Annotated in this window: 47 protein-coding genes (2 of these 47 only partly in view); 8 read left to right on the top strand and 39 right to left on the bottom strand. The window is 71.0% G+C overall.

Translation table 11 applies throughout. The features are described from left to right. On the bottom strand, positions 1-509 hold the 5' portion of the coding sequence (locus ACZ7LY_RS07680) for a polyprenyl synthetase family protein (RefSeq protein ID WP_471623603.1). It extends 502 nt beyond the left edge of the window; 509 of the gene's 1011 nt are visible here — the first part of the coding sequence; its start codon is at positions 507-509; its stop codon lies beyond the left edge, outside the window. A gap of 215 nt (positions 510-724) precedes the next feature. On the opposite strand from ACZ7LY_RS07680, the gene ACZ7LY_RS07685 reads away from it, so the two are divergent. Beyond that, complete coding sequence (locus ACZ7LY_RS07685) at positions 725-2227, top strand: peptide MFS transporter (RefSeq protein ID WP_471623604.1); 1503 nt, start codon at positions 725-727, stop codon at positions 2225-2227. A gap of 9 nt (positions 2228-2236) precedes the next feature. Further along, on the top strand, positions 2237-4249 hold the full coding sequence (locus ACZ7LY_RS07690) for a CocE/NonD family hydrolase (protein WP_471623605.1): 2013 nt from the start codon (positions 2237-2239) through the stop codon (positions 4247-4249). A 271-nt stretch (positions 4250-4520) separates the two neighbouring features. On the opposite strand, the gene ACZ7LY_RS07695 is transcribed toward ACZ7LY_RS07690, so the two are convergent. From ACZ7LY_RS07695 to ACZ7LY_RS07705, 3 genes are all read right to left on the bottom strand, one after another. Further along, positions 4521-5576: an ABC transporter substrate-binding protein gene (locus ACZ7LY_RS07695; protein WP_471623606.1), complete on the bottom strand. Its 1056-nt coding sequence runs from the start codon at positions 5574-5576 to the stop codon at positions 4521-4523. 84 nt (positions 5577-5660) lie between these two features. Further along, positions 5661-6533, bottom strand: a complete 873-nt coding sequence (locus ACZ7LY_RS07700) for an ABC transporter permease (protein ID WP_471623607.1) — start codon at positions 6531-6533, stop codon at positions 5661-5663. Further along, positions 6523-7338, bottom strand: coding sequence for an ABC transporter ATP-binding protein (locus ACZ7LY_RS07705; protein ID WP_471623608.1), 816 nt, complete (start codon positions 7336-7338; stop codon positions 6523-6525). The genes ACZ7LY_RS07700 and ACZ7LY_RS07705 overlap by 11 nt, the downstream gene beginning before the upstream one ends. Positions 7339-7497: 159 nt before the next feature. On the opposite strand from ACZ7LY_RS07705, the gene ACZ7LY_RS07710 reads away from it, so the two are divergent. Next, the gene (locus tag ACZ7LY_RS07710) at positions 7498-8193 is read left to right on the top strand and encodes a response regulator (RefSeq protein WP_471623609.1); all 696 of its coding nucleotides are present in this window, start codon (positions 7498-7500) and stop codon (positions 8191-8193) included. A gap of 109 nt (positions 8194-8302) precedes the next feature. Here ACZ7LY_RS07710 and ACZ7LY_RS07715 read toward each other — a convergent pair whose 3' ends face one another. Next, the gene (locus ACZ7LY_RS07715; RefSeq protein WP_471623610.1) at positions 8303-9109 is read right to left on the bottom strand and encodes an HAD family hydrolase; all 807 of its coding nucleotides are present in this window, start codon (positions 9107-9109) and stop codon (positions 8303-8305) included. Between the two features lie 300 nt (positions 9110-9409). Here ACZ7LY_RS07715 and fahA point away from each other — a divergent pair, with 300 nt between their 5' ends. Further along, complete coding sequence (gene fahA, locus ACZ7LY_RS07720) at positions 9410-10675, top strand: fumarylacetoacetase (RefSeq protein ID WP_471623611.1); 1266 nt, start codon at positions 9410-9412, stop codon at positions 10673-10675. 89 nt (positions 10676-10764) lie between these two features. Here fahA and recQ read toward each other — a convergent pair whose 3' ends face one another. The 15 genes from recQ to ACZ7LY_RS07795 all read right to left on the bottom strand — a co-directional run bounded on the left by recQ (position 10765) and on the right by ACZ7LY_RS07795 (position 28996). After that, entirely contained in the window at positions 10765-12738 is a 1974-nt protein-coding gene (gene recQ, locus ACZ7LY_RS07725) for a DNA helicase RecQ (RefSeq protein ID WP_471623612.1), read from the bottom strand. Between the two features lie 220 nt (positions 12739-12958). Then, positions 12959-14608 (bottom strand): NADH-quinone oxidoreductase subunit NuoN, encoded by a 1650-nt coding sequence (gene nuoN / locus ACZ7LY_RS07730; RefSeq protein WP_471623847.1) that lies wholly within the window; start codon positions 14606-14608, stop codon positions 12959-12961. An 8-nt stretch (positions 14609-14616) separates the two neighbouring features. Beyond that, positions 14617-16191, bottom strand: coding sequence for an NADH-quinone oxidoreductase subunit M (locus ACZ7LY_RS07735; protein WP_471623613.1), 1575 nt, complete (start codon positions 16189-16191; stop codon positions 14617-14619). Between the two features lie 5 nt (positions 16192-16196). After that, positions 16197-18149 carry an NADH-quinone oxidoreductase subunit L gene (gene nuoL, locus ACZ7LY_RS07740; protein WP_471623614.1) on the bottom strand — a complete coding sequence of 651 codons (1953 nt, stop codon included), beginning with the start codon at positions 18147-18149 and terminating at the stop codon, positions 16197-16199. Positions 18150-18162: 13 nt separating this feature from the next. Continuing rightward, positions 18163-18462, bottom strand: a complete 300-nt coding sequence (nuoK, locus tag ACZ7LY_RS07745) for an NADH-quinone oxidoreductase subunit NuoK (protein ID WP_006133113.1) — start codon at positions 18460-18462, stop codon at positions 18163-18165. Next, positions 18459-19265: an NADH-quinone oxidoreductase subunit J gene (locus ACZ7LY_RS07750; protein ID WP_471623615.1), complete on the bottom strand. Its 807-nt coding sequence runs from the start codon at positions 19263-19265 to the stop codon at positions 18459-18461. Before ACZ7LY_RS07750 ends, nuoK begins: the two co-directional genes overlap by 4 nt. Continuing rightward, the gene (nuoI, locus tag ACZ7LY_RS07755) at positions 19262-19870 is read right to left on the bottom strand and encodes an NADH-quinone oxidoreductase subunit NuoI (RefSeq protein ID WP_471623616.1); all 609 of its coding nucleotides are present in this window, start codon (positions 19868-19870) and stop codon (positions 19262-19264) included. The genes ACZ7LY_RS07750 and nuoI overlap by 4 nt, the downstream gene beginning before the upstream one ends. After that, complete coding sequence (gene nuoH, locus ACZ7LY_RS07760; protein WP_471623617.1) at positions 19863-21248, bottom strand: NADH-quinone oxidoreductase subunit NuoH; 1386 nt, start codon at positions 21246-21248, stop codon at positions 19863-19865. Before nuoH ends, nuoI begins: the two co-directional genes overlap by 8 nt. Beyond that, positions 21245-23746, bottom strand: a complete 2502-nt coding sequence (locus ACZ7LY_RS07765; RefSeq protein ID WP_471623618.1) for an NADH-quinone oxidoreductase subunit G — start codon at positions 23744-23746, stop codon at positions 21245-21247. The genes nuoH and ACZ7LY_RS07765 overlap by 4 nt, the downstream gene beginning before the upstream one ends. Further along, on the bottom strand, positions 23743-25110 hold the full coding sequence (gene nuoF, locus ACZ7LY_RS07770; protein WP_471623619.1) for an NADH-quinone oxidoreductase subunit NuoF: 1368 nt from the start codon (positions 25108-25110) through the stop codon (positions 23743-23745). The genes ACZ7LY_RS07765 and nuoF overlap by 4 nt, the downstream gene beginning before the upstream one ends. Continuing rightward, positions 25110-25928: an NADH-quinone oxidoreductase subunit NuoE gene (nuoE, locus tag ACZ7LY_RS07775; protein WP_471623848.1), complete on the bottom strand. Its 819-nt coding sequence runs from the start codon at positions 25926-25928 to the stop codon at positions 25110-25112. Before nuoE ends, nuoF begins: the two co-directional genes overlap by 1 nt. 44 nt (positions 25929-25972) lie before the next feature. Then, the gene (locus ACZ7LY_RS07780; protein ID WP_471623620.1) at positions 25973-27316 is read right to left on the bottom strand and encodes an NADH-quinone oxidoreductase subunit D; all 1344 of its coding nucleotides are present in this window, start codon (positions 27314-27316) and stop codon (positions 25973-25975) included. Next, positions 27313-28050 carry an NADH-quinone oxidoreductase subunit C gene (locus tag ACZ7LY_RS07785; RefSeq protein ID WP_471623621.1) on the bottom strand — a complete coding sequence of 246 codons (738 nt, stop codon included), beginning with the start codon at positions 28048-28050 and terminating at the stop codon, positions 27313-27315. Before ACZ7LY_RS07785 ends, ACZ7LY_RS07780 begins: the two co-directional genes overlap by 4 nt. After that, positions 28047-28601, bottom strand: a complete 555-nt coding sequence (locus ACZ7LY_RS07790; RefSeq protein ID WP_006133126.1) for a NuoB/complex I 20 kDa subunit family protein — start codon at positions 28599-28601, stop codon at positions 28047-28049. The genes ACZ7LY_RS07785 and ACZ7LY_RS07790 overlap by 4 nt, the downstream gene beginning before the upstream one ends. A gap of 35 nt (positions 28602-28636) precedes the next feature. Next, the gene (locus tag ACZ7LY_RS07795) at positions 28637-28996 is read right to left on the bottom strand and encodes an NADH-quinone oxidoreductase subunit A (RefSeq protein WP_030494815.1); all 360 of its coding nucleotides are present in this window, start codon (positions 28994-28996) and stop codon (positions 28637-28639) included. A 718-nt stretch (positions 28997-29714) separates the two neighbouring features. Between ACZ7LY_RS07795 and ACZ7LY_RS07800 the strand changes: the two genes are divergently transcribed. Continuing rightward, on the top strand, positions 29715-30545 hold the full coding sequence (locus ACZ7LY_RS07800; protein ID WP_471623622.1) for a C40 family peptidase: 831 nt from the start codon (positions 29715-29717) through the stop codon (positions 30543-30545). 114 nt (positions 30546-30659) lie between these two features. Here ACZ7LY_RS07800 and ACZ7LY_RS07805 read toward each other — a convergent pair whose 3' ends face one another. The 8 genes from ACZ7LY_RS07805 to ACZ7LY_RS07840 form a co-directional block, all read right to left on the bottom strand. Beyond that, the gene (locus ACZ7LY_RS07805) at positions 30660-30986 is read right to left on the bottom strand and encodes a putative quinol monooxygenase (protein WP_471623623.1); all 327 of its coding nucleotides are present in this window, start codon (positions 30984-30986) and stop codon (positions 30660-30662) included. 80 nt (positions 30987-31066) lie between these two features. Continuing rightward, complete coding sequence (locus ACZ7LY_RS07810; protein ID WP_471623624.1) at positions 31067-31573, bottom strand: hypothetical protein; 507 nt, start codon at positions 31571-31573, stop codon at positions 31067-31069. 89 nt (positions 31574-31662) lie between these two features. Further along, the gene (locus ACZ7LY_RS07815; protein WP_471623625.1) at positions 31663-33531 is read right to left on the bottom strand and encodes an alpha/beta hydrolase; all 1869 of its coding nucleotides are present in this window, start codon (positions 33529-33531) and stop codon (positions 31663-31665) included. 3 nt (positions 33532-33534) lie between these two features. Further along, positions 33535-33981, bottom strand: coding sequence for an amino acid ABC transporter permease (locus tag ACZ7LY_RS07820; protein WP_471623626.1), 447 nt, complete (start codon positions 33979-33981; stop codon positions 33535-33537). 200 nt (positions 33982-34181) lie between these two features. Further along, positions 34182-35519: a type VII secretion-associated serine protease mycosin gene (gene mycP, locus ACZ7LY_RS07825; protein WP_471623627.1), complete on the bottom strand. Its 1338-nt coding sequence runs from the start codon at positions 35517-35519 to the stop codon at positions 34182-34184. A gap of 29 nt (positions 35520-35548) precedes the next feature. Continuing rightward, positions 35549-37201 (bottom strand): WXG100 family type VII secretion target, encoded by a 1653-nt coding sequence (locus ACZ7LY_RS07830; protein ID WP_471623628.1) that lies wholly within the window; start codon positions 37199-37201, stop codon positions 35549-35551. Then, positions 37201-37743 carry a hypothetical protein gene (locus ACZ7LY_RS07835; protein ID WP_471623629.1) on the bottom strand — a complete coding sequence of 181 codons (543 nt, stop codon included), beginning with the start codon at positions 37741-37743 and terminating at the stop codon, positions 37201-37203. Before ACZ7LY_RS07835 ends, ACZ7LY_RS07830 begins: the two co-directional genes overlap by 1 nt. 244 nt (positions 37744-37987) lie before the next feature. Beyond that, positions 37988-39280 (bottom strand): geranylgeranyl reductase family protein, encoded by a 1293-nt coding sequence (locus ACZ7LY_RS07840; RefSeq protein WP_471623630.1) that lies wholly within the window; start codon positions 39278-39280, stop codon positions 37988-37990. A gap of 98 nt (positions 39281-39378) precedes the next feature. Here ACZ7LY_RS07840 and ACZ7LY_RS07845 point away from each other — a divergent pair, with 98 nt between their 5' ends. Beyond that, positions 39379-39903 carry a GNAT family N-acetyltransferase gene (locus tag ACZ7LY_RS07845; protein ID WP_471623631.1) on the top strand — a complete coding sequence of 175 codons (525 nt, stop codon included), beginning with the start codon at positions 39379-39381 and terminating at the stop codon, positions 39901-39903. Between the two features lie 46 nt (positions 39904-39949). On the opposite strand, the gene ACZ7LY_RS07850 is transcribed toward ACZ7LY_RS07845, so the two are convergent. The 8 genes from ACZ7LY_RS07850 to ACZ7LY_RS07885 all read right to left on the bottom strand — a co-directional run bounded on the left by ACZ7LY_RS07850 (position 39950) and on the right by ACZ7LY_RS07885 (position 51356). Then, positions 39950-42619 (bottom strand): zinc-ribbon domain-containing protein, encoded by a 2670-nt coding sequence (locus ACZ7LY_RS07850; RefSeq protein WP_471623632.1) that lies wholly within the window; start codon positions 42617-42619, stop codon positions 39950-39952. 137 nt (positions 42620-42756) lie between these two features. Continuing rightward, positions 42757-43446 (bottom strand): demethylmenaquinone methyltransferase, encoded by a 690-nt coding sequence (locus ACZ7LY_RS07855; RefSeq protein WP_471623633.1) that lies wholly within the window; start codon positions 43444-43446, stop codon positions 42757-42759. A 585-nt stretch (positions 43447-44031) separates the two neighbouring features. Beyond that, complete coding sequence (locus ACZ7LY_RS07860; protein ID WP_471623634.1) at positions 44032-44628, bottom strand: imidazolonepropionase-like domain-containing protein; 597 nt, start codon at positions 44626-44628, stop codon at positions 44032-44034. A 7-nt stretch (positions 44629-44635) separates the two neighbouring features. Continuing rightward, the gene (mqnC, locus tag ACZ7LY_RS07865) at positions 44636-45835 is read right to left on the bottom strand and encodes a cyclic dehypoxanthinyl futalosine synthase (protein WP_471623635.1); all 1200 of its coding nucleotides are present in this window, start codon (positions 45833-45835) and stop codon (positions 44636-44638) included. A gap of 68 nt (positions 45836-45903) precedes the next feature. After that, complete coding sequence (locus tag ACZ7LY_RS07870) at positions 45904-46602, bottom strand: prepilin peptidase (protein WP_471623636.1); 699 nt, start codon at positions 46600-46602, stop codon at positions 45904-45906. Continuing rightward, on the bottom strand, positions 46599-48218 hold the full coding sequence (locus ACZ7LY_RS07875) for a serine/threonine-protein kinase (RefSeq protein WP_471623637.1): 1620 nt from the start codon (positions 48216-48218) through the stop codon (positions 46599-46601). The genes ACZ7LY_RS07870 and ACZ7LY_RS07875 overlap by 4 nt, the downstream gene beginning before the upstream one ends. Positions 48219-48558: 340 nt before the next feature. Next, positions 48559-49917, bottom strand: a complete 1359-nt coding sequence (gene gdhA / locus ACZ7LY_RS07880; protein ID WP_471623638.1) for an NADP-specific glutamate dehydrogenase — start codon at positions 49915-49917, stop codon at positions 48559-48561. Between the two features lie 554 nt (positions 49918-50471). Next, a complete protein-coding gene (locus tag ACZ7LY_RS07885) occupies positions 50472-51356 on the bottom strand; it encodes a menaquinone biosynthetic enzyme MqnA/MqnD family protein (RefSeq protein ID WP_471623639.1) in 885 nt (294 codons plus the stop codon). 311 nt (positions 51357-51667) lie between these two features. On the opposite strand from ACZ7LY_RS07885, the gene ACZ7LY_RS07890 reads away from it, so the two are divergent. Next, positions 51668-51871 (top strand): cold-shock protein, encoded by a 204-nt coding sequence (locus ACZ7LY_RS07890; protein ID WP_003948780.1) that lies wholly within the window; start codon positions 51668-51670, stop codon positions 51869-51871. A gap of 43 nt (positions 51872-51914) precedes the next feature. Here the strand turns inward: ACZ7LY_RS07890 and ACZ7LY_RS07895 are convergent, their stop codons facing one another. Both ACZ7LY_RS07895 and ACZ7LY_RS07900 read right to left on the bottom strand, forming a co-directional pair. Next, positions 51915-53165: an MFS transporter gene (locus ACZ7LY_RS07895; RefSeq protein WP_471623640.1), complete on the bottom strand. Its 1251-nt coding sequence runs from the start codon at positions 53163-53165 to the stop codon at positions 51915-51917. 389 nt (positions 53166-53554) lie between these two features. Next, the gene (locus ACZ7LY_RS07900; RefSeq protein WP_471623641.1) at positions 53555-54952 is read right to left on the bottom strand and encodes an MFS transporter; all 1398 of its coding nucleotides are present in this window, start codon (positions 54950-54952) and stop codon (positions 53555-53557) included. Positions 54953-55174: 222 nt separating this feature from the next. Between ACZ7LY_RS07900 and ACZ7LY_RS07905 the strand changes: the two genes are divergently transcribed. Continuing rightward, the gene (locus ACZ7LY_RS07905; protein WP_471623642.1) at positions 55175-56035 is read left to right on the top strand and encodes a helix-turn-helix domain-containing protein; all 861 of its coding nucleotides are present in this window, start codon (positions 55175-55177) and stop codon (positions 56033-56035) included. Positions 56036-56066: 31 nt separating this feature from the next. On the opposite strand, the gene ACZ7LY_RS07910 is transcribed toward ACZ7LY_RS07905, so the two are convergent. Then, positions 56067-57212 carry the 3' portion of an acetyl-CoA C-acetyltransferase gene (locus ACZ7LY_RS07910; protein WP_471623643.1) on the bottom strand. Its footprint extends 171 nt past the window's final position, so only the last 1146 of its 1317 coding nucleotides appear in the window; its start codon lies off the right edge, out of view; it ends in the stop codon at positions 56067-56069.

Raw genomic sequence — 57212 nt, forward strand, 5'->3', positions numbered from 1 at the left:
TCGACCGGGTCGCGGCCGTCGGCCGGGCCCGCGGTCTCCAGGATCTGGCCGGTGACCAGCCGTTCGAACGCCTCCGCCTGGATGCGTACGGCGTCCGGGCCGAGGTCGGCGAGGATGTGCGAGGCGCGGGCGAAGAGGAAGTCGCCGGTGAGGACGGCCACCGAGTTGTCCCAGCGCTGGTTGGCGCTCGGCACCCCGCGGCGGACGTCCGCCTCGTCCATCACGTCGTCGTGGTAGAGCGTGGCGAGGTGGGTCAGCTCGACGACGACGGCCGAGGGCACGACACCCGGCGCGTACGGGTCGCCGAACTGCGCGGCGAGCGTCACGAGCAGCGGCCTGAAGCGCTTGCCGCCGGCGCGCACCAGATGCTGGGCGGCCTGCGTGATGAAGGGAACCTCGCTCTTGGTGGCTTCGAGCAGTCCCTCCTCGACAGCCGCCAAACCGGCCTGGACATCGGCTTCGAGAGCCTGGTCCCGCACGCTAAGACCGAAAGTCCCGACGACGGTCACGAGTGGGTCTCCTGTCTGCTGACGATCACATGGCGAACTCGGTCGATCATTCGGTCGATGACACGGTTTGTCGATGTGTCGCTGCCATCACTCAAGTCAGCGTATCCGGTCCCGTTTCGATCACAGGGGGCGCCCGCCCGGACAGTCCAGACCGGGCGGGTCCCGGACACCCCCGGTATGTTGCTCATCAGCCGATACGACCAGGAGTACGTACTTTGTCGAGCACCACGACCGACGCCGACCCCGGGGCCGGGCCCCCGCCGGCCGACGACGCCGCCTTCTTCGGGCAGCCTCGCGGCCTGCTGACGCTGTCCGGCCTGGAGGTCTGGGAACGGTTCTCGTTCCTCGGCATGCAGGCCATCCTCGTCCTGTACTTCGCCGACACCGTCGCCAACGACGGCATGGGCATGGACCCGGGCACGGCCGCGTCGGTCTCCGCGGCCTACGGCACGCTCGTCTACCTCGTGTCCGTCGCCGGCGGCTGGCTCGCGGACCGCATCCTCGGCTCGTACCGGGCGGTGCTGTGGGGTGGCATCCTCATCGCCTGCGGACACTACTCGATGGCGGTGCCGACCTCGACCATGACCTGGGTGGGGCTCGGCCTGATCAGCGCCGGCACGGGCCTGCTCAAGCCGAACGTGGCCTCCATGGTGGGCAAGCTGTACCGCACCGACGACCAGCGCCGCGACGCCGGCTTCGCCCTGTACTACATGGGGATCAACATCGGCGCGTTCGCCGGGCCGCTGATCACCGGCTGGCTCGGCGAGCACAAGGGCTGGCACTGGGGCTTCTCCGCCGCCGCCGTCGGCATGACGCTCGGCCTGATCCAGTACGTCACCGGGCGCCGCCACCTGGCCGGGCGCAGCGAGACCGCCGAGTACCGGCTGCCGCCGGCGGCGATGGGCCGTGCCGTGCGCACGATGATCGTCGGCGCGCTGGTGGTGGCCGCCCTCGCGGTGGTCCTGTCGCTGGCGGGCTGGCTGACGATGGGCCGCTTCGTGGACTGCCTGACGATCATCTCGGTGATCGCCCCGGTGGTGTACTTCGTCGTCATGTTCCGCAGCCCCCGGGTGAGCGCCGAGGAACGCGGGCGGCTGCGCCCCTACCTCGTGCTGTTCCTCGCGTCGGTCGCGTTCAACTTCATCCTGTTCCAGGCGTACTCGACGATGATGCTGCTGGCCGCGTCGAACGCCGAGACGACCATCCTCGGCTTCCACTTCCCCGCGAGCTGGTACGCGTCCGCCCTCGGCGCCTTCGAGGTGGGGCTCGCCCCGGTCGTGGCGGGCGTGTGGGCGCGGATGGGCCCGCGCCAGCCGCACGCGTCCAACAAGATCGCGTTCGGCGTGATCCTGGGCGGGCTGTCGTTCCTGCTGATGGTCCTGCCCACGTCCGGGCACAGCGGTGACTCGTACAAGATGGCCGCCTGGTGGATCGTCGGCTCGTACCTGCTGCTCGGGCTCGGCGACATCCTGCTGGAGACCTCCGGCATGTCGGCGACGACCAAGCTCGCCCCCAAGGCGTTCGCCAGCCAGACCATGTCCCTGTGGTTCCTGTCGCTGGCCCTCGCCAACGGCATCCAGGCGCAGACCGTGAAGCTGTACGGCGAGGTCTCCAACCCCGCGTACTTCGGCGTCAACGGCGCCATCGCCGTCGCGGTCGGCGTGATCGTGATCGCCCTGGCGCCCTGGCTGCGCCGCACCATGCACCCCGTTCACTGAGGTTCCTCCATGAGCACTGCGCGCACCCCCCACATCCGCTCCGATTTCCCGTACGGGACGACCCGCGAGGACATCCGCGTACCCCTCTCCGACGGGACGACGCTCTTCGCGCGCGTATGGCGGCCGGTCACCGACGAGCCGGTCCCCGTCCTGCTCGAATACCTGCCCTACCGGCTCTCCGACTGGACCGCGCCGCGCGACTGGCAGCGCCACCCCTGGTACGCGGGCCACGGCTACGCCTCCGTACGGGTGGACGTGCGCGGGCACGGCAACTCCGAGGGGCTGCCCGGCGACGAGTACGACGCGCAGGAGCTGGCCGACGGCGTCGAGGTCGTGAACTGGCTCGCCGCGCAGCCCTGGTCGTCCGGCAAGGTCGGCATGTTCGGCATCTCCTGGGGCGGGTTCAACTCCCTCCAGATCGCGGCCCTCGCGCCCGAGCCGCTCAAGGCGATCGTCACCGTCTGCTCCACGGACGACCGTTATGACAACGACGTGCACTACATGGGAGGTTCCGTCCTCGCGGTGGACATGCACGCGTGGGCGGCGACCATGCTCGCGTTCGTCTCGCGCCCGCCGGACCCGCGGTTCGTCGGCGAGGGCTGGCGGGAGATGTGGGAGCGACGCCTGGAAGCGGTCGATCCGTTCATCCACACCTGGCTCGCGCACCAGACCCGCGACGACTACTGGCGGCACGGCAGCGTCTGCGAGGACTACTCGGCGATCAAGGCGGGCGTCCTCGCGGTCGGCGGCTGGCACGACCCGTACCGCGACACCGTGCTCCGCCTCGCCGAACACCTGCCCGACGAACAGATGCGCGGCATCATCGGGCCTTGGTCGCACCAGTACCCCGACCGCTGTCTGCCGCCCGGACCGGCGATCGGCTTCCTCCAGGAGACGCTGCGCTGGTGGGACCACTGGCTCAAGGGCGAGGACACGGGCGTCATGGCCGAGCCGAAGCTCCGCTCGTGGGTCAGCGACTCGCACCCGCCGGCCACCGTCTACCCGGAGCTGCCCGGCCACTGGGTCGGCGACCCGTCCTGGCCGTCCCCGCACGTCGAGACCGTCTCGTACGCGCTCCAGGGCCGGCCCCTGCTCGTGCGCTCGCCGCAGCGGACCGGGCTGGACGCGGGGCGCTTCTTCCCGTTCGGCAACGACGCGGACCTGCCTCCGGACCAGCGGGACGAGGACGCCAACTCGGCGTGCTTCGAGTTCGAGGTGCCCGAGGAGGTGCGGGTGACGGGGCGGCCGAAGGTGACGGTGCGGATCACCTGCGCGGTGCCGCGCGGGCAGGTCGTGGCGCGGCTGTGCGACGTGGCGCCGGACGGTTCCTCGACGCTCGTCACGCGCGGTGTGCTCAATCTGTCCTCCCGGCACGGGCGGGCGGCGAACATCCCCTGGATGCCGGGCACCACCGAGACCGTCTCCTTCGAGCTGAACGGCATCGGGCACTCCTTCGCCGCCGGGCACCGCATCCGGCTCGCGGTGTCCTCGGCCTACTGGCCCTGGATCTGGCCGCAGCCGGGATCCGAACAGGGCTTCACGCTCGACCCGGCAGGCAGCACGCTCGACCTGCCGGTCCGGCGCGGGGACATGGGCGCCGAGATCGCCTTCGGCGAGCCCGAGCAGTCCGAGCCGCTCGGGGTCGTCTTCCCCGCGTCCCTGGACGAGCAGCGGCCCGAGCGGCTCGTCGTACGGGATGTCGCCAAGGGTGAATGGACCCTTGAGGTCGATCCCCGGTACGGGGGGACGCGGGTGTATCCGGACGGGCTGGAGTTCACGGAGGACGCGCGGGAGACGTACGTCATCCAGGAGGACGATCCGCTGTCCGCGCGGACGCGGTCCGACTGGGCGATCCGGTTGCACCGGCCGGAGATGGCGTGGGACGCGCGGGTCGAGACGCGGTCGGAGATCTCCTGTACGGAGCGGGAGTTCATCACGTCCAGTGAGGTCGTCTGCCGTGACGGGGAGGAGATCGTCTTCCACCGCACGTGGGAACACCGAGTCCCCCGCACAGCGGGCTGACGCCCGGCCTTAGCCATCATCTGACGGCCGGTGGCGGGCTGGTCGCGCAGTTCCCCGCGCCCCTGGGTCGTCGATCACCTTTCGGCCGGTGGGGCTTCTCGCGCAGTTCCCCGCGCCCCTGGAGGGGCGACTACGTCGCCACCTCCTCCCTGGGCCCCGATAGGGGCGCGGGGAACTGCGCGACCGGCCACCCACCCGGCGAAAGGTGAACGACGACCCGCCGCGCCCCGCGCAAAGAACACCCCGCGCCCGAAATCCCGCCCGCCGGAGGCTAGCCCGCCTTTTTGACGAACTCCGTCGTATAAGTCCCCCCAAGATCGACATCCGCGTTCTTGATGTTGGGGTTGAACGCCTTGAGCACCCGCTCCACAGTCTCCGGCCCACCCTCCGGCATGACCCCGTCCACCGTGAACATCGGCAACGTCGCCTTGATCGCCCGCGCGTACAACGCCTTGTCACCCTGCGAGTAGTCCACCGGCATCTTCGCCGCGATCTCGTCCGCACTGTGCGTGGACATCCACTTCAGCGTCTTGACGAACGCGTTGGCCAGCTTCTGCACCGTCGGCTTGTGCCCGTCGACCCAGTCCTTCTGCATGTAGAGGCTGGACGACGGGTACGGCCCGCCCAGCGCGGCCTGCGACCCTTCCGGCGTACGCATGTCGACGAGGACCTTGCCGAGCTTCTTGTCGAGGACGGTGGCGACGGTCGGGTCAGTCGTCATGCCCCCGTCGATGGACCCCTTCTGGAGCGCGGAGACGAACGTCGGCCCCGCCCCCACGGCCACCGGCGAGAAGGCGCTCGGGTCCACCCCGTTCTTGACGGCGAGGTACTTCGTGAGGAAGTCCGTGGACGAGCCGAGCCCGGTGATGCCGAGCTTCTTGCCCTTGAAGTCCTTCGGCGACTTAATGTCGTTCGCCTTCTTGTTCGATACGAGTTCGACCTCCCCCGGCGCCCGCGAGAACTGCACGACGGACTCCACGTGCTTGCCCTTGACCTGGAGGTCGAGCGTGTGGTCGTAGAAGCCGACGGCGCCCTGGACCTGCCCGGAGACGAGCGCCGTCTCCGCCTGGACGCCGGCCGGCTCGCTCAGGAGCTGGACGTTCAGGCCCTCGTCCTTGAAGTAGCCGAGGCGGTCGGTGAGCATCGCCGGCAGGTAGATGACCTTGTCCAGGCCACCGACCATGATCTTGACGCTCTCGCCCTTGCCGCCGCCCCCGCCGCCGGAGCCGTGGCTCGTGCTCGCGGCGTCATTGGCACAGGCGGTGAGCGAGGAGACGGCCAGCAGGCCGGTCGCCGCGAGAGCGGTGAACCGCGCGGTCTTGCGCATGGTGGGTCACGTCCTTGAGAAGAGTGAGGAAAGCGGGGAGAGAGGGACCGGTGAAGCGGTACGCAGGCTCGGCACAGGGGGACGTCAGTCGTCCGAGCCCGCCGGTTTCCAGCGGAAGATGCGGCGTTCGGCGAAGGTCAGCAGCCCTTCGGCGAGCAGCGCGACGACGGCGAGGATGACCATGGCCGCGTACACACCGGCCGCGTTGAACGTGCCCTGCGACTGCGCGACGAGCAGACCGACACCCTTCGTGGCACCGATGTACTCGCCGACGATGGCGCCGATGAGCGCGAAGCCGAAGCTGACGTGGAGGCTGGTGAAGATCCACGAGGTGGCGGACGGGATGACGACCTGAAGCGTCACCCGCCGGTCGCTCGCGCCGAGGATGCGGGCGTTGGCGACGAGGTTGCGGTCGACCTCGCGGGCGCCCTGGAAGGCGTTGAAGAACACGGGGAAGAACACGAGGACGACGGCCGAGGCCACCTTGGACGCGGGCCCGAGCCCGAACCAGATGACGAAGATCGGCGCGAGCACGATCCGCGGGATCGAGTTGAGGACCTTGATGTACGGGCCGAGGACGTCGGCGAGGAACGCGATCCGGCCGAGCGCGATCCCGAAGACGACACCGGCGACCACCCCGATGATCCAGCCGAGCAGGGCCTCGTACAGCGTGAACCAGACCTGTTCGCCGAGCGAGCCGAGGGCTGTGCCGTGCGTGGTCCACGTCCAGATCTGGTCCCAGATCTTCGACGGCATGGAGAAGTTGAACGGGTCGATGACCTCGGCGCGCGCGAGTACTTCCCACAGGCCGAGGACGGCGACGAGGAGCAGGACGCGGGCCGCGCCGATCACTGCCTTGCGCCGGCGGGCGGCGCGGGCGCGGGTGACGGCCCTGCCGGTCTTGGACAGGTCGGCGGCGGGCGCGGGCAGGGCGGTGGTGGTGGCCTCAGGCGGCATCGGCGGCACCCCTCTCACGGGTGATGCGGACCTCTTCGCCGAGCGACTCCCAGATCTCGCGGTAGATGTCGATGAACTCGGGCAGCAGCCGCACCGACTCGACCTTGCGGGGGCGCGGCAGGGCGATGTCGAAGACCTGCTTCACGGTCGCGGGGCCCGCCGTCATGACGACGACCTTGTCGGCCAGCGCGATGGACTCCTCCAGGTCGTGGGTGACGAAGACGACCGACGCGCCGGTGCCCTCCCACAGCTCCAGGAGTTCGTCGGACATGAGCGCCCTGGTCTGGACGTCGAGCGCGGAGAACGGCTCGTCCATGAGGAGGATCTCGGGGTCGTTGACGAAGGTGGCGGCGAGGGCGACGCGCTTGCGCTGGCCGCCGGAGAGCTGGTGCGGGTAGCGGTCCTCGAAGGACGCGAGCCCGACGCGGGCCAGCCACTCGCGGGCCTTCTCCTTCGCCTCGGCCTTCGGTACGCCACGGAAGCGGGGGCCCGCCATGACGTTGGACAGCACGGTCCGCCAGGGGAACGTGGCGTCCTGCTGGAAGACGAAACCGACCTTGTCGCCGACGCCGTCCACCGGCCGCCCGGCGACCAGGACCTCGCCCTCGGTGGGCTCCTCAAGGCCGCTGACCAGAGTGAGAGTCGTGGACTTGCCGCAGCCGGTCGGGCCGACGACGGCGACGAACTCGCCGCGCCCGACGGTCAGATCCAGCTCCCGGACCGCGGTGTGCAGTCCGCCCGACGGCGTCCTGAAGGTCTTGCTCGCGCCCCGCAGTTCGATGGCGGGGCCGGTGTCTGTGCTCATGGCGGGACCGTAGATGTGACCTGGGACACCGCAGCAGGCTTCTGGGCGCAAGGCAGGCTTCTGCTTGCAAGAGGGTGTTGTGCTCGTTTTGCTCGCGCTACAACTGCTGAGCCGAAACCGGGCTTGACAAGCTCGCCTGGCCTTGAGGAGAGAGGCCCGATGATTGACGTTCTGGTCGTGGACGACGACTTCCGCGTCGCTGAGATCAACGCGAGGTACGTGGGAAAGGTTCCCGGCTTCCGGGTGGCCGCCCGCGCGCACAACGCCGCGCAGGCGCTGGCCGCCGTCGAGCGCGAACGCGTCGACCTCGTCCTGCTCGATCACTACCTGCCCGACATGACGGGCATCGACCTCGCGCACCGCATGCGGGAGAACGGGCACAACACCGACGTCATCATGATCACGGCGGCCAGTGACGTGCAGACCGTGCAGGCGGCGATGCGCCAGGGCGCCCTGCACTACCTGGTGAAGCCGTTCACGTTCGCCGCGCTGCGCTCACGCCTGGAGTCGTACGCGGCGCTGCGCCGCACCGTCGAGCGGGTCAGCGGGCGCGGCGCGGCGGGCCAGGAGCAGGTGGACCGGATGTTCGGGGCGCTGCGGGCGCTGCCGACGCCGGCCTCCTCCCCCGGCCTGCCGAGCGGGCACTCGGAGCCGACCACGGATCTGATCTGCGGCGTCCTGCACCACGCCGACCATCCGCTCTCCGCCCACGAGGTGGCCGCCGAGACGGGTCTGAGCCGCTCGACGGCCCAGCGCTATCTGCGTCACATGGAACAGGCGGGGCGGCTGCGTCTGTCCCTCAAGTACGGCGACACCGGCCGCCCCGAACACCGCTACGCCTGGGTCTCGCCCTGAGCCGGGGCTCGCCCTGAGCCGGGGCTCGCCCTGAGCCGTCCGGGGTCGCTGCCCCGGGCCGGCCGGGTCTACTGCCCCGGGCCGGCCGGGTCCGCCGGCCCGGGCCGGTTCAGGCGAGCCGGAAGAGGCGTTCGAGGACGAGGGCGACGCCGTCCTCCTCGTTGGAGGCGGTCACCTCGTCGGCCACGGCGAGCAGTTCGGGGTGCGCGTTGCCCATCGCCACCCCGCGCCCGGCCCAGCCGAACATCGGCACGTCGTTCGGCATGTCCCCGAACGCGATCGTCCCCTCCGGCCCGGCGCCGAGCCGCCCCGCCGCCAGTTCGAGCCCGGTCGCCTTCGTGACCCCGAGCGGCTGCAACTCGACCGTCCCGGGGCCCGACATCGTCACCGTCGCCAGCGGCCCGACCACGCCCCGGGCGACCTCGGCCAACTCGTCGTCCCCGAGGTCGGAATGGCGCAACAGCACCTTGCTGATCGGCGCCGCCCACAGCTCGGCCCGCTCCCGCACCGGAACGGCCGGCAGGGTGGGGTGCGGCATCAGATACCCCGGCTCGATCAGCGTGAGGCCGTCCACCCCGTCCTGGTCGACGGCCGCGTGCACCTGCCCGACCTCCGCCTCGATCTTGCCGAGCGCCACCTCCGCCAGCTCCCGGTCCAGGGTGAGCGACCACAGCAGGCGGTCGGCCGTGGCGTCGTAGAGCTGCGCACCCTGCGCGCACACGGCGAGCCCGCCGCCGAGCGCGTCTAGGAGCGCCTTCACGCGGGGAGCGGGGCGCCCTGTCACGACGAGGTGCCGGGCGCCCGCCCCGGCGGCACCCGCCAGGGCGGCGCGGGTGCGGTCCGAGACGGTGTCGTCGCCGCGCAGCAGCGTTCCGTCCAGGTCAGTGGCGATGAGGGCATATGCGGGAGCGGCCATGATCCGAAGAATACGGACCGGCCGCCCCGCCGGACCGACGACTACCGGCCGCTCTCCCTCCTTCGCGTGATCAACCGGCCGGTAGCGAGCGGTAGTTGTACGAACCCGCCACCGCGCGCGCCACCCACGCGCGCGCCCCCGCCGCCCGCGGCCCCCGCGCCTCAGGGAGCGCCGCCGCGCTCCCCCGGCAGGCCGTCCGACCCGCGCGTACCGGCCGGAGAGTGGCCGGAGCCCCTGCCGCGACGGCCCGCCTCCGACGTAACGTGAGGCCCACCCGAATGGAAAGTGAGGCCCGCAGGCATGGCATCCGCAGCCGCGTCCGAGCACACCCCGCTCGCCCAGCCCGACCCGTTCGACCTCCCCGAAGGCCACCCCTTCGGCGCGCACAACCTTCCCTACGGTGTCTTCTCCCCCGGCGCGGACGGCGAGCGCCGCGTCGGTGTGCGGATCGGCGACCACGTCCTGGACGCGGGCGCCGCCGCCCACGCCCTCGGCTCCCCGTACGCCTCGCTGCTCGCGCACGCCGACCTCGGGCCGCTGCTCGCGGCGGGCCGCACCGCCTGGTCCGACGTGCGGCGCGCGGTCACCGGCTGGCTCACGGTCCCCGCCCACCGGGAGACCGTCCGCCCGCATCTGCACCCGCTCTCTGCGGTCACCCTGCACCTGCCGTTCGCCGTCGCGGACTACGTGGACTTCTACGCCTCGGAGAACCACGCCTCCAACCTCGGCCGTCTCTTCCGCCCGGACGAGGAGCCGCTGAAGCCCAACTGGAAGCACCTGCCCGTGGGTTACCACGGCCGCGCGGGCACGGTCGTCGTCTCCGGCACGGACATCGTGCGCCCCTCGGGCCAGCGCAAGGGCCCCGCGGACCCGGCGCCCGTCTTCGGCCCCTCCACCCGCCTCGACATCGAGACCGAGGTCGGTTACGTGGTCGGCGTGCCGTCCGCGCAGGGCACGGCGGTGCCGCTGTCGGCGTACCGCGAGCACGTCTTCGGGATCTGCCTGCTCAACGACTGGTCGGCGCGCGACATCCAGAACTGGGAGACCGTGCCGCTCGGCCCGCACCTCGGCAAGTCCTTCGCCACCTCCGTCTCCGCGTGGATCACGCCGCTGGAGGCGCTGGACGCGGCCCGTGTCCCCGCCCCGGCGCGCACGCACCCGCTGCTGCCGTACCTGGACGACTCCGACCCGGACCTCGACCCGGCCGGCTACGACCTGCGCATCACCGTCTCCCTCAACGGTCACGTCATCTCCGAGCCCCCCTTCTCCGGCATGTACTGGACGGGCGCCCAGATGCTGGCCCATATGACGGTCAACGGCGCGTCCCTGCGCACCGGCGATCTCTTCGGCTCCGGCACGATCAGCGGCACCGAGGAGAACGAGCGGGGCTCGCTCATCGAGATCACCTGGAACGGGCAGCGCCCCCTCGAACTCCCCGACGGCAAGCGGGGTTTCCTGGAGGACGGCGACACCGTGACCATGACGGCCTGGGCGCCGGGCCCGGAGGGCACCCGCGTCGCCCTCGGCGAGGTCACGGGCCGCATCACACCCGCGCCGAACGGCTGACGCCTTCCCAGGGGGGCGGGGCTGAGGCTCCGGGCGGCCCGTCCGCGCCGGTCCCTACGCCCCCGCCCCGCGCCCCGGGCGCCGGACGCTCACCAGTCGACGTCCTCCGGCTCGTAGCCGAACTCCGGCTCGGGTTCGGGCCCGAAGTCCGGCTCCGGCTCCCGGGCCGGGGGCACCGCCTCGCCCGCCTGCCGAGCGGGCGGGGCCGACGCGGGCGCGCCGCCGTCGAACTGGGCCAGCACCTCCAGCACGCCCTCCCCGTACGTCGCCAGCTTCTTCTCGCCGACGCCGCCGATCGTGCCCAGCTCCGCGACGGACGCCGGCCGGCTCTGCGCGATCTCTCTCAGCGTGGCGTCGTGGAAGATCACGTACGCCGGCACCCCGTTCTCCTTGGCCTGTGCCGCGCGCCAGGACCGCAGCGCCTCGAACACCGGCATCAGCTCCTGCGGCAGGTCCGCCGCCACCGTCTTCGCCTTGCGCTCCCGGGAGCCGGATCCGCGTGCCGTGACCGGCTTCGGCGCCTCCTTGCGCAGCCGCACCTCGCGCTCGCGCCCGAGCACGCTGCCGCTCTCCTCGGTGAGCACCAGCGTCCCGTACTCGCCCTCGACCGCGAGCAGCCCCTGCGCCAGCAACTGCCGTACCACGCCCCGCCATTCGGCCTCGCTCAGCTCCTCGCCGATGCCGAAGACGGAGAGCTGGTCGTGGTCGAACTGGATGACCTTCGCCGTGCGCTTGCCGAGCAGGATGTCGATGATCTGGCCCGCGCCGAACTTCTGCCGCCGCTCCCGGTCCAGCCGGACGACCGTGGACAGGATCTTCTGCGCGGCGACCGTCCCGTCCCAGGTCTCCGGCGGGGTCAGACAGGTGTCGCAGTTGCCGCAGGACGCGGGCGCCTCCTGCCCGAAGTAGGTGAGGAGCTGGGCCCGGCGGCACTGGGCCGTCTCGCACAGCGCCAGCATCGCGTCCAGATGGGAGGCGGCCCGCCGGCGGAACGCCTCGTCGCCCTCCCCCATGTTGATCAGCTTGCGCTGCTGGACGACGTCCTGGAGCCCGTACGCCATCCAGGCCGTGGACGCGAGCCCGTCGCGCCCGGCGCGGCCCGTCTCCTGGTAGTAGCCCTCGACGGACTTCGGCAGGTCGAGGTGGGCGACGAAGCGGACGTCCGGCTTGTCGATGCCCATGCCGAACGCGATGGTCGCGCAGACGACGAGCCCTTCCTCCCGCAGGAACCGCGCCTGGTTCGCCGCGCGGGTGCCCGCGTCGAGGCCCGCGTGGTACGGCACGGCCTCGATGCCGTTCTTCGAGAGGTACTCGGCGGTGGCTTCCACCGACTTGCGCGACAGGCAGTACACGATGCCCGCGTCACCCTCGTGCTCCTGCCGCAGAAACGTCAGGAGCTGCTTCTTCGGGTCGGCCTTGGGGACGATCCGGTACTGGATGTTGGGCCGGTCGAAGCTCGCCACGAAGTGCCGGGCGTCCGGCATGCCGAGCCGCTGGGTGAGCTCCTGGTGCGTCGCGTGGGTCGCCGTCGCGGTGAGCGCGATACGCGGCACGTCGGGCCAGCGCTCGCCGAGCACCGACAGGGTCAGGTAGTCGGGCCGGAAGTCGTGGCCCCACTGCGCGACACAGTGGGCCTCGTCGATGGCGAAGACGGAGACCTTGCCGCGCGAGAGCAGGTCGAGCGTGGCGTCCAGACGCAGCCGCTCCGGCGCCAGATACAGCAGGTCCAGCTCGCCCGCGAGGAACTCGGCCTCGACCGTGCGGCGCTCGTCGAAGTCCTGCGTCGAGTTCACGAAGCCGGCGCGCACACCGAGCGCCCGCAGCGCGTCCACCTGGTCCTGCATGAGCGCGATCAGCGGCGACACGACGATGCCCGTACCGGGCCGGACCAGGGCCGGGATCTGGTAGCACAGGGACTTGCCGCCGCCGGTGGGCATGAGGACGACGGCGTCGCCGCCCGCCACCACATGCTCGATGATCGCTTCCTGCTCGCCCCGGAAGGCGTCGTACCCGAAGACGCGATGGAGCGTGGCAAGTGCCTCGCTCTCGGTCACCTCGCTCATACCCCAGTCCCGTCCTGCCGCTTCCGTCTGCTCCTGCAACCATAGGGGGCCGCACCGACAGCCCCGAAGTTATCCACAGCCCCACCTGTGGATAACCGCCCCCGCCTTCCCCGTACGCCCGGGAGCCCCCACCCCGTACACGCGCGAGCCCCGACCCGTACGCGTGAGAGCCCGGCCCCACGAGCGGGGCCGGGCTCCCTGGCGGCTGCGCGCCGCCGCCCTACCGGACGAAGACGCCCGCCTGGCTCGCCAGGTCCAGGAAGTACTGCGGCGCGACACCGAGCACGACGGTGACCGCGACGCCGACCGCGATGGTCGTCATCGTCAGCGGCGAGGGCACGGCGACGGTCGGCCCGTCCGCCTTCGGCTCGCTGAAGAACATGAGGACGATCACCCGGATGTAGAAGAACGCGGCGATGGCCGACGAGATCACACCGACCACGACGAGCGCGCCCGCCCCGCCGTCCGCCGCCGCCTTGAACACGGCGAACTTCCCCGCGAACCCGGAGGTCAGCGGGATGCCGGCGAACGCCAGCAGGAACACCGCGAAGACCGCCGCGACCAGCGGCGACCTCCGGCCGAGCCCCGCCCACTTCGACAGGTGCGTCGCCTCGCCGCCCGCGTCGCGCACCAGCGTCACCACGGCGAACGCGCCGATCGTGACGAAGGAGTACGCCCCCAGGTAGAAGAGGACGGACGAGACGCCGTCGGGCGTGGTGGCGATGACACCGGCGAGGATGAAGCCGGCGTGCGCGACCGAGGAGTACGCCAGCAGCCGCTTGATGTCGGTCTGCGTGATGGCGACGATCGCACCGCCGAGCATGGTGACGATGGCGACGGCCCACATGACCGGCCGCCAGTCCCAGCGCATCCCCGGCAGCACCACGTACAGCAGGCGCAGCAGCGCGCCGAAGGCCGCGACCTTGGTGGCCGCCGCCATGAAACCGGTGACCGGCGTCGGTGCGCCCTGGTAGACGTCCGGCGTCCACATGTGGAAGGGGACGGCGCCGACCTTGAACAGCAGGCCCATCACGACGAGCGCCATGCCGATGAGCAGCAGCGCGTCGTTGCCCATGGTGTCGGCGAGCGCCGGGTCGATGTTCTGCGCGGAGCCGTCGACCACGCTCGCCAGGGCCGCGTAGGAGACCGAGCCCGCGTAGCCGTACAGCAGCGCGATGCCGAACAGGGTGAACGCCGAGGCGAACGCGCCGAGCAGGAAGTACTTGACGGCCGCCTCCTGCGACATGAGCCGCTTGCGGCGGGCCACGGCGCACAGCAGGTACAGCGGCAGGGAGAAGACCTCCAGGGCGATGAACAGCGTCAGCAGGTCGTTCGCCGCGGGGAAGACCAGCATGCCGGCGATGGCGAACAGGGCCAGCGGGAACACCTCGGTGGTGGTGAACCCGGCCTTCACCGCCGCCTGTTCGCTCTCGCTGCCCGGCACCGACGCGGCCTGCGCGGCGAAGGAGTCGACGCGGTTGCCGTGGGCCTCGGGGTCGAGGCGCCGCTCGGCGAACGTGAAGATCGACACGAGGCCGGCCAGCAGGATCGTCCCCTGCAAGAACAGCGCGGGCCCGTCGACGGCGACGGCGCCCATGGCCGCGATGTGCGCCTTCGTCGTCCCGTAGCCGTCGGCGGCGAGCCCGACGACGGCCGCGAAGGCCGCCGCGAGCCCGACGATCGCCAGGAACGCCTGCGCGTAGTAGCGCGCTCTGCGCGGCACGAACGCCTCGACCACGATCCCCAGGACGGCGGCTCCGAGAACGATCAGTACGGGCGACAATTGCGCGTACTCGATCTTCGGTGCGTCGATCTTGGAGAGCGGATCGGCCGCCGTTGTCCACAGGGTGTGGACGGCTGGAGCACTCACCAGTGCACTCATTTGTGAGCCGCCTCCACTTCCGGCTTCGGGTCCTTCTTCTGGACGTCGGACATGGTGTGCCGCACCGCCGGGTTCACCAGCTCGGTCAGCGGCTTCGGATACACACCGAGGAAGATCAGTACGGCGATGAGCGGGACGACGACCGCCAGCTCACGCGCCTTCAGGTCGGCGATGCCCTCCGTCGACGGCTTCACCGGGCCCGTCATGGTGCGCTGGTAGAGCACCAGGGTGTAGAGCGCGGCGAGCACGATGCCGAAGGTGGCGATGATGCCGACGACCGGGTAGCGCGTGAACGTGCCGACCAGCACCAGGAACTCGCTGACGAACGGCGCGAGCCCCGGCAGCGACAGCGTGGCGAGACCGCCGATGAGGAACGTGCCGGCGAGCACCGGGGCGACCTTCTGCACGCCCCCGTAGTCCGCGATGAGCCGGGAGCCGCGCCGCGAGATCAGGAAGCCGGCGACCAGCATCAGCGCCGCCGTCGAGATCCCGTGGTTGACCATGTAGAGCGTGGCGCCGGACTGGCCCTGGCTCGTCATGGCGAAGATGCCGAGGATGATGAAGCCGAAGTGCGAGATCGACGCGTACGCCACCAGCCGCTTGATGTCGCGCTGGCCGACGGCGAGCAGCGCGCCGTAGACGATGCTGACGAGCGCCAGCACCAGGATCACGGGCGTCGCCCACTTGCTGGCCTCCGGGAACAGCTGGAGGCAGAAGCGGAGCATGGCGAACGTGCCGACCTTGTCGACCACCGCCGTGATCAGCACCGCGACCGGGGCCGTGGCCTCGCCCATCGCGTTCGGCAGCCAGGTGTGCAGCGGCCACAGCGGGGCCTTCACCGCGAAGGCGAAGAAGAACCCGAGGAACAGCAGCCGCTCGGTGCTGGTCGCCATGTGCAGGGAGCCGTCGGCGCGGGCCGAGGCGATCTCCTGGAGCGAGAAGTTCCCCGCGACCACGTACAGGCCGATGACGGCGGCCAGCATGATGAGCCCGCCGACCAGGTTGTAGAGCAGGAACTTGACCGCCGCGTACGAGCGCTGCGTCGCCGCCTCCTGCTCGCCGTGCGGGCCCGCGCGGTCCCCGAAGCCGCCGATGAGGAAGTACATCGGGATGAGCATGGCTTCGAAGAAGATGTAGAAGAGGAAGACGTCGGTGGCCTCGAACGAGATGATCACCATCGCCTCGACGAGCAGGATCAGGGCGAAGAAGCCCTGCGTGGGCCGCCACCGGCGGCTGCCGGTCTCCAGCGGGTCCGCGTCGTTCCACCCGGCCACGATCACGAACGGGATCAGCAGCGCGGTCAGCGCGATCAGCGCGACCCCGATGCCGTCCACGCCCAGTTCGTAGCGGACGCCGAAGTCCTTGATCCAGGAGTGTGACTCGGTCAGTTGGTAGCGGGCGCCGCCCGGGTCGAAGCGGACCGCGACCACCGCCGCGACCACCAGCGTCGCCAGCGAGAACAGCAGGGCCAGCCACTTGGCGGCGGTGCGCTGCTTCGCGGGGACGGCGGCCGTGGCGACCGCGCCCACGGCGGGCAGGACCGCCGTCGCTGTCAGCAGAGGAAAGGACATCGGTATCAGACCGCCCTCATCAGCAGGGTCGCCGCGACGATGATCGCCGCACCGCCGAACATCGAGACGGCGTACGAGCGCGCGTAGCCGTTCTGGAGTTTGCGCAGCCGGCCCGACAGGCCGCCGACCGAGGCCGCCGTCCCGTTCACCACGCCGTCGACCAGGGTGTGGTCCACGTAGACCAGGGAGCGCGTCAGGTGCTCGCCGCCGCGCACGAGGACGACGTGGTTGAAGTCGTCCTGGAGCAGGTCACGGCGGGCCGCGCGGGTGAGCAGCGAGCCGCGCGGGGCGAGAACGGGCACCGGCCGGCGTCCGTACATGGCCCAGGCCAGGCCCACGCCGATCACCAGGCAGACCATGGTGGCGCCGGTGACCACGCCCGCGCTGACCGGCGCGTGCCCGTGGTCGTGGCCGGTGACGGGCTCCAGCCACTTCAGGAAGCGGTCCCCGATCGAGAAGAACCCGCCGGCGAAGACCGAACCGACCGCGAGCACGATCATCGGGATCGTCATCGACGCCGGCGACTCGTGCGGATGCGGCTCGGCGTGCGCGCCGTGCGTCTCGGCGGCCGGCTCCGCGCTGGGCTCGGCCGGGGAGGCGGTCGCGCGGTTCTTCCAGCGCTCCTCACCGAAGAACGTCATGATCATCACGCGGGTCATGTAGAACGCGGTGATGGCCGCGCCCAGCAGGGCGACCGCGCCGAGGATCCAGCCCTCGGTGCCGCCCTTGGCGAACGCCGCCTCGATGATCTTGTCCTTGGAGAAGAAGCCGGACAGGCCAGGGAAGCCGATGATGGCGAGGTAGCCGAGGCCGAACGTCACGAAGGTGACCGGCATGTACTTCCGCAGGCCACCGAACTTGCGCATGTCGACCTCGTCGTTCATGCCGTGCATGACCGACCCCGCGCCGAGGAACAGCCCGGCCTTGAAGAAGCCGTGCGTCACGAGGTGCATGATGGCGAACACGTACCCGATGGGGCCGAGGCCCGCGGCGAGCACCATGTAGCCGATCTGCGACATCGTCGAACCGGCCAGCGCCTTCTTGATGTCGTCCTTCGCGCAACCGACGATCGCACCGAACAGCAGCGTGACCGCGCCGACGATGGTGACGACGAGCTGCGCGTCGGGCGCGCCGTTGAAGATGGCGCCGGAGCGGACGATCAGGTAGACGCCGGCGGTGACCATCGTCGCGGCGTGGATGAGGGCCGAGACCGGGGTCGGGCCCTCCATCGCGTCCCCGAGCCAGGACTGGAGCGGCACCTGCGCGGACTTGCCGCACGCGGCGAGCAGCAGCATCAGGCCGATCGCCGTGAGCTTGCCCTCGCTGGTGTCGCCGACGCTGTCGAGCACCGGCTTGAAGGCGAAGGTGCCGAAGGTCGTGAACATCAGCATGATGCCGATGGACAGCCCCATGTCACCGACGCGGTTGACGAGGAACGCCTTCTTCGCCGCGGTCGCCGCGCTCGGCTTGTGCTGCCAGAAGCCGATGAGCAGGTACGAGGCGAGGCCCACGCCCTCCCAGCCGACGTACAGCAGCAGGTAGTTGTCCGCGAGGACGAGCAGGAGCATCGCCGCGAGGAACAGGTTCAGGTAGCCGAAGAAGCGGCGGCGCCGCTCGTCGTGCTCCATGTAGCCGATCGAGTAGATGTGGATCAGGGTGCCCACACCGGAGATCAGCAGCACGAACGTCATCGACAACTGGTCGAGACGGAAGGCGACGTCGGCCTGGAAGCCCTCGACGGGGATCCAGCTGAACAGGTGCCGGCCGAGCGTGCGGTCCTCGGGGGACCTGCCGAGCAGGACCGAGAACAGCGCGACGGCGAGCGCGAAGGAGACGGTGGCGAACAGCGTGCCGAGCAGATGCCCGATCCGGTCCAGCGCCCGCCCGCCGCACAGCAGTACGGCCGCTCCGAGCAGGGGCGCCGCTACCAGCAGCGCGATGAGATTCTCTGCATGCATGGTGGTCGGCCCCTTACAGCTTCATGAGGCTGGCGTCGTCGACCGAGGCCGAGTGGCGGGAACGGAACAGCGACACGATGATCGCCAGCCCGACCACGACCTCCGCGGCGGCGACGACCATCGTGAAGAACGCGATGATCTGCCCGTCGAGGTTGCCGTGCAGCCGGGAGAACGCGACGAACGCCAGGTTGCACGCGTTGAGCATCAGCTCGACGCACATGAACACGACGATCGCGTTCCGCCTGATGAGCACTCCGGTGGCGCCGATCGTGAACAACAGGGCGGCGAGATAGAGGTAGTTGACGGGGTTCACTTCGACGCCTCCTCGGTCCGCTCCAGGCGCTCGGCGGAACGCTGCTCCAGGGCCTTGAGGTCCTTGAGCGCCTCACCGGAGACGTCCCGGATCTGGCCGCGCTCGCGCAGCGTCTTCATGACGGTCAGCTCGGACGGGGTGCCGTCGGGCAGCAGGCCCGCGATGTCCACCGCGTTGTGCCGGGCGTAGACGCCGGGGGCGGGCAGCGGCGGCAGGTGCTTGCCCTCGCGTACGCGCTGGGCGGCCAGCTCGCGCTGGGTCTTGGCCCGCTCGGTGCGCTCGCGGTGGGTGAGGACCATCGCGCCGACCGTCGCCGTGATCAGCAGCGCGCCGGTGATCTCGAAGGCGAAGACGTACTTGGTGAAGATGAGGGAGGCGAGGCCCTCCACGTTGCCGTGGGCGTTCGCCTTGCCCGTGCCGGCGAACTGCTTCAGCGACGCGTTGCCGATGCCCGCGATGAGCAGGACGCCGAAGCCGAGGCCGCACAGGGCGGCGAGCCACCGCTGCCCCTTGATGGTCTCCGTCAGGGAGTCCGCCGCGGTGACGCCGACGAGCATGACGACGAACAGGAACAGCATCATGATCGCGCCGGTGTAGACGACGATCTGCACGATGCCGAGGAAGTACGCCCCGTTGGCCAGGTAGAACACCGCGAGGATGATCATGGTCCCGGCCAGGCAGAGCGCGCTGTGCACGGCCTTGCGCATCAGGATCGTGCACAGGGCGCCGATGACGGCGACCGTGCCGAGGACCCAGAACTGGAAGGCCTCTCCGGTGGAGGTCGTGTAGGCGGCGAGGTTCATGCGTCCGCCCCCTCGGGGTTCGGCGTCTCGCCCTTGGAGACGGCCGGCTGGCGCTCGGTGCCGGGCGCCGCCTCGGTCACCAGGCCCCGGTAGTAGTCCTGCTCGTCCATCCCGGGGTAGATGGCGTGCGGGCTGTCGACCATGCCCTCGTCCAGACCGGCGAGCAACTGCTCCTTGGTGTAGATGAGGTTGGCGCGGCTGGAGTCCGCCAGCTCGAACTCGTTCGTCATCGTCAGCGCGCGCGTGGGGCACGCCTCGATGCACAGCCCGCACAGGATGCAGCGGGCGTAGTTGATCTGGTAGACGCGGCCGTAGCGCTCGCCCGGGGAGTAGCGCTCCTCCTCCGTGTTGTCCGCGCCCTCCACGTAGATGGCGTCCGCCGGACAGGCCCACGCGCACAGCTCGCAGCCGACGCACTTCTCCAGGCCGTCCGGATGGCGGTTGAGCTGGTGCCTGCCGTGGAAGCGGGGAGCGGTGGTCTTCGGTTGCTCCGGGTACTGCTCGGTCAGCCGCTTCTTGAACATGGCCTTGAAGGTCACGCCGAATCCGGCGACGGGGTTCTGGAACCCCGGCTCGGTGTCCTTCTCGTTCGTCTCGTCAGCCATCGGACGCCTCCTTTCCGTCACGAGATCCGCCACGTGATTCGTCACTCGCAGTATCGGGTCCGCCACTGACAATCAGCTCCCGCTCGTGGCGCGGGCGCCGGCGCGGCACGGGCGGCAGGGTCTGTCCGGGCAGCGGCGGCACGGGGAACCCGCCGGCCATCGGGTCGAACGCGACGGGCTCATCGGCCTGTTCAGCCTGCTTGGCGCCCCGGTCGCGGACGATGTCCACGACGAAGGAGAGGAGCAGCAGGACGAGGATGCCGCCGCCGACGTAGAGGGCGATGTCCGCGAAGCCGTAGTTCTCGTTGCGCAGGGCGCGCACGGTGGCGACGAGCATCAGCCACACCACGGAGATCGGGATGAGGACCTTCCAGCCGAGCTTCATCAACTGGTCGTAGCGGACGCGGGGCAGCGTGCCGCGCAGCCAGATGAAGAAGAACAGCAGCAGCTGGACCTTGACGACGAACCAGAGCATCGGCCACCAGCCGTGGTTCGCGCCCTCCCAGAACGTGGAGACGGGCCAGGGCGCCCGCCACCCGCCGAGGAACAGCGTCACGGACACCGCGGACACCGTCACCATGTTCACGTACTCGGCCAGCATGAACATGGCGAACTTGATCGAGGAGTACTCGGTGTTGAAGCCGCCGACGAGGTCGCCCTCGGACTCCGGCATGTCGAAGGGCGCGCGGTTCGTCTCGCCGACCATCGTCACGATGTAGATGAGGAACGAGACGGGCAGCAGGACGATGTACCAGCGGTCGTGCTGCTGGGCGACGATCTCCGAGGTGGACATCGAGCCCGAGTACAGGAAGACCGAGGCGAACGCGGCGCCCATGGCGATCTCGTAGGAGATCATCTGCGCGCAGGAGCGCAGGCCGCCGAGGAGCGGGTACGTCGAGCCCGAGGACCAGCCGGCGAGGACGATGCCGTAGATGCCGACCGAGGCGACCGCGAGGATGTAGAGCATGGCGATCGGAAGGTCGGTGAGCTGCATCGCCGTACGGTGGCCGAAGATCGAGACCTCGCCGCCCGAGGGGCCGAAGGGGATCACGGCGATGGCCATGAACGCGGGGATCGCGGCCACGATCGGCGCCAGGACGTAGACGACCTTGTCGGCGCGCTTGACGACCACGTCCTCCTTCAGCATCAGCTTGATGCCGTCGGCGAGGGACTGGAGCATGCCCCAGGGGCCGTGCCGGTTGGGGCCGATGCGCAACTGCATCCAGGCGACGACCTTGCGCTCCCACACGATGGAGAACAGCACGGTCACCATCAGGAAGGCGAAGCAGAACACCGCCTTGACGACGACGAGCCACCAGGGATCGGTGCCGAACATCGACAGATCCTCGGTCGCCAAGGGGACGAGGGCTGGGCTCATGAGTGCACCTCCGGGGCCGCGGCGGCGAGCGCCGGGCCGATCTTCACCAGATCGCCGGGGACGGCCCCGGTGTCCGAAGCGACGCCGCCGCCCGTGGAGTTGAGCGGCAGCCACACCACGCGGTCCGGCATCTCGGTCACCCGCAGCGGCAGCGCGACCGACCCCGCGGGCCCGGTGACGGTCAGTACGTCGCCGTCCTTGACGCCCACCTCGGCGGCCGTCGCGGACGACACGCGCGCGTGGGCGGCGTGCCGGGTCCCGGCCAGCGCGTCGTCGCCGTCCTGGAGCCGGCCCTGGTCGAGCAGCAGCCGGTGCCCGGCGAGCACCGCCTCACCGCTCGCGGGGCGCGGCAGCACGGCTCCGGTCTCCAGCGGCTCGCCCGCGTGCGGCCCGTCCCAGTTGCCGAGACGCTCCAGCTCGCGGCGCGCGGCGCCCAGGTCGGGCAGCGCCAGGTGGACGTCCATCGCGTCGGCCAGCATCTGGAGCACACGCCCGTCGGTCGGGGCGACGCGCCGCGTCATCTGGTCGGGCTTGAGGGCCGCCTCGAACATCCGGGCACGGCCCTCCCAGTTGAGGAACGTGCCCGCCTTCTCCGCGACCACCGCGACCGGCAGCACGACGTCGGCGTGGTCGGTGACCTCGCTGGGCCGCTGCTCCAGCGACACGACGAACCCGACCTCGCGCAGCGCCTCACGCGCGCGTGCCGGCGCGGGCAGGTCCGCGACCTCGACGCCCGCGACGAGCAGGGCGCGCAGTTCACCGCCGGCGGCGGCCTCCACGATCTGCCCGGTGTCGCGCCCGTAGCGGTGCGGGAGTTCGGCCACGCCCCAGGCGGCGGCGACCTCGTCCCGCGCGCGCGGGTCGGTCGCCGGACGGCCGCCCGGCAGCAGCGAGGGCAGCGCACCGGCCTCGATGGCGCCGCGCTCCCCGGCCCGGCGCGGGATCCACGCCAGGTGGGCGCCGGTGGCGGCGGCGGCACGGGCGGCGGCGGTGAGCCCGCCGGCGACGGCGGCCAGCCGCTCCCCGACGACGAGGACCGCGCCCTCGGCGCGCAGCGCCTCCGCCGCCTCGTGGCCGCCGGCCTCCAGGCCCACGCCGGAGGCGAGCGCGTCCAGCCACTCCGTCTCGGTGCCGGGCGCGGCCGGCAGCAGCGTGCCGCCCGCTTTCTCCAGGCCCCGGGTGGCGTGCGTGGCCAGCGAGAAGACCCGCTGCCCGTGCTTGCGCCACGCCTTGCGCAGCCGCAGGAAGACGCCGGGCGCCTCCTCCTCGGACTCGAAGCCGACGAGGAGCACGGCGGGCGCCGCCTCCAGCTTCGTGTACGTGACTCCGCCGCCGTCGAGATCACGGCCGCGGCCCGCTACGCGCGCGGCGAGGAAGTCGGCCTCCTCGCTGCTGTGCACGCGCGCGCGGAAGTCGATGTCGTTGGTGTCGAGGGCGACGCGGGCGAACTTGCTGTACGCGTACGCGTCCTCGACGGTGAGCCGCCCGCCGGTCAGGACACCGGCCCGGCCGCGCGCCGCGCTCAGCCCGCGCGCGGCGGCCTCCAGCGCCTCCGGCCAGGACGCGGGCACGAGTTCACCGCTCCGCGCGTCCCGTACCAGCGGTGTGGTGAGCCGCTCGGGGCGCTGCGCGTAGCGGAACGCGAAGCGGCCCTTGTCGCACAGCCACTCCTCGTTGACCTCGGGGTCGTCGGCCGCGAGGCGGCGCATGACCTTGCCGCGCCGGTGGTCGGTGCGGGTGGCGCAGCCGCCCGCGCAGTGCTCGCACACCGACGGCGAGGAGACGAGGTCGAAGGGCCGGGAGCGGAATCGGTACGCCGCCGAGGTCAGCGCGCCGACCGGGCAGATCTGGATCGTGTTCCCGGAGAAGTACGACTCGAACGGGTCGCCCTCGCCCGTGCCGACCTGCTGGAGCGCGCCGCGCTCGATCAGCTCGATCATCGGGTCGCCGGCGATCTGGTTCGAGAAGCGGGTGCAGCGCGCGCACAGCACGCAGCGCTCGCGGTCGAGCAGCACCTGCGTGGAGATCGGCACCGGCTTCTCGTACGTACGCTTCTTGCCCTCGAAGCGTGACTCGGCCTGGCCGTGGGACATGGCCTGGTTCTGCAGGGGGCACTCGCCGCCCTTGTCGCAGACCGGGCAGTCCAGCGGGTGGTTGATGAGCAGCAGTTCCATGACGCCGCGCTGGGCCTTCTCGGCGACGGGCGAGGAGAGCTGGCTCTTGACGACCATGCCGTCGGTGCAGGTGATGGTGCAGGACGCCATCGGCTTGCGCTGGCCCTCCACCTCCACGATGCACTGGCGGCAGGCGCCGGCCGGGTCGAGGAGCGGGTGGTCGCAGAAGCGGGGGATCTCGATGCCGAGCATCTCGGCGGCGCGGATGACCAGGGTCCCCTTGGGGACGCTGATCTCGGCGCCGTCGATGGTCAGCGTGACGAGATCCTCCGGCGGGAGCGCCGCCTCGCCGCCCCCGGAGGGAGCGCTGGTGGTCACAGTCATGCGTTCACCTCCGTGCGGTGCTGGTCGGGCCGGTCCGCCCAGAGCGTCGACTTGGCCGGGTCGAAGGGGCAGCCCTTGCCGGTGATGTGCTGCTCGTACTCCTCGCGGAAGTACTTGAGCGAGGAGAAGATCGGCGATGCGGCGCCGTCGCCGAGGGCGCAGAACGACTTGCCGTTGATGTTGTCGGCGATGTCGGCCAGCTTGTCGAGGTCGGCCATGGCGCCCTTGCCGGCCTCGATGTCCCGCAGCAACTGCACGAGCCAGTACGTGCCTTCGCGGCAGGGCGTGCACTTGCCGCAGGACTCGTGGGCGTAGAACTCGGTCCAGCGGGTGACGGCGCGTACGACGCAGGTCGTCTCGTCGAAGCACTGGAGGGCCTTGGTGCCGAGCATCGATCCGGCGGCGCCGACGCCCTCGTAGTCGAGGGGCACGTCGAGGTGCTCGTCGGTGAACATCGGGGTGGAACTGCCGCCCGGCGTCCAGAACTTGAGGCGGTGGCCGGGGCGCATGCCGCCGCTCATGTCGAGGAGCTGGCGCAGTGTGATGCCGAGGGGGGCCTCGAACTGGCCGGGGTTGGCGACGTGCCCGCTGAGCGAGTACAGCGTGAAGCCCGGGGACTTCTCGCTGCCCATCGACTTGAACCAGTCTTTCCCCCGATTCAGGATCGCGGGAACCGACGCGATGGACTCGACGTTGTTCACCACAGTGGGGCACGCGTAGAGGCCCGCGACGGCAGGGAAGGGGGGACGCAGTCGCGGCTGACCGCGGCGGCCTTCGAGCGAGTCCAGGAGTGCGGTCTCCTCACCACAGATGTACGCGCCCGCGCCGGCGTGCACGGTGAGTTCCAGGTCGAGGCCGGACCCGAGGATGTTCTGCCCGAGGTACCCCGCGGCACGGGCCTCGCGCGCGGCCTCGTGCAGCCGCCGCAGTACGGGGACGACCTCGCCGCGCAGGTAGATGAACGCGTGCTCGGAACGGATCGCGTAACAGGCGATCACGATGCCCTCGATGAGGCTGTGCGGATTGGCGAACAGGAGCGGGATGTCCTTGCAGGTCCCCGGCTCCGACTCGTCGGCGTTGACAACAAGATAGTGCGGCTTGCCGTCGCCCTGCGGGATGAACTGCCACTTCATCCCGGTGGGGAACCCGGCGCCACCGCGCCCGCGGAGCCCCGCGTCCTTCACGTACGCGATCAGGTCGTCCGGCGACATGGCGAGGGCCTTGCGCAGTCCCTCGTATCCCTCGTGCCGGCGGTACACGTCCAGGGACCAGGACTTGTCCTCGTCCCAGAAGGCCGACAGGACCGGAGCGAGCAGTTTCTCCGGGCTGGTGTCGTTGTTCTCGATCTCGGCTGCCAAGGTCATCACTCCCCCTCCTCGGCGGTCGGACCCGCGGGGTGCGCCGGGTCGGAGGCCGACGTGTCCTGCGGTGCGTCGTGCGAGCTGAGGTGCTCGGCGGGTGACGGGTCGTGGGGCGCGGAGCCCTCGACGGTCTCGCTGCGCGGGTGGACCACGCGCGCGGGGCTCTCGCCCTTGGCGATCCGGAGGCCGGTCAGTGAGGCGGGCCCCGCGCTGCCGCTCGCCTCGACGGCTCCCTCGCGCTCGTCGGGGAAGCCGGCCAGGATCCGCGCGGTCTCCTTGAACGTGCACAGCGGGGCGCCGCGCGTCGGGGAGACCTGGGCGCCCGCGCGCAGGTCGTCGACGAGGCGGCGGGCGGACTCGGGCGTCTGGTTGTCGAAGAACTCCCAGTTGACCATCACCACGGGAGCGAAGTCGCAGGCCGCGTTGCACTCGATGTGCTCCAGGGTGATCTTGCCGTCCTCGGTGGTGCCGTTGTTGCCGACACCGAGGTGTTCCTGGAGGGACTCGAAGATGGCGTCGCCGCCCATGACCGCGCACAGCGTGTTGGTGCATACGCCGACCTGGTAGTCGCCGCTGGGGGCGCGCCGGTACATGGTGTAGAAGGTCGCCACGGCGGTGACCTCGGCGGTGGTCAGGCCGAGCGTCTCCGCGCAGAACCGCATGCCGGTGCGGGTGACGTGCCCCTCCTCCGCCTGGACGAGGTGCAGCATCGGCAGCAGCGCCGAGCGGGAGTCGGGGTAGCGGGAGATGATCTCCTTCGCGTCCGCGGTCAGACGCGCGTGGACGTCGTCCGGGTACTGGGGCGCGGGCAGTTCGGGCATGCCGAGGCTCACGCCCTGACCCGAAGAACCTGTGGAACTGGTCGTCACCGGTCGACGCCTCCCATCACGGGGTCGATGGACGCGACGGCGACGATGACGTCGGCGACCTGGCCGCCCTCGCACATCGCCGCCATGGCCTGAAGGTTGGTGAAGGACGGGTCGCGGAAGTGGACCCGGAAGGGGCGGGTGCCGCCGTCGGACACGGCGTGCACGCCGAGTTCTCCCTTGGGCGACTCCACGGCGGCGTACGCCTGTCCCGGCGGGACGCGGAAGCCCTCGGTCACCAGCTTGAAGTGGTGGATGAGGGCCTCCATGGAGGTGCCCATGATGTTCTTGATGTGGTCGAGCGAGTTGCCGAGGCCGTCGGGCCCGAGGGCGAGCTGCGCGGGCCAGGCGATCTTCTTGTCGCCGACCATGACCGGGCCGGGCTCCAGCCGGTCCAGGCACTGCTCGACGATGCGCAGCGACTGGCGCATCTCCTCCAGGCGGACCAGGAAGCGCCCGTAGGAGTCGCAGGTGTCGGCGGTCGGGATGTCGAAGTCGTACGTCTCGTATCCGCAGTACGGGTCGGTCTTGCGCAGGTCGTGCGGCAGGCCGGCGGAGCGCAGGATCGGGCCGGTGGCGCCGAGGGCCATGCAGCCGGTCAGGTCGAGGTGGCCGACGTCCTGCATACGGGCCTTGAAGATGGGGTTGCCGGTGGCGAGCTTGTCGTACTCCGGCAGGTTCTTCTTCATCTTCTTGACGAACTCGCGCAGTTGGTCCACCGCGCCGGGCGGCAGGTCCTGGGCGAGTCCGCCGGGCCGGATGTACGCGTGGTTCATGCGCAGGCCGGTGATCAGCTCGTAGAGGTCGAGAATGAGTTCACGATCACGGAAGCCGTAGATCATGATCGTGGTCGCGCCGAGTTCCATGCCGCCGGTGGCGATGCAGACCAGGTGCGAGGACATCCGGTTCAGCTCCATCAGGAGCACGCGGATGATCGAGGCGCGGTCGGGGATCTCGTCCTCGATGCCGAGGAGCTTCTCGACGGCGAGGCAGTAGGCCGTCTCGTTGAAGAACGGCGTCAGGTAGTCCATGCGGGTCACGAACGTGGTGCCCTGGGTCCAGGTGCGGAACTCCAGGTTCTTCTCAATGCCCGTGTGGAGGTAGCCGATGCCGCAGCGGGCCTCGGTGACGGTCTCGCCGTCGATCTCCAGGATGAGCCGGAGCACGCCGTGGGTGGACGGGTGCTGGGGCCCCATGTTGACGATGATGCGCTCGTCGTCGGAGGCGGCGGCGGACTTGGCGACCTCGTCCCAGTCGCCGCCGGTGACCGTGTAGACGGTCCCCTCGGTGGTCTCGCGCGCTGACGCGGAGGAAGGGGATGCGGCAGAAGAAGGGGTTGTCACGAGTACGACCTCCGCTGGTCCGGAGCCGGGATCTGGGCGCCCTTGTACTCGACGGGGATGCCGCCGAGGGGGTAGTCCTTGCGCTGCGGGAAGCCCTGCCAGTCGTCCGGCATCATGATCCGCGTCAGCGCGGGGTGGCCGTCGAAGACGATGCCGAAGAAGTCGTACGTCTCGCGTTCGTGCCAGTCGTTCGTGGGATACACGGAGACCAGGGACGGGACGTGCGGGTCGGCGTCCGGCATGGAGACCTCCAGGCGCAGCAGCCGGCCGTGGGTGAGCGAGCGCAGGTGGTAGACGGCGTGCAGCTCGCGTCCCTTGTCGCCGGGGTAGTGCACGCCGCTGACGCCGGTGCACAGCTCGAAGCGCAGGGCCGGGTCGTCGCGCAGGGTGCGGGCGACGCGCGGCAGGTGTTCGCGCGCGATGTGGAAGGTCAGCTCGTCCCGGTCGACGACCACCTTGTCGATGGCGTTCTCGGGGACGAGGCCCTGTTCCTCCAGGGCGCCCTCCAGTTCGTCGGCGACCTCGTCGAACCAGCCGCCGTAGGGGCGGGTGGCCTCGCCGGGCAGCCGGACGGAGCGGACGAGGCCGCCGTAGCCGGAGGTGTCGCCGCCGTTGTTCGCGCCGAACATGCCGCGCTGGACGCGGATCTCCTCGCCGGCGTCGCCGCGCTGGCCGGGGAGGTTGGACGCGCTGAGGTCCTTCTCGGGGTTGACCCCGTTGCTCTCGCCGCTCACCGCAGCAGCCCCTTCATCTCGATCGTCGGGAGCGCCTTGAGCGCCGCTTCCTCCGCCTCGCGGGCCGCCTCCTCGGCGTTGACGCCGAGCTTGGAGGACTGGATCTTCTGATGGAGCTTGAGGATGGCGTCCATCAGCATCTCGGGCCGTGGCGGGCAGCCGGGCAGATAGATGTCGACCGGGACGACGTGGTCGACGCCCTGCACGATCGCGTAGTTGTTGAACATCCCGCCCGAGGAGGCGCACACGCCCATGGAGATGACCCACTTCGGGTTGGGCATCTGGTCGTAGACCTGTCGCAGGACGGGCGCCATCTTCTGGCTGACGCGGCCGGCCACGATCATCAGGTCCGCCTGGCGCGGTGAGCCGCGGAAGACCTCCATGCCGAACCGAGCGAGGTCGTAGCGGCCCGCGCCGGTCGTCATCATCTCGATGGCGCAGCACGCGAGTCCGAACGTGGCCGGGAAGACGGACGACTTGCGCACCCAGCCCGCGGCCTGCTCGACGGTGGTCAGAAGGAATCCGCTCGGCAGCTTTTCTTCGAGTCCCATTGGTCTGTCGGCTCCTGTCGTCCCCTATGAGGGGCTCAGTCCCATTCCAGGCCGCCGCGCCGCCATACGTACGCGTACGCGACGAAGACGGTGAGCACGAAGAGCAGCATCTCTACGAGCCCGAACAACCCGAGGGCGTCGAAGGTGACGGCCCAGGGGTAGAGGAAGACGATCTCGATGTCGAAGACGATGAAGAGCATCGCCGTCAGGTAGTACTTGATGGGGAACCGCCCGCCGCCGGCCGGCGTCGGGGTGGGCTCGATACCGCACTCGTACGCTTCGAGCTTGGCCCGGTTGTACCGCTTTGGACCGATAAGCGTGGCCATGACCACGGAGAAGATCGCAAAGCCTGCCCCGAGGGCTCCCAGTACGAGGATGGGCGCATACGCGTTCACCGCTCCTCGCTCCTCTCAGTCGGCACTGACTGCATGGCGGGTCCCCCCTGCCCCGTGCGGGCGTGGGGGAGGTTGCACGGGCTCACGCACACCGCTCCCCCTGCGGACGGTCGAAGATCGCCCACATGTGAAGCAGGTCACAAGCCCAACTTGCCCCGCATCCTATGCCCGGTGCTCTGTGATCTGCGACACGGGGTGCGCCAACTACTTTGTGATCTCCACCACCTGACGAACGATCATGAAGTCCGATGAGCGGTGATCTTCACACTCGAAGCACCTGAGTGATCACCAAAGGTGACAACTTGACGCGTCATCGCAGGTGGAGAGGGTCGCGCACTATCAAGAGGCAACCCGTGCAAGCAAATTGGCGCTGGACGCGGGTGGCTGATAGTGGACGCCGTTCACACAGGAGGGGGAGAGGTGTGGACGGAAGTGGACGCCGGGAGCCCTCCTGCGAGGTCGCTTGTGACCTGCGTCACCTGCTACCCACGGTCACAGAAACCGGGCTTGGCCAACGGCCTCAACGAGTGGTAAGCGTCGGGCAATTCGGGCGTATTGCAGAAAACCCGTGATCACAGGGGGGTTCACGGCTGCCCGGTTTGCCCGTTACGGCGTCAATAAGGCCCGCAGGGCGCCGGATTCAGGTCTCGTTTTCACAACTGTGGCGCACCACACGTTTCTTGATGGGAACCGTGAAGCCCTGATAGCGGTTGTACTCATGTCCCACACCGCTCACATACCCAGCCACCGGAAGCCCCGTCGTAGCGCCTCGAAGATGGCCCTGCGTGCCGGCGTGACCGGTGGCGTCCTCAGCACCCTGGCAGTGGCCGGTGCGTCCGGCGCCGCCAACGCGGCGGAGCCGGTGACGCAGACGATCGAGCTGCCCACGCTCACCGCCGACCTGTCCTCCCAGGTCGCCCAGTCCGCGGACGCCACCCAGCAGGCCGCGGCCAACTACCAGCTCCAGGCGGAGCGTGACGACGCCTTCAGCAAGGCCGCGAAGCAGGCCGAGAAGGACCGGGCCGCCGCCGAGAAGAAGGCGGAGGCCCAGAAGAAGGCCGAGGCCGAGGCCGCCGCCAAGGCGAAGGCCGAGCGTGAGGCCACGCAGAAGGCCGCCGCGTCCCGCTCCAGCGCCCGCACGACGCTCGCCGCGGCCCCCAGCGCCACGTCGCAGAACGTCGCGGCGCCCGCCAGCGGCTCCGTCGCCTCCGTCATCTCCTTCCTGAAGGCTCAGGTCGGCGACGCGTACGTCATGGGCGGCACCGGTCCCAACTCCTGGGACTGCTCGGGTCTGACGCAGGCCGCCTTCCGCCAGGCCGGCGTCGACCTGCCGCGCACCTCGCAGGAGCAGTCGACCTTCGGCACCCCGGTCTCCCTCTCCAACATCCAGGTGGGCGACCTCCTGTACTGGGGCGGCGCGGGCTCGGCGTACCACGTCGGCGTCTACATCGGCAACGGCCAGTACCTGGACGCCGCGAACCCCTCGAAGGGCGTCGTCATCCAGGACCTGTCGGGCTACCCGGCGAGCGGCGCGGTCCGCGTCCTCTGAGGACTCCCCCGCATCCACGGCGAAGGCCGCCGCACCCCTGTGAGTGGGGTGCGGCGGCCTTCGCCGTACGTGCCGGTGGCCCGGGCGCCGTGCGGGCCGGTGGACCGGGCTCGGTCAGTCCTCGACGGCCAGCTCGCCCATCGGGCCGAAGCCGTCGTTCGGGATGTCGCAGTGGATGATCTGCGGGGTACGGGCGAGCAGCGGCGCCATCGCCTCCAGGCCGGCCTTGAAGTGGTCGGTGGCGACGTGCTCGGCGCCCGCCGCCGCGTCCCGGAAGCCCTCGACGAGGACGAACTCGTTCGGGTCCTCCACGCTGCGGGACCAGTCGAAGAAGAGGTTGCCCTCCTCGGCGCGGGTCGCGGCGGTGAACGCGGCGGTCTTCTCCAGCCAGGAGTCGGTGTGCTCGGGCTTGGCGGTGAACTTCACGACGATGAGAATCATGCCTCCACCCTCACCCACCTCCCCGACCAGGACAAATTCAGGCCTTCGGGGCGACCCTGGTTCCTCCGGGCCCCAGCCGATCAGGAGCTGCTCGGCGTGTTCGTGGGGATCGGCTTCTCAGACGACCAGAAGTCGGAGCGGACGTTCGGGCGAGGAATCGGATACTTGTAATCAGGGCCGTTTGGTCGCGTGGCGGGCTCGGCGACATCCGACTTCTTGACACAGGGAGAGTCGGCCGTGAAGGTGAACTGCCCCTCCCCGCCGACGCTCACTGAGATCCCGAAGCCGTCCTTCGTCTCAGCAAAGATGGCGGGGAACTTGTGGCTCTTATTCACGGACGTGATGGCGTACCCGTTCTTCTCCCATGCTCGCTGCACCACGCCAAGCAGACTTCCACGCCGAGCCTCAGAGACCTTGGTCATTACTACCCGGCGGCGGGTCACATCACAGTTTCCCGTGGTGGTCGCCCCATGCGTCCAGTGAAGTTCAGGCTTGATCGCGTTCAGCGTCGCGTCGAGCATGGCGTCCTGGTGCTCAGCCGCTTCCTGCATGGTGATCTTGGCGGATTCGTTCTGCTTGTCTTTCACGGTTCCCCCCGAGGAGTCTCCGTTTGCACTGCACGCTGAAGCGGCAATGCAGGTTGCAATGGCGATCAGAGGGATGATGCGGACTTTCCTCATCGTGGCTGCTCCCGGCTAATTTCGCCCGAATTGCCGGACGCGATCAGTGCGATGTTTCGTTCGGACTCGGATGGGCGCCGGGTGCCGCCGTCGTCATTGACGTTGAAGTAATCGGAGTGGGCCGGTGTGGGGCCCTGTCCTCCGAAGATCGGCGTGGGCCCGTCATCGACCGCGAAGCGGTTGGCTCCGAACTCGTGGCTGGCGGGGTCGGTCCCGAACCACAGCTGGTCGCCGGCTGGATCGGCAAGGTAGGAGGGGGCGAGGCCCCCCATCAGGCCGACGGCCTGCGCCTTTGAGGGGAGTTTGGTCACCAGGTCATTGTCTGCCGCGCCGACGAACACGTGATTCTTGCCGACGTTCAGGTCTTGAGCATGATCTGCACCTGTACCGGGGCTACCCACGAGAACGATGTCGTCCGCACCCGGAATGCCGCCGTGGCGCTGAGCCGCCTGGCCAACGGTGAACGATCCGTATGAGTGGCCGATCGCTGTGACGTGCGGGTCGGCGTGGTCGTTCGTGGCGGAGATACCCGCCATGAACTGGTTGTAGTTGGTGGCTCCCGCTTCGGCCTTCTCTGTCCCCATGACATCCAAGTTGCGGATATTTTGCGGCAGGTTGCTGTCGACCCCTGTCTGCGGGGCATCGTAGCCAAGCCACGCGATCGAGGCACTCGACGGGTCGAACGACTGGGCGTCGAGTGCGATATCGCTGGCTCGCTTGAGGTCGCCCCCGGCGAAGCCGGCGTCCAGGGACGTATTGAGGCCGGGGACGTAAGCCGACACATTCTTGGCAGTGTCAGGGTTCCCGTAGGCGACGATGGCCCGACCGTTGCCCTCGGTGCCGATCCCCAACAGGTACATGGGAGGCATCTTCGGGTCCTGCGTGAGGAGCTTGCGCTCGATCTCCTTCATGCCCTCCAGCTGGGCCCTGGACTTCGCGTCGTCCTGTCCCTCCAACTGGGCAATGAGGAGTTGGATGTTCTCGCGGTTGGCCTCGTCTCGGGCCAGAGCCGGGACGCCGTCCAGGTTGCCCACCACCTCGGGAAACGCAGCGATGTACTCCTCGCGCTGCTCTTTGCTGAGGTGGTCCCACCACTCCTTGCGCTCAGCGGGCGACTTGTCGAAGGGGATCTCCTTGCCCAGGTACTTCGCCGCCGCACCACTGACCGCGTCCACATCCGAGGCCACGTTCGCCCACGTCTTGTCGTCGACCGTCAGGCCAGGCGCGGCCTTGAGCTTGTTGAGCGCCGAGCTGTACCGCTCGTCGATGTCACGGGCTTCCCGTAGCGCGGTCGCAATTCGGTCGGCGATTTCCTGCGCTTTGGCTCGGTGCGGATTGGGGCTCTTCAACGCCGGGGCGCCCGGACCGAGGGAAGGGTCGTACTTTCCATTCCCGTCCCGGTACAGACCGGGATTTCCCGCCCCGATGAGACCGTTGTTGCCCATCACCGAGCCGCCGGGGATCGCGTCGCCGGTCAGTTTGTTCTTGCCGCCAGCCGGGTAGTCGATGCTGCCGTTGTCGTTGACGGTGTAGCCAAGCGACGTAGCGTCTTCGAGGGCCTCGCGCACCCGTCTCTGCGGGGAACCGAGTTCGGCAGCCAGGGCGTCGAGGGTGCCACGGATGAGGCCCGCCTCGGTGTGGACGTAGTGGTAGTTCTCGCTGAGCCGCTTCAATCGCTTGACCGCTGAGCGGGCGGACTCGCTGTCCTGGGTCTTGGTCAGCTTGCCGCTCATGTCGCCGTCGACGCTGTCGCGTGCGTGGTCGGCGAACTTCGACGTGGCGGCCCAGCCGTCGGCGGCGTCGGTCAGCTCGGACAGCTTCAGATCACGAAGTTGCTGCCAGGTCAGCGCTGATGCTGTGGCCACGATCTACTCGCCCCTCCTCGTGCCCGGGACGGTAACCGCCTTCGCCTTGTTCGCCACGTCGGCATCCACTTCACCGAGGTCCACGGCAACCTGCCGCAGCTTGGGCTCGAGGGAGCTGCATTCCTCGCGCACGCGGCCGAGACGGTCGTGCCACGACTTGTGCACCGTCTTGAGTGAGCCGAGGCTGGCCAGCCCGGTCAAGCCGCCGCCTGTGCCTTCGTGGGCACTGTGCAGGTCGACCTGCGCGTCGATCGTGCTGGTCTGGAGATCGTCCGCAGTGCCGGCAGCTTTGGTCCACGGGCCGCCCTTGTGCTTGAGAGTGCCGGTACCGCTCCCGCCACCCGACGGCTTGGCGTAGCCACCCTCGCCCTGGAGGCTGTTGAGCTGTATGTGCGTGGCGTGCCGCTCAGCGGCCTCGGTCTTGAGCTGTTCCCACTCGTCCCACGCCATCGGCGATCGTCCTCCCCGTGTCCCGAGCCGAACTCGGGAGAGCCCCGTTTCCACCGCACTTGTGTAGTGAGGTTTCCGAGATGGACGTTACGGGTCAGATGCGCTGCGTCACGTCCGCCGGATCACTCAAACCGGAGCTGAGTATCCGTACCTACCTCCACCACCATGAGTCGAACGCGCACACACGAGTCCGCCACGGCCTAGAACGATCGCCGCTCATCAGTCGGCCTCTGACCGTACGGGCTGGTCGGGCTGCCGTGCGGCGGTGCCCCGTAGGGGTGGCCTGGCTGGGGGATCTGTCCGGATGCCACAGGCCCGTCGCCAAGCGATTCGCTGCGGCGTCGGCGCCGTACGACGCCCCCGGCTGCCACCGCCCCGAGCAGCACGACTGCGCCTGCGCCGATCGCGACGCCGATCATCGTGTTCCCGTTACTGTTTTTCGTCGCCGTGGCGTCGCTCTGGCCCTTGCCGACCGGAGCCTTGGAGGACGACGGCGCAGCCGACGCCTTCACGGGGAAGTCCGGCAGCGGGTACTGGCCGGCCGAACCCGGATTGCCGGGATCGGTCAGGGCGATGCGGGGACGGACGATGCCATAGCCGATCGAGTCCGTGCGCTTCGAGCCGTTGACCGGGGCGCCGATCGTGTTCAGCATGACCCGCAACACCTGATGGTTCGTCCAGGTCGGATGCGCGGACCAGACGAGGGCCGCGCTGGCCGAGGCGAGCGCGGTGGCGTCGCTGGTGCCGTGCGAGCGGCACAGACCCGAGCCCCCTCCGCAGGCGGAGATCATGTCATCGCCCGGTGCCGCCATGTCCACCTGCGATCCGTACTCGGATTCGGCGGTCCGTTTGAGGTTCTTACCGATGGCCGCGACGCCCACGACACCCGGCGTGGCAGCCGGGTACATGACAGGGTTGCCCTTTTCGCCGTCGTTTCCTACGCCTGCGAAGACCAACGCCCCATTATCGAGTGCGTACTTCACAGCCTCGGTCAGCTGTGGGGTGCTCAGGGGGGACGCCTGGGAAATGTTGATGACCTTGGCGCCGTGGTCGGTGGCGTAGCGAATCCCCTGGGACGTGGCCTTGGCGAACTCCGCGTTGCCCTGCGCCTCTGTCAGAGCGTCGGAGAAGGGCAAGCGAACGGGGAGGATCTTGGTACCGGGGGCGAGTCCGAAGGCCCCTTGTCCTCCGGCGCGGGCCCCGGTGCCGGCGATCAGCCCGGCCATGCTCGTGCCGTGTCCGTCGTAGTCGGTGTGCTCGTCACCCGGCTTGTCCGGTGCCAGATCCTCTCCCGGGAGGATTCGGCCCTTGAGGTCTGGGTGGCCAGCGTCCACACCGGTGTCGATGACCGCGACCGTGATTCCCTTGCCGGTGCTGGTCTTCCACATCTGCTCGGCCTTCATGGCATCCAGAAACCACTGCTGCTCACGGACCGATTCAGCATGGACCGGCGACGCCGCGGCGCCTGCCAGCAGCAGTCCCACCGTGGCAGTGAGCGCTGCTCGTCGGGCATACGGTCGGCGACGGCTGCTGAACATGCGCGGTCTCGTCTGCTTTCTGCGAGAGGTCAGTCGACTGTGGGAGGCACGATACGGCGTCCGTCCGGCTGCCAGGTCGCCTCATCCTCGGTGACAAACTCCGGGCGGTGATCGCGGCGGTCCTGCCTACGGCGCTTCATGTTGTCGCGCTGAGCGGACCCGGTACCGCCCGCGATCCCGCCCCGCGAGAGCGGAGCCTTTCCAGGAACGGCACGTTCCCCAGATGCTGTCCGAGCGGTTCTCCGCGCGGCCGGTGCACCCATGACGCCTCGGCTCGGCGACGACGTACGACCCTCGACTTCAGCGGCTTGTCCGCGTCCCGCAACTGGCCGACCGTTGATCGGCTCGGAAGCGGAGGAGGAGCCGGCTCGTCCACCCGCCCGTGACGTAGGCAGAGCCCGACCGCCCGTCTGAGCGTCACCAGGCACAATGCGGCCCGGGCCGGCTCCGGTGCGGCCGCCGGACGTGATGCCGCCTTTCGGCTCACTGCCGACGACGGTGCCGCGATAGGGCGTGGCCCGGCCCGTCTGCTGCTGGGCAGGACGGCCCCCGTAGATGCCGCGGGTGGCTCCGTCAGGTGCGCGCCCGTACGGAGTGGCCCCTGTCCCTGTGCCACCAGAGGCCGCGCGGCCCTCCTCGAAGCCGGGCACGCCCACGCGCGCACGCGCGGTTCCCTGCTCCGGTCCGGAAGGACGCGCCATCCCGTAGACACGGCCCTGGCCTTCATCGGCCGACGGCCCAGACGGCAACTTCGCCGCGAAAATGGGGCCGGTGCGCCTTGTTGTTCCGCTGAGGGTGGGCGGCGGCACGGGAACACTCGGTGTGCTCGGGCCTGCCGTGCCCGGCCCGTTGACCGTCGAGGAAACGCTGGTCGAAGGCCCGGCGGTACGTGGATCGGGCAGCGTTGCGGTGGAATCGATGCCGGTGTGCGGGACACCGGCCGGGTCCACGTGAGGCTCAGGAGCCACCGCCGCGCCGCCGTGCTCAGATACCGCAGCCCCCGCATACGCGGCGTCACCGGACGACACATGACCGGCCTGGCCAGCGGATGTCTGGGGCGCCGCACCGCTCGATGAACCACCCGAGCCAGAGGAGGAACCGGGGAAACCCACGTGCTCGGAGCTGCTGACGCCGTCCTTCTGGTTCGGCACGATCGCGTCCGGCGGGGGCGGAACCTTCGGCGGCTTCAACGCGTTCATCCGCTCCGCCGACTGCTGGTACGCCTGCCCCAGCTTCGTCATCTCGTCGGCGGCCTGCTGCCGTACGGCTTCCTTCTGGGCAGTCGCCTTCGCCAGGATCTTGGCCGCATCGGGGTCGTTCGGTGTGGACTTCGCCGCGTCGATGTCGGCCTGCGCGCCACCGTCGTCACGCGGGATCGATGCCTTGGCGCGGGCGACCGCCTCGGACGTGTGGGAGAGGAAGGTTCCCGAGTCGCCGGCGTAGTCGGCGATCCGCAGTGTGGCGTTGGCCAGGTCACCGCCCCACGCACGGAAGGAGTCAGCGCCCCGCCCCTTCCATTCCACGTACTGAGGGCGGGACTTCAGCTCGGCGGCAACCTTCTCGATCTCCTTCGCGGCCGCGAGCAACTTGTCAGCGCCCACCTGGATGCGGGCCGGGTCTGCCTTGTCGAGGGCGGCGAGCATCTCCTCGTGGGACATGCCGGCGAACGGATCGTTGCCCATCAGATGCCTCCCGCGGTCTCGCCGCCCGACGCCTCCGGTGTCGGTGTGTCGGGCTGGTTCCCGTTTGTGTCGTCCGCCTGCTGCTTGGACAGGTCGGGTACGTACTTGCCGCCGAAGTTCTGCTTGGCTTCCGCCGTGATGGCGTGCAGGCGGTCACGTACGTCGGCGTCCACGTTCTCGTAGCCCTTGTGCGAGGCGAGGACCGCGATGCCCATGCCCTCGATCGCGTCCGAGAGCAGCTTGGACAGCTTCTCCAGCTCAGCGATCACCTTCGCGTGTGCGGCACCCAGGTCGTCGGCCGAACCCCACGTGCCTTCCAGCCCGCCGAAGGTTCCGCGCGCAGGCTGGTCCCTGCCGACTTGATGTGCGCCGGCCGGCGACGCCTTGAGGTCATGGATGATGGCGTCGATGCGCTTCTGGAAGGCGGTGAACGACGTCAGCTCGGTCATCACGTCCGCAGCGGCACCGGCAGCGTCCTTGGCGGCGTCCTTCACGGCGTCGAAAGCCCCCGACACCCACGAGCCGCTGTTCCCCGTAGTCACAGGCCCTCCCTCAGCACTTCCTGTGGCGCTCCAGCCAACTCCCGTGACAGTAGTAGCGACCACCGGAGGCCGCCTGAGTACAGGTACTCAGGGCGCACCGGAGGCGGCAGATCGGCCCGGAGGCGACGTTCGCGGCAGTACCGACCAGGCACCCTCAAGAACGCAACACGCCTACGGAACAACGGCTGTTGCCCCGTAGGCGTAGGTGCTCAAGACCGCGGCGGGCGCAGGCCGCCTTGAACGATCACGAACGCGGGGCGACCTTCGTCAGGCCGTTGATGATGCGGTCCATCGCGTCGCCGCCCGTGGGGTCCGTGAGGTTGGCGAGCATCTTGAGGGTGAACTTCATCAGCATGGGGTGGGTCAGGCCGCGCTGGGTGGCGATCTTCATGACCTTGGGGTTGCCGATGAGCTTCACGAACGCGCGGCCCATCGTGTAGTAGCCGCCGTAGGTGTCCTTGAGGACCTTCGGGTAGCTGTGCAGGGCCAGTTCGCGCTGGGCGGGGGTGGCGCGGGCGTGGGCCTGGACGATGACGTCGGCGGCGATCTGCCCGGACTCCATGGCGTACGCGATGCCCTCTCCGTTGAACGGGTTGACGAGGCCGCCCGCGTCGCCGACCAGGAGCAGGCCCTTGGTGTAGTGCGGCTGCCGGTTGAACGCCATGGGCAGGGCCGCGCCGCGGATCGGGCCCGTCATGTTCTCCGGGGTGTACCCCCAGTCCTGCGGCATCGACGCGCACCACGCCTTCAGCACCTCGCGCCAGTCCAGCTCGCGGAACGCCTTGGAGGAGTTGAGGATGCCGAGGCCCACGTTGGACGTGCCGTCGCCCATGCCGAAGATCCAGCCGTAGCCGGGCAGCAGCCGGTCCTCGCCGGGCCCGCGCCGGTCCCACAGCTCCAGCCAGGACTCCAGGTAGTCGTCGTCGTGCCGGGGCGAGGTGAAGTACGTACGCACGGCGACGCCCATGGGGCGGTCCTCGCGGCGGTGCAGCCCCATGGCGAGGGACAGGCGCGTGGAGTTGCCGTCGGCGGCGACGACGACCGGCGCGTGGAAGGTGACCTCGCGCTTCTCGTCACCGAGCTTCGCGTGCACGCCCGTGATGTGGCCGGTGCGCTCGTCGACGACGGGGGCGCCCACGTTGCACTGCTCGTACAGGCGCGCGCCCGCCTTCTGCGCCTGCCGGGCGAGCTGCTCGTCGAAGTCGTCGCGCTTGCGGACCAGGCCGTAGTCGGGGAAGGAGGCGAGGTCGGGCCAGTCGAGCTGGAGGCGGACGCCGCCGCCGATGATGCGCAGCCCCTTGTTGCGCAGCCAGCCCGCCTCCTCGGAGATGTCGATGCCCATCGCCACGAGCTGCTTGACCGCGCGCGGGGTCAGGCCGTCGCCGCAGACCTTCTCGCGCGGGAACGCGGTCTTCTCCAGCAGCAGCACGTCCAGGCCCGCCTTGGCGAGGTGGTACGCGGTCGTCGAGCCGGCCGGCCCGGCCCCGACCACGATGACGTCGGCGCTGTGTTCGGAGAGGGGCTTGGGTTCGGTCACGGCGGGTTTCTCCCCAAGGCTCGAAAACTGTGTGCCGTCGGGCACGGACATGGGCAGTCTATTCAGCGGTACCGATCACCCAGCCGAAGGGCCAGCCCATGACCGATGTCTTCGTGCCGCCCGCCGTGGATCTCCCCGCCGTGGCGCTGCGCGTCCCCACCCACGAGGACGCCTTCGCCTGGCACCGGGTGTTCGGCCACCCGGAGGTCATGGAGTTCCACGGCGGCGCGCCGGCCGAGCTGTCCGTGTACGAGGAGCTGACGGCCCGCCAGCGGCGGCACGACGCCGAGCGCGGCTACTGCCTGTGGACGATGACCGACGACAGCGGCGAGGTCATCGGCTTCACCGGCGCCCAGCCCTGGGAGCGGGCGTGGGGCCCGACCGGCGAGATCGAGATCGGCTGGCGGCTCGGCCGGGCGCACTGGGGCCGCGGCTACGCGACGGCCGCCGGGCACGCCACCCTGGAGCGGCTGCGCGCGGCGGGCGTGCCGAGCGTCGTCGCCATGGTCGACGCGGGCAACGCCCGCTCGATCGCCGTCACCCGGCGCCTGGGCATGGAGCTGGCCGAGACGTTCGTGACGCCGACCGGCCGGCGCGGCCACTGCTTCCGTCTGGAGCTGTGAGCGCCGCCCCGCCGGCACCAGCGGCGGGGCGGGGCGGCGGGGCGGCTCACTCCGTGTCGGTGAGCCGCCAGGAGTCGAGCGCGATGGCGTACATCCGGGACGCGTCGGACCAGGCGTCGTCGTGGGCGGTGAGCAGGATCGCGTACTCGGTGCCGTCGCCGGCCACGTAGGACTGGTCGATGCAGTGGATCGTGCGGCCGCCCTCGTCCTCGTACGTGTACTCCCACAGGGCGCCGGGCCGGCCCTGGAAGGTGTTGCGGTCCAGGCGCAGGCGCCGGTAGCCGCTCTTGTGCGGGTCGGACGTGAGGTGCTTCTCCATGGAGAGCGTGTTGTCGTACGAGGTGTAGTTCGCGTCGGGGATGACACCGACGAGGTAGTTCTCCAGGCCGGTGCTGCCCGCGTACGTGACCTGGCTGCTGTTCTTGACGCCTTGGCGGTCCCATACGTCGGGGATGACGAAGGAGAAGCCGAGCTGGTCGTAGACCTGGTGGTAGCCGGCCGGGACCTCGGGCGTGGCAGTGGGCTCGGCGGCGTGCGCGGAGTCCGAGGTGTCCGAGGCGTCCGTACCGGATGAACCGGATGAGTCGGATGAACTCGATGAACCGGACGAGTCGGCCGCGCCGGAGGCGTCCGGGGTCGGGGCCTCCTCGGGCGCCGAGGGGGTCGGGGAGTCGCCGGTGCTGGTCGCGGCGGGCTTGTCGTCCGGTTTCTTGTCGTCGCCGTGGCTCTGCAGCAGCAGGACGCCGGCCGCCGCACCGCCCCCGATGAGGAGCGCGCCGCCGAGCGTCCCGGCCCACAGCGCGAGCCGCCGCCGGGAGCGGTCAGGGGCGGCGGGGGCGGGCGCGCCGGGGACGGTGGAGATCAGGGGCGGGTACGCGTACGCGCCGGGCGGGGTCGGCGGGCCCGCGGGAGCCGCGAACGCGGGGGCGGCCGGGGGCGGGCCCGGGGGCGGATTCGGGCCGGGGTTCAGGTCGGGGTTCAGGCCCGGGGGCGGGGTGTGGTCGGCGGTGGGAGCGGTGTCGAGGGCGGGGCCTGACGGTTTGTCGAGGGTGGTCCCGGGGCGGTCGTCCTCGGAGGCGGAGGGCGCGGCGGGCGCGGCGGCCGGGGGCTCCGGGGTCGTGGGTGCCGGGGTCGTGGGTGCCGGAATCGTGGGTGCCGGGCCTGGCGGCTGCGGGGTGTACGCGGGCGGGGGCGGCGGGGGCTGGTGCGGTGCCGGGGGCAGGCCCTGACCCGCGCCCGCCGCCCGCATCGCGTACGGCACGACCAGCGCCGCGCCCGCCACCCACAACAGCCCGAACAGCAGCGCGTCCGGCACGCTCAACCCCAGGTCGACGCGGCCCGCGCCGCTGCCGAGGAAGCGCAGCTCACCCGTGAACTCCGCGCCGGCCGAACCGATCCCGGCGAGCAGCAGGAACAGGCCGAAGAACAGCGCGGCGGCGAGGAGTTGCTCGCGCCGGTCGTGGGAGCGGCGGACGGTGACGACGGCGGCGAGCACCGCGCAGAGCAGGCCGACCCCGAGCGCGTAGACGACGGCCCCGGAGCCGAGCTGGTCGCCGAGGCCCGACAGGCCGAACGTCTCCTTGTCGTAGCCGCCCCCGCCGTACGAGGACGCCGAGTGCCCCTCCGCCTGGAGCGGGGCGCCCCAGCACAGGCCGAGGACGGCGACGGCCAGGTTCGGCAGCAGCATGAGGACGACACCGAACGCGGCCGTCTCGCCCCCGCCGAGCCGGGTCTCGTCGCTGAGGTCGGAGGGCGTGGCCTGTGTGTCCGCGAAGAGGGCGAGGCCCAGCCAGCCGAGGACGAGGGCGATCGGCAGGACCAGCGCCATGGCGCGTACGGCGGTGCCGCAGGCGCGGAGCGCGGAGCGTACGCCGGGGCGCGCGGCGGCGACCCGCATGCGCAGATCGTCCGCGTGCAGGGCGCCGCCCGCGACGGCCAGGGAGAGCAGCAGCGTCCACAGCGCCGTCAGGAACGGAGTCGTCGACAGCGACACGTCCGCGACGGACGGCTGCGCGATCAGGGCGAGGACGAGGGTCGCGCCGGTGACGAGGAGCGCGACGCGGACCGCCGCCTCCAGGCCCGCGGTGGCGCTGCCGGGGGCGCCGGGCACGGTCCGCTCGGCGAGCCGGACGCGCAGCATGCGGACGCCTGCGGCGAGCAGCGCCAGCCAGAGAACCGTCACCAGGAGCGGGACGACCGAGAGGGTCGCGTGCGCGGAGGCGGCGGCGGAACCGGTGTCGTAGCCGCCGCCGTAGAAGCCGCCCCCGCCGCCGCTGCGGCCGGTGACGTCGAGGCCGCCGCCGAGGCCCTGGAGCAGCACGGCGAGGGCGATGCGGGCGCGGTCCGCGAAGCCGATGACGACGGCGCCTGAGTCCTGGCCGTACGAGGGGATCGCCAGGGCGAACGCGGCGACCAGCAAGAACCCCACCGGCCACAGCGCCGCCTGCGCCGCGCCCGCCCAGTCGCCGCGCAGCGCCCTGCCGAGGAAGAGGCCGGCGGCGGACGGTTGCGCGGGGGTGCCGGGCGCGCCGGGGGCGTGCGGGGGTGGCGGGGGCGTGAACGGAGGCGTGTGCGGGGGCGGGGTGTGCGCCGGGGGCGGGGGCGTGTCCGGGGGTGGCGGGGGTCTGTGCCCCGTGGGTCTCTCCCGGCCGCAGCTCATGCAGAAACGGGCCTCTTCAGGAGCCTCGGCTCCACAGTGCGGGCAGAAAGACGCCATCGGGGTGCTCCGTGATGTTCCGGGGACGGCCGGGTGACGGGCCGTCACCGGCCGTCACCCACGTACTCGACGGACACATCTTCGCGGGCCCCTGGTTCCCGTCAACTGCAATACGGGAAGCGGTACTTAAGCGGTATTCACTTGATGCCGCGGTGCAGGGCGACGATGCCGCCGGTCAGGTTCCGCCAGGCGACCTGCCGCCAGCCGGCGCCCTGGAGGCGGGCGGCCAGTTCGGGCTGGGTGGGCCAGGCGCGGATCGACTCGGCGAGGTAGACGTACGCGTCGGGGTTGGAGGAGACGGCGCGGGCCACGGGGGGCAGGGCGCGCATCAGGTACTCGGTGTACGCCGTGCGGAACGGGGCCCAGGTGGGGTGGCTGAACTCGCAGATCACGACGCGGCCGCCGGGCTTCGTGACGCGGTGCAGTTCGCGCAGCGCCTCGTCGGTGTCCTGGATGTTGCGCAGGCCGAAGGAGATGGTGACGGCGTCGAACGTGTCGTCCTTGAACGGCAGTTTCGTGCCGTCGCCCGCCGTGAACGGCATCCAGGGGTGGCGCTTCTTCCCTACGCGGAGCATGCCGAGGGAGAAGTCGCAGGGGACGACGTAGGCGCCTGCGCGGGCGAACGGCTGGGAGGACGTCGCCGTGCCGGCCGCCAGGTCCAGGATCTTCTGCGCCGGGCGGGCGGCTACCGCCTTGGCGACCTCTTTGCGCCACAGGCGGGCCTGTCCCAGGGACAGTACGTCGTTCGTCAGGTCGTACTTTTCCGCTACGTCGTCGAACATCGAGGCGACTTCGTGCGGCTGCTTGTCCAAGGATGCGCGGGTCACGGGGTCATTGTGTCAGCCGCCCGCCTCTCCGGCGCGGGCACCCATTCCCTGGGGGCGTTCTCAGGCGCGGGCCCCTTGCAGTACCGGTCTGCGCAGTTCCCCGCGCCCCTGGGCAGCTCTCAGGTGCGGGCCCCCTGCGGTACCGGATTGCGCAGTTCCCCGCGCCCCTGGGGCGTACTTCGTCTGCGGGTGGGTGGGGCTTCTCGCGCAGTTCCCCGCGCCCCTGAAGCATGCACTCCGTGCAGCTTCCCCTTTGGGGAGCGGGGCTCCGCCCCGGCTCCCCAGGGTGGAGGCGGCGACGCAGTCGCCCCTCCCACCACCCCCAGGGGGGAGGGTGCGACGTAGTCGCCCCCCCAGGGGCGCGGGGAACTGCGCGGCCAGCCCGCCACCGGGCGAAAGGTGAGTCACGACCCCAAGGGGCAGCGCCCCGTCAGGGGCGCGGGGAACTGCGCGATCAGCCACGACGAAAGTCGAGGACGAAGAACCACGGGCAGGCCCGCCTACCCAGGGGCGCGGGGAACTGCGCGAGCAACCCGCCACCGGGGGAAGGGGAGGCACGGCGTCAAGGCGCGGCGCCCCCGAAGGTCACCGGGCGCGGTATATCAGGCGGCCTGACAGGATGGTCGCCGTGCAGGTGGCCGCCCCCCGGCGAACCAGTTCCGCCCGGTCCGCGACGTCGAACACGGCGAACCTCGCGGGCCCGCCCACCACCAGCCCCGGCAACAGAATCAACGGCCGCGGCGAGAAGGACACCGGCCCGGTGAGCCCCGCGGGCCGCGCCCCGAACACCAGCCCGGCCCGCCGCACGACATCCAGCACCGCAGCCGCCCGAACCTCCCCGCCCAGGGCGACCGTCCCGTGCGCGAACAACCGCTGAACCCCCCGCCGCGCACTCGCCCCGAGCCGGGCCGGCTCCGCCCGGAAGATCTCCAGCGCCCGCGCACCCCCGAGCGGAGCGGTCCCGTACGTGTCGGCCTCACGCGGATCGGGGTGGTAGGTCCGCTCCAGCAGTTCGGGCCCGTACGGGTTGAGGAGTCCGGGCGTGAGGATGCCGGGCCAGCGCCGCACCCGCGCCCCGGGATGGGCCGCGGCCAGTTCCTCGTACGGGCCGAGCGCGGCGACACGGTCACCGTCCACGAGGACGCCCGCGCCGTCCGCCTCGGTGGCGTGCAGGGTGGTCAACGCGCGCTCAGTTGCTGGAGACGAGCTTCAGCTCGGGGTGCGCGGTGCCGCCCTCGATGGCGATGGACGAGATGTGCGAGGAGACGCGGTCGTCGACCGGGTCGTTCGCCGGGTCGTCGTGGACGACGAGGTGCTCGTACGTCGTGGCGCGCTGCGCCGGCACCCGGCCCGCCTTGCGGATCAGCTCGATGATCTCCATGCGGTTCGAGCGGTGCTTGGCGCCGGCCGAGGAGACGACGTTCTCCTCCAGCATGATCGAGCCGAGGTCGTCGGCCCCGTAGTGCAGGGAGAGCTGGCCGACCTCCTTGCCGGTGGTGAGCCAGGAGCCCTGGATGTGCTGGACGTTGTCGAGGAAGATGCGGGCGATGGCGATCATCCGCAGGTACTCGAAGAGGGTCGCCTGCGTACGGCCCTTGAGGTGGTTGTTCTCGGGCTGGTACGTGTACGGGATGAACGCGCGGAAGCCGCCCGTCCGGTCCTGTACGTCACGGATCATGCGCAGGTGCTCGATGCGCTCCGCGTTGGTCTCGCCGGTGCCCATGAGCATCGTGGAGGTGGACTCGACGCCGAGGTTGTGGGCGATCTCCATGATCTCCAGCCAGCGCTCGCCGGACTCCTTGAGCGGCGCGATGGCCTTGCGGGGCCGCTCGGGCAGCAGTTCGGCGCCGGCGCCCGCGAAGGAGTCGAGGCCCGCCGCGTGGATGCGCCGGATGGCCTCCTCGACGGAGACCTTGGAGATGCGGGCCATGTGCTCGACCTCGGAGGCGCCCAGGCTGTGGATGACCAGCTCGGGGTACGCCTTCTTGATCGCGGCGAAGTGCTCCTCGTAGTACTCGACGCCGTAGTCCGGGTGGTGGCCGCCCTGGAACATGATCTGGGTGCCGCCCAGCTCGATCGTCTCCGCGCAGCGGCGCAGGATGTCGTCGAGGTCGCGGGTCCAGCCCTTCTTGGTGTCCTTGGGGGCCGCGTAGAAGGCGCAGAACTTGCACGCGGTGACGCACACGTTCGTGTAGTTGATGTTGCGCTCGATGATGTACGTGGCGATGTGCTCGATGCCCGCGTACTTGCGGCGGCGGATCGCGTCGGCGGCGGCGCCCAGCGCGTGCAGCGGGGCGTCGCGGTAGAGGGCGACGGCCTCCTCCGGGGTGATGCGCCCACCGGCGGCGGCGCGGTCTAGGACGGACTGAAGCGCGGCCTTCTCGGTCACCGGGCGGGCCCCTTTCCGGAGGTTCTGCGGAGCGTCTCAACGAGCCTGAGCTGACATCTCAGCGTACGTCAGCGGCCCAGGCCGCCCAGCAGAACCCCCGCCGAGGCCCCGAGGATCATGAACGGCCCGAACGGGATCTCGGTCCCGCGCCCCGCCCTGCGGGTGACGACGAGGCACAGCGCGTACAGCCCGTTGAGGAGGACGCCGGCGAACGCGCCGAGGAACAGCACGCCCCACCCGTACCAGCCGAGCGCGGCGCCGAGCGCGGGCGCCAGCTTCACGTCGCCGAAGCCCATGGCGCGGGGCCAGGCGAGCAGGAGCAGCAGGTACCAGGCGCCGAGGGCGGCGGCGCCGAGGAGCGCGCCGGTGAACGAGCCGCCCGCGCGCGGCAGCGGTGCGACCGCGCCGAGCAGCAGCACGGTGAGCGCGGCGAGCGGCAGGGTGAGCACGTCGGGCAGGCGGTGGACGGCGAAGTCGACGGTGGCGAGCAGCACGGCGGGCGGCGCGAGCAGCAGCCACACGGTGAGTTCGGGGCGGGCGCCGGTGGCGGCGGCGAGCAGCGCGCAGGCGGCGGCGCAGACGGCGGCGAGCCGGGGCGCGGACGGGCCGGGGCGCGGGCCGAGCCAGCCGCGCAAGGGGTGCCCTTCGGGTCCGGTCGTACGCCAGGGCTGCCCGGCCGGTACGGACAGGCGGTGCGCGGCGCGGGGCAGCAGCCCGCCCGCGAGGGCGCCCCACAGGGCGGCGACGGCGGCGAGCACGGGGGTCATTGGGGGGCCCGGGTGAGTTCGGCGTGCGGGTTGCCCGCGTCGGGGTAGCGGGAGGTGAGGCTGATCTTCTCGCCGTGCCGGGTGAGGCGGACGGTGTGCGGGCCCTTGGCGCAGTGCGAGCCGTTGTCGGGGGAGGCGGCGCCGGACGCCTCAAGTCCCTTGCCGGTGACGGCCGTCAGGGTGAGGACGTCCACGCAGGTCAGGCCGAGGGGGTCGGTGGAGGTGACGGTGCCGAGCCGGTCGCCGACGCGCGCCCTTTTCAATGTCACGCGGTAGGTGTCGAAGGGGACGCCGAGCGCGTCGGTGACGGCCTTGCCCTGCCAGGTGCCGGCGTAGAACGCGGGGACGGACGCCGGGGCGCTGCCGGCGGCACTGGGCTGGGCGCCCGCCCCGCTGTCGGTGCCGCCGTCGTGGCCGGGCAGCATCCGCACGACGAACGCGCCGCCGACCGTCACCAGCGCGAGCGCCCCCGCGACGGCCAGCGCCACGGAACAGCTCACCCGGCGCCCGCGCCCGTCGGCGGAGGCGGGGGCGGCGCTCGCCGACACGGACACGGAGAGCTTCCCGGCTTTCGCGGGCTCCCCCGCGCCGCCGGTCTCGCCCTGGCGCGCGTACGAGGGGTCCGGCGGGCCGAAGACGCCCGGGGGCGGGGTGGGGTCGTCGCCGGGTACGGCGGGGCTGCTGAAGCCGACCGGGCCCGAGGCGGGGGCGTCGGCGGGGGCGCCCTCCAGGTCGAGGAGGCGGACCGCTTGGCGCGAGACCTGTTCGACGAGCGGGCCCGGCAGCCAGCCGCCGGCGACGAGGCGGGCCGCGCCGCCGGGGGCGAGGCGCCGGGCGAGCGCGGCGGGGTCGGGGCGGGCCGCCGGGTCCTTCGCCAGACACTCCACGGCGATCTCGCGCAACTCGCCGCCCATCGGGCCGAGTTCGGGTTCCTCGTGGACGACCTTGTAGAGCAGCGCGGCGGAGGAGTCGCCGGGGAAGGGGGCGTGGCCGGTCGCCGCGTGGACGAGGACCGCGCCGAGGGAGAAGACGTCGGCGGCGCCGGTGACGCCCTGGCCGAGGATCTGCTCGGGGGCCATGTAGCCGGGCGAGCCGATGGAGACGCCCGTGGAGGTGAGGGAGGCGGTGCCGCCGAGGGCGCGGGCGATGCCGAAGTCGATGAGGCGGGGGCCGTCGAGGGTGAGCAGCACGTTCGACGGCTTGACGTCGCGGTGGACGAGGTCGAGGGCGTGGACGGCGGCCAGGGCCTCGGCCAGTCCTGCGGCCAGCGTCCGTACGGTGTGCTCGGGCAGCGGGCCTTTCTCCGTGACCGCCTGCGCGAGTGAGGGGCCGGCGACGTAGCCGGTGGCGACCCAGGGGACGGGGGCGTCCGGGTCCGCGTCCAGGACCGGGGCGGTCCAGGTGCCGCCCACTTTGCGGGCGGCGTCCACCTCTCTTCGGAAGCGGGTGCGGAACTCCTTGTCCAGGGCGAAGTGGGGGTGCACGATCTTTACGGCGACGGTTCTGCCGCCGGTGCTCCGGCCCAGGTAGACGCGGCCCATTCCGCCGGCTCCGAGCCGGCCGAGCAGGCGGTACGGCCCCACGGCCCGGGGTTCGTCCCCCTCCAACGGCACCATCCGCCTCCCCCTCCAAACAGCCCCGGACAGTAGGCCGGAATCCGAGGCAGAGGCAAGCCCCCTCAGAGGCGCGGCGCCGCTGCCGCTAGGGAGGGGACGTTCAGCTCAGCCCCGTAAGGGGCGCGGGGAACTGCGCGAGAAGCCCCACCGGGGCTGCACCCGAGGCACAACGTGCACCTACCCGGCGCTGGGGGCCGCCTTGCCCACCCGTGCCGCCCCAGGCGGCAGACTGCCCAAGGCGGCGGGGCGGGGGGTGCCTAACAGGCACCGGCGTTGAAAGCCCCGTAAGGGGCGCGAGGAACTGCGCGACCAGCCACAACGCACCCCTACGGGGATGAGGTCAGATCAGGCCCTGGGCGAGCATCGCGTCGGCGACCCGCTCGAACCCCGCGATGTTCGCTCCGGCAACATAATCCCCCGCCACCCCATACCGCGCAGCGGTCTCCGCACAGGTCGCATGAATGTCATCCATGATCCGCGCCAACTCCCCCTCCACCCGCTCCGCACCCCAAGACGTACGCGCATGGTTCTGCGCCATCTCCAGCGCACTGACCGCGACCCCGCCCGCGTTCGCCGCCTTGCCGGGCCCGAAGGCGACCCCCGCCTTCTGGAGCAGGTGGACGGCTTCCGGCGTGGCCGGCATGTTGGCGCCCTCGGAGACCGCCTTGACGCCGTTGCGGACGAGCGTCGCCGCGTCGTTCTCATCCAGCTCGTTCTGCGTGGCGGACGGCAGCGCGACATCCGCCGGCACGTCCCACACCCGCCCGCCGGGCACGAACCGCGCCGAGGACCCGCGCCGTTCGGCGTAACTGTCGACGCGGCCCCGCTCGACCTCCTTGATCTGCTTGAGCAGTTCGAGGTCGATGCCCTTGTCGTCGACGACATACCCCGAGGAGTCGGAGCAGGTGATGGCGTTGGCGCCGAGCGCGGTGAGCTTCTCGATGGTGTAGATGGCGACGTTGCCGGAGCCGGAGACGACGGCGGTCTGGCCCTCCAGGTCCTCGCCGCGCTCGCGCAGCATGGCCGCCGCGAACAGCACGTTGCCGTACCCGGTCGCCTCGGGCCGGATGAGCGAGCCGCCCCAGCCGCTGCCTTTGCCGGTGAGGACGCCCGCCTCCCAGCGGTTGGTGATGCGCCGGTACTGGCCGAACAGGTAGCCGATCTCGCGGCCGCCGACGCCGATGTCACCGGCGGGCACGTCGGTGTGTTCGCCGATGTGCCGGTACAGCTCGGTCATGAACGACTGGCAGAACCGCATGACTTCGGCGTCGGAACGCCCGTGCGGGTCGAAGTCGCTGCCGCCCTTGCCGCCGCCGATGCCGAGGCCGGTCAGCGCGTTCTTGAAGATCTGCTCGAAGCCGAGGAACTTGATGACGCCGAGGTTGACCGACGGGTGGAAGCGCAGGCCGCCCTTGTACGGGCCGAGCGCGCTGTTGAACTCCACGCGGAAGCCGCGGTTGACGTGGACGCGGCCACGGTCGTCCTGCCACGGCACCCGGAACATGACCTGCCGCTCCGGCTCGCACAGCCGCTCGACGAGGGCGGCTTCGGCATACTCGGGGCGGGCCTCGATGACCGGGGCGAGGGTCTCCAGGACCTCGTGGACGGCCTGGTGGAACTCGGGCTGGGCGGGGTTGCGCCGCTCGATCTCAGCGAGGAGGTCGGCGAGGAGGGACTGCGTCTGGGATCGCGTCGTCACAGGGGGCCTTTCTGGCGCTGCTGCCACCGGGACCACCAACGGGGTGCGGCTCGTCCGGGTCCGGTCCGGGGATGAGCGCGCGGCGCCGTTGCCGTGCGCGGGACGAGGTAAGTGTGACGCGCATGTAAACCTCCTGACCAGTGCCGGGGGCCCAGACCGCCCACGATGTGAGACCGGCCCGTCCGCGCGGGACGGCGAAGAGGCCCTGAGCCGCCCCCGCGCCGAACGGACGGGACGGGGCCGAGGCATCCGATAGGCCCGATAGGCCCGATAGCGCCGTCACAGCCGATAGGGCCGGTAGACCCCATAGGACCGGTAGAACCCATAGGGCCGGTAGCACCCATAGGACCGGTAGCACCCATGGAGACGAAGGAGCCCATGGAGTCGATAGAGCCGATAGCTCCCATGGAGCCCTTAGGACCCGCAGAACCCCTGGTGCCGGCCGGGGCCGGCGCGGCGCCGCTTCACCACGATTTCACCCGCGGCTCACGGAAATGCCGTGCGCGGTTACGGGAATGCCCCGGCCGGTACGGAAAGGGCCGGGGCGTGCTGCCTCAGGGGGCGAGGAGTTCCACGCGGACGTCGGCGGGAAATCCCGTGGTGGGGCCGACGCGGCGCGCGAACTCGGTGACGCCCTCCAGCTGTGCGCGGCCGAAGCGGAAGTCGAGGGTGGTGAAGTACTCCTCCAGCACGCGCTCGTCGAAGGCCTCCCAGCGCGCCGCCTGCTCGGCCACCTTGGCGACCTCGTCCAGCGACAGGTCGCGGGAGGCGAGGAACGCCTCGTGCACCTTGCGGGTGATGGCCGGCTCGCGGTCGGCGTACTCCTTGCGCGCGGCCCACACGGCGAAGACGAACGGCAGGCCCGTCCACTCCTTCCACAGCGCGCCGAGGTCGTGGACCTGGAGGCCGAGGCGCGGCGCGTCGTGGAGGTTGGCGCGCAGGGCGGCGTCGCCGATGAGGACGGCGGCCTCGGCGTCCTGCATCATCAGGCCGAGGTCGGGCGGGCAGGTGTAGTAGTCGGGGCGCACGCCGAACCGGTCGGCGAGCAGAAGCTGCGCGAGTCGTACGGACGTACGAGAGGTGGAGCCGAGGGCGACACGCCGGCCGTCGAGCCGGTCGAGCGGGACCTGCGACACGATGACGCAGGACATGACGGGGCCGTCGCAGCCGACGGCCAGATCGGGGAAGGCGACGAGGTCGTCGGCCGCCTTCAGGAACTCGACGAGGGTGATCGGACCGATGTCCAGGTCACCCCGCACCAACTGCTCGCTGAGCTTCTCAGGGGTGTCCTTCGTCAGCTCGAAGTCGAGGAGCGAACCGGTCCTGGCGAGCCCCCAGTACAGAGGCATGCAGTTCAGGAACTGGATGTGGCCGACGCGCGGCCGGATCGGGCGCGCGGCCTCGGCACTCGCGTGCTGGTTCTCGGGAGAATTGTCCACATCGGGGAGGCTAGCCCCCATGAGGTACGGTCGGGCTCCTGGGGCGTGGTCGCGCCGCATTCGCCGCACAAGTTCCCCGTCAACCCCGACAGGTCCCCACTCAAACATCCGGGTGACGTGATCTTGCCCTCTATTGCATTCGGCTGCCCGCGTGCTAGGCTCGCCGCAAGTTGCAGTTTGGTTTCCCTTGCAGTACAGAGCCTGCGGAGCATGTGACCGCGGGCTCTCGTCGTATTCAGACTTTTGCAGTTGTTCGCAAGTGCATTTGCAGGTTCTGGAGCAGGGCGACCCTTTGGCCCATAGGAGGGCTTATGGCTACCGGAACCGTGAAGTGGTTCAACGCTGAAAAGGGCTTTGGCTTCATTGCCCAGGAAGGCGGCGGCCCCGATGTCTTCGTCCACTACTCCGCGATCAACGCGAACGGCTTCCGCTCCCTCGAGGAGAACCAGGCCGTGACCTTCGACGTGACGCAGGGTCCGAAGGGCCCGCAGGCGGAGAACGTCACCCCCGCCTAATTTCTCCTGGTCGCACGGTTCACGCCGTGTCCTGATCCGGAACCTAGCGCAGTACCCAAGGAGCCCCGCGCCGTACGGCAGCGGGGCTCCTGCCTTTGTCCCGGGAGGCGTCGGCCCAGCGGGCGGCCGGCCCGGTCGCCGCGCCCGCCGCGAGGAGGACCGCGCCGAGCAGCAGCCACCCCGGTACGCCCCAGCCGAGCACCAGCGCGGTCAGCACCAGGGGGCCCGCTGTGCGGGCGAGCGGCACTCCCGTACCGAAGAAGCCCTGGTACTGGCCGACGCGGGCGGCCGGGGCGAGGTCGAAGGCCAGGTGCCAGGAGCTCGCCGACTGCCACATCTCGCCGAGGAGCAGCAGGGCGGAGGCGGCGACGAGGAGCACGGCCGCCTGCCAGGGGGCGCGGGGCGCCGCCGACGCCGCGAACACCGCGCAGGCCGCGAGGAGGGCCGCCCCGGCGCGCCGCATGACCCGTACCGCCGAGGGCAGGTCCCGTACGGCGCGGGCCGCGCGGACCTGGAGGGCCATGACGCCGAGGGTGTTGAGGACGAACAGCGCGGAGACCAGCCAGCCGGGCGCGCGCGTGTGGGTGACCGTCCACAGCGGGACGGCGAGGGAGAGCAGCGGCATGCGCAGCAGCAGCACGGCGTTCAGGAGGGTCACCGCCGCGTACGGGCGGTCGCGCAGCACCGCGAGCCGGGGCCCGGGCGCCGGGGTCGCGGCGGGCGCGGCGGGCGTGGCGGCGGGCAGGCGGCTCAGCAGCAGCGCGCAGAGGGCGAACCCGGCGCCGTCCAGGGCGAAGACGGTGAGGTAGGCGGCGCGGGTGTCCTGCTGGAGCGCGAGACCGCCGACGCCGGCGCCTACGGCGAGGCCCGCGTTCAGCGTGGACTGGAGGCGGGCGAGGGCGGCGGTGCGGTCGGCGGGGGCGACGAGGGAGGCGAGCAGGGCCTGGCGGGCGGCGGCGAGTCCGCACTGGGCGACCGCGTAGGCCAGCACCGCGAGCAGGAACGCCGGGTAGGAGCGGATCACCAGGAACGCCAGCACCGAGGCGGCCGTGGCGAGTGCCAGCACGACGGAGGTGCCGCGCGGGCCGCGCCGGTCGGCGAGCGCCCCCAGCGGTACTCCGGCTAGCGCGCCGACGGCCCATGCGAGTGTCAGGCCGAGGCCGATCTGGGGGGCGGAGAGGCCGATGACGCGGGTGAAGTAGAGGGCGGACGTGACGTAATAGGCGCCGTCTCCTACGGAGTTGGCGAACTGGGCGACACCGAGGGCCCCTACGAACGGGCGCGACTTCAACATCCCCCCAACCTAAGTCCAACTGGCCCGCCCCCCATGGGCAACTCAGCCCCCGCCCCCCTGGGCCAATCACCTCTCCTCAACCGCCGGAAAGGCTGGGAGTATGCGCTGAGGCCAGCCCCCTCAGGGGCGCGGGGAACGGCGCGAGAAGCCCCACCGGGCTGAACTGAACGCTCGACCTTTACGCACCGGGCGCTGGGTGCCGCCTTGCCCACCCTGCCGCCCCAGGCGGCAGACTGCCCAAGGCGGCGCGGGGCGCCGAAGAAGTGCCGGGGATGGCAACCCCGCCAGGGGCGCGGGGAACTGCGCGAGCGGCCACAGCGCACGCTGTAGACGAAGAACCACCAGCCGGGGCTGTCACCTCAGGGGCGCGGGGAACTGCGCGCTCGACCTCAACGCACCCGGCGAGGGAGTCGCAGTGCTGCCAGCAAAGACGTGCCGGTCAGCAGACCCCCCGCCACCAGCAGAGCAACCCGCATGCCCCCCACAGAGAACCCCTCACTGAGCAACCCCCCGAAGACGGCGACCGCCAACGCCCCACCCGTCTGCCGCAAGGCATTCAGCAGTCCCGAAGCCGTCCCGACCCGCTCCCCCGGCACCGCCTCCATCAGCATCGCGGTGACCGCCGGAATGGCGAACGCTCCCCCGAGCCCGGTCGGCACCAGCGCCAGCAGCACCAGCCACAGCGGCGTGCCCGTGCCGACGGGGATCATGACGAACATGGCGAGCGCCAGCACGAGTTGGCCGATGACGATGACGGGCCGCCGCCCGAACCGCTCCGCCATGCGCGGCGAGACGAGGTTCGTCGCCGTGATGACCGCCGCGACCGGCACGAAGACCAGGCCCGCCCCGACGGCCGACATCCCGCGCCCCTGCTGGAGGTAGAGGCCGAGCAGGAACACCATGCCGTAGAAGCCGACGTTGATGGCGAAGCCGACGGCGAGGGAGACGGCGACGGTACGTTCGCGGAGCATCGCCAGCGGCACCATCGGCGCCCGGTGCGCCCGCTCGGCGGCGACGAACGACACCCCCGCGACCAGCGCGAGCGCCAGCGCGCCGAGCACCGGCGCCGATGTCCAGCCGCCGTGCCCGCCCTCGATCACCGCGAAGGTGAGCCCGGCGAGCGCGGCGACGGCCGTGACCTGGCCCGGGAGGTCGAAGGGCGCGGGCCGCCGCGGCGACGGCGCGACCCGGGTGAGGAGCAGCAGGACGGCCGCGCCGACGGGCAGGTTGACCAGGAAGACCGCCCGCCAGCCGACGCTCTCGGTGAGCACCCCGCCGAGCACGGGCCCCGCCGCCATGGCGACCGAACCGCCCATCGTCCACAGCGCGATGGCCCGCGCCCGGCGCCTGGCGTCGTCGTACGCCTGCCGGACCAGCGCGAGGGAGGCGGGCATGACGAGGGCCGCGGCCCCGCCCTGCGCGACGCGGGCGGCGACGAGCGTGCCGATGCCGGGGGCGAGCGCGCAGCCCAGCGAGGCGAGGGTGAACAGCGCGACGCCCCAGCCGTACGCGCGCCGCGCCCCGGCCCGGTCGGCGAGCGCCCCGGCGGACAGCATCAGCCCCGCGAACATGAGCGTGTACGCGTCGACGACCCACTGGAGTCCCGCCATCCCGCCGTTGAGGCCGGTGCCGATGGCGGGCAGCGCGATGTTGACGGCGGAGACGTCGATGGTGATGACGGTGAAGCCGAGCAGCGCCGCGATCAGCGCGGGGGCGCCCGAGGCGGCCGCGCCGGCCGTCGCCCGCGCGGCGGCGGGGACGCTTCTCGTACGGACTGCGATGCTCACGCGGGCCTCCTGGCTGCGGGACGTGGGGCGCGCGGGTGGACGGTGGACGGGGCCGCGGCCCGGTGACACGCACCCCCTGGGTCCCCGGCCGCCGGCCACCCGCGACGGGTTCCACTGTCCCGGCTGCGGGCGCGCGGTGGCAGGCCGTGTTCCACCGGGGCGCCGGGTTCCTGGTCCTGACGCATCCCCTCACGCGGGGCGCGGGGCGGGGACAATGGCCGTATGACACAGACGACGGGGACGGCGGTGGGCGGGACCGAGCTGGGGAAGTATCTGCGGGCCCGGCGCGCGCTGGTGACCCCGGCCGAGGCGGGGCTGCCCGCCGGTACGGGACTGCGCCGCACGCCCGGCCTGCGGCGCGAGGAGCTGGCGACGCTCGCCGGGGTGAGCGTGGACTACTACACGCGCCTCGAGCGGGGGCGGGAGACGAACCCGTCGGCCGCCGTGATCGACGCGCTCGCCCGCGCGCTGCGGCTGTGCGGCGACGCGCACGAGCGGCTGCACGAGCTGGCGGAGCTGGCGTCCGGCCGGTTCACCGAGCCGCGCCCGACCTCCGACGACACGGTCCGCGACTCGGTGCTGCGGATGCTGGAGGCGCTGCGCCCGCTGCCCGCGTACGTCGTGAACCGGTACAGCTTCGTGCTGGCGGCGAACCCGGCGGGGCGGCGGCTGATGCCGGGCCTGTGGGACTGGCCGGCGGAGCAGCGCAGCCTGACGCGCTACCACTTCCTCCACCCGGCGGCGCGCGAGCTGTTCGTGCCGTGGGAGGAGACGGTGGCCCGCTCGGTGGCGCATCTGCGGGCGGTCGGCGGCGCGGACCCGGACGACCCGAGGATGGCGGCGCTGGTGGGTGAACTGCTGCTGAAGTCGCCGGAGTTCGCACGGATGTGGGACCGGTACGAGGTGTCCGAGCGCAGCGGCGGCACGAAGCGCTTCGCGCATCCGCTGGTGGGCGACATGACGTTGACGTACGAGGTGCTGCGGCTGGCCCGCACGGGCGGCCAGCGCATGGTCGTCTACCAGGCCGAGCCGGGCTCCCCGGCCGAGAAGGCGATGCGCGAGCTGGACCTGGACGCCGCCTGAACCGCGCGGGGGGCGGCGTCCGGGCCGGGGCTCACTCGGGGCGCTCCAGGATCGCCGTGACGCCCTGGCCGCCGGCCGCGCAGATGGAGATCAGGCCCCGGCCGGTGCCGCCGCGCGCCGCGAGGAGCCGGGCGAGGGTGGCGACGATGCGGGCGCCGGTCGCGGCGAAGGGGTGGCCGGTGGCGAGGGAGGACCCGGCGACGTTGAGCCGGTCCCGGTCGACGGGGTCGAGGCCCGCCTTCTCCCACGCGGCGAGGGTGGCGAGGACCTGCGAGGCGAACGCCTCGTGCACCTCGATCAGATCGAAGTCGCCCATGCCGAGCCCGGCCCGCTCCAGCATGCGCGGCACGGCGTACGCGGGCGCCATGAGCAGGCCGTCGCCCTCGCCGCCGGTGACGTCACCGTGCACGAAGTCGACGGCGGCCGTCTCGTAGGCGGTGAGGTACGCGAGGGGTTCCAGGCCGCGTGCGCGCGCCCACTCCTCGCTGGCCAGCAGGACGAGGGCGGCGCCGTCGGTGAGCGGCGTCGAATTGCCCGCTGTCATGGTCGGGTTGGGGTCCTTCACGCCGAACACCGGCTTGAGGGTGGCGAGTTTCTCGACGGTCGAGCCCGGGCGCAGGTTCTGGTCGCGCTCAAGTCCCCGGAACGGGACGACCAGTTGATCGAGCAGCCCCCGGTCGTAGGCGGCGGCAAGGCGCTGGTGGCTGGTGGCGGCCAGTTCGTCCTGGGCCTCGCGGGTGATGCCCCAGGCGCGGGCGGTGACGGCGGCGTGCTCGCCCATGGACAGGCCCGTACGGGGTTCGGCGTTGCGCGGGATGTCGGGCACGAGGTGCTGGGGGCGGATGCGGGCCAGCGCCTTGAGGCGGGCGCCGGGGGTCTTGGCGCGGCGGGCGGCGAGCAGGATGCGGCGCAGCTCGTCGTTGACGCCGAGGGGCGCGTCGCTCGCGGTGTCGGCGCCGCCCGCGATCGCGCTCTCGGTCTGGCCGAGGGCGATCTTGTTGGCGGCGGCGATGACGGCCTGGAGGCCGGTGCCGCACGCCTGCTGGATGTCGTACGCGGGGGTCCGCGCGTCCAGCGCCGAGCCGAGCACGGTCTCGCGGGCGAGGTTGAAGTCCCGGCTGTGCTTGAGGACGGCACCGGCCACGAACTCCCCCACGGCGCCCGGCTCGCGCAGGCC

Source organism: Streptomyces sp. NPDC107550 (genome assembly GCF_055639095.1).

Excerpts from the sequence above, each read along its gene's own strand:
- ACZ7LY_RS07690 (WP_471623605.1), top strand. The coding sequence starts at position 2,237 with ATGAGCACTGCGCGCACCCCCCACATCCGCTCCGATTTCCCGTACGGG.
- ACZ7LY_RS07695 (WP_471623606.1), bottom strand. The coding sequence starts at position 5,576 with ATGCGCAAGACCGCGCGGTTCACCGCTCTCGCGGCGACCGGCCTGCTG.
- ACZ7LY_RS07700 (WP_471623607.1), bottom strand. The coding sequence starts at position 6,533 with ATGCCGCCTGAGGCCACCACCACCGCCCTGCCCGCGCCCGCCGCCGAC.
- ACZ7LY_RS07705 (WP_471623608.1), bottom strand. The coding sequence starts at position 7,338 with ATGAGCACAGACACCGGCCCCGCCATCGAACTGCGGGGCGCGAGCAAG.
- ACZ7LY_RS07710 (WP_471623609.1), top strand. The coding sequence starts at position 7,498 with ATGATTGACGTTCTGGTCGTGGACGACGACTTCCGCGTCGCTGAGATC.
- ACZ7LY_RS07715 (WP_471623610.1), bottom strand. The coding sequence starts at position 9,109 with ATGGCCGCTCCCGCATATGCCCTCATCGCCACTGACCTGGACGGAACG.
- fahA (WP_471623611.1), top strand. The coding sequence starts at position 9,410 with ATGGCATCCGCAGCCGCGTCCGAGCACACCCCGCTCGCCCAGCCCGAC.
- recQ (WP_471623612.1), bottom strand. The coding sequence starts at position 12,738 with ATGAGCGAGGTGACCGAGAGCGAGGCACTTGCCACGCTCCATCGCGTC.
- ACZ7LY_RS07735 (WP_471623613.1), bottom strand. The coding sequence starts at position 16,191 with ATGTCCTTTCCTCTGCTGACAGCGACGGCGGTCCTGCCCGCCGTGGGC.
- nuoL (WP_471623614.1), bottom strand. The coding sequence starts at position 18,149 with ATGCATGCAGAGAATCTCATCGCGCTGCTGGTAGCGGCGCCCCTGCTC.
- ACZ7LY_RS07750 (WP_471623615.1), bottom strand. The coding sequence starts at position 19,265 with ATGAACCTCGCCGCCTACACGACCTCCACCGGAGAGGCCTTCCAGTTC.
- nuoI (WP_471623616.1), bottom strand. The coding sequence starts at position 19,870 with ATGGCTGACGAGACGAACGAGAAGGACACCGAGCCGGGGTTCCAGAAC.
- nuoH (WP_471623617.1), bottom strand. The coding sequence starts at position 21,248 with ATGAGCCCAGCCCTCGTCCCCTTGGCGACCGAGGATCTGTCGATGTTC.
- ACZ7LY_RS07765 (WP_471623618.1), bottom strand. The coding sequence starts at position 23,746 with ATGACTGTGACCACCAGCGCTCCCTCCGGGGGCGGCGAGGCGGCGCTC.
- nuoF (WP_471623619.1), bottom strand. The coding sequence starts at position 25,110 with ATGACCTTGGCAGCCGAGATCGAGAACAACGACACCAGCCCGGAGAAA.
- nuoE (WP_471623848.1), bottom strand. The coding sequence starts at position 25,928 with ATGCCCGAACTGCCCGCGCCCCAGTACCCGGACGACGTCCACGCGCGT.
- ACZ7LY_RS07790 (WP_006133126.1), bottom strand. The coding sequence starts at position 28,601 with ATGGGACTCGAAGAAAAGCTGCCGAGCGGATTCCTTCTGACCACCGTC.
- ACZ7LY_RS07800 (WP_471623622.1), top strand. The coding sequence starts at position 29,715 with ATGTCCCACACCGCTCACATACCCAGCCACCGGAAGCCCCGTCGTAGC.
- ACZ7LY_RS07805 (WP_471623623.1), bottom strand. The coding sequence starts at position 30,986 with ATGATTCTCATCGTCGTGAAGTTCACCGCCAAGCCCGAGCACACCGAC.
- ACZ7LY_RS07820 (WP_471623626.1), bottom strand. The coding sequence starts at position 33,981 with ATGGCGTGGGACGAGTGGGAACAGCTCAAGACCGAGGCCGCTGAGCGG.
- mycP (WP_471623627.1), bottom strand. The coding sequence starts at position 35,519 with ATGTTCAGCAGCCGTCGCCGACCGTATGCCCGACGAGCAGCGCTCACT.
- ACZ7LY_RS07830 (WP_471623628.1), bottom strand. The coding sequence starts at position 37,201 with ATGGGCAACGATCCGTTCGCCGGCATGTCCCACGAGGAGATGCTCGCC.
- ACZ7LY_RS07845 (WP_471623631.1), top strand. The coding sequence starts at position 39,379 with ATGACCGATGTCTTCGTGCCGCCCGCCGTGGATCTCCCCGCCGTGGCG.
- ACZ7LY_RS07850 (WP_471623632.1), bottom strand. The coding sequence starts at position 42,619 with ATGGCGTCTTTCTGCCCGCACTGTGGAGCCGAGGCTCCTGAAGAGGCC.
- ACZ7LY_RS07870 (WP_471623636.1), bottom strand. The coding sequence starts at position 46,602 with ATGACCCCCGTGCTCGCCGCCGTCGCCGCCCTGTGGGGCGCCCTCGCG.
- ACZ7LY_RS07875 (WP_471623637.1), bottom strand. The coding sequence starts at position 48,218 with ATGGTGCCGTTGGAGGGGGACGAACCCCGGGCCGTGGGGCCGTACCGC.
- ACZ7LY_RS07890 (WP_003948780.1), top strand. The coding sequence starts at position 51,668 with ATGGCTACCGGAACCGTGAAGTGGTTCAACGCTGAAAAGGGCTTTGGC.
- ACZ7LY_RS07895 (WP_471623640.1), bottom strand. The coding sequence starts at position 53,165 with ATGTTGAAGTCGCGCCCGTTCGTAGGGGCCCTCGGTGTCGCCCAGTTC.
- ACZ7LY_RS07905 (WP_471623642.1), top strand. The coding sequence starts at position 55,175 with ATGACACAGACGACGGGGACGGCGGTGGGCGGGACCGAGCTGGGGAAG.